We start from the raw sequence: 46336 nt of genomic DNA, 5'->3' as shown, positions 1-46336 counted from the left end.
AAGTCAGACAAATAATAGAAGAAATGAAAAAGCAAATTATATATATAGTAGCACTGGTACTGATGGTATCAGTATTTACGGGTTGCGGAAGCAAGTCTGCTGATAGCTCAGCTGAAGCTTCTCACGAAGAACACAGTGAGGGCGAGGCTGGGCACGAAGGTGAAGAAGGAAATAATGAAGAAGGGATGGCCGAACTCCATCTTTCTGACATGAAATTTGAAAGCCTGGGCATCAAGCTTGACACACTGCCCACTCGCGGACTATCGGGCGTGGTAGAAGCAAATGGCCAGTTAGAAGTGCCGCCTCAGCATGAGGCGACCGTTACGGCTATTCTGGGAGCCAATGTTACTTCCATCAAAGTGATAGAAGGTGATCAGGTGAGCAAAGGTCAAGTATTGGCGTATCTCTCCCACCCCAACCTGACTAAGTTACAGACTGACTATGTACGGGCTTATAGCCAACTACAATTTTTGGAAAAAGAAAACCAACGACAGAAAAGGTTGTACGAAGAAGAAGTAGGTTCCGGAAAAACTTATCAGCAAATACAGGCGGACTACCGGGCCATGAAGGGTGAGGTGAAAGGCTATGAAGCCCAATTAAAGCAGCTAAGCTTGAATGTGAAAAAAGTACAAAGTGGTGATATCTATCAATACGTACCAGTAGTGAGTCCGATAGACGGATATATAGAAAAGGTCGAGGTTCAAATAGGCCAATATGTTGATCCTCAAACCGAGATGTTTATGATTGTCAATACCGACCATATTCATGCGGATTTGATGGTATTTGAAAAGGACGTACATAAAGTCAAGAAAGGACAAAAGATGTCCTTTACAGTGGAGTCAGTACCGGGAAGTACACTTAGTGCGAAAATTTATTCAGTTGGTAAGCAGTTCGAGCAAAACCCGAAAGCAGTACATGTGCATGCAGAAATAGATCAAAAGGAAGATTTTCTGATCCCGGGGATGTACATTAATGGTAAAATACGTACCGGAAATAATCCGGTAAAGGCCTTACCTGAAAGCGCCATTATAGAAGAAGAAGGCAAGCCTTATATTTTTATGGCGGAAGCGCATGAAGAAGATGGCAAGACCGAATGGGCATTTAAAGCCATAGAAGTACGCACAGGTATAACCGAAGATGGATGGGTAGAGATTAAATTATTAGAACCACTTCCTGACGGCACCCAGGTAGCATGGAACAATGCTTATTACCTGATTTCTGAAATGAAGAAAAGTCAGACCTCTCATGGTCACTAAGTAAATAGGTTCATGGCAGCGGTTGATGTCTTAATTTATCACTGCCATGAGCTTTAATAATGTTTAAAGCATGACTTACTAAACCATTTTAAATGTTTATGAAATTGAAATTTATACTTATAGCTTCTTTCAATCTTATTACGCTATCTGGGTGGACACAAAACTCCACTGTTCAAAGTATAGTGGAAAAGGTCGAATTAGATTCTTTGACTTTTTTCGTTAAACAGTTGTCAGGAGAGAAAAAAGTTTTCATAAATGGTGTGCCAGACACTATATATTCTCGACATATAGATCAAGATGGCAATGAAAAAGCATTTCAATTTATCAAACAAAAATTGTTTTCTTATGGTCATGAAATTGACTCACAGCAATTCAGTACAAATGGTAAAAATTTATTTGGAATTAAATCGGGAACAGTTTTTTCTGATAGAAAACTAATAATTGGTGCTCATTATGATAATCGTCCCGCCATAAAAATTGCACCTGGTGCTGATGATAATGCGAGTGGAACTGCGGCTGTAATAGAAGCAGCAAGAATATTTTCTAAATACAATTTTCCTTTCACAATCGTCTTCGCTTTTTGGGATGAAGAAGAACAGGGGTTAATCGGTAGTAAGGCTTACACATCTTTGGCTGCTGCTAATGGTGATTCAATTATTGGCTACATAAATTTAGATATGCTGGGGTGGGATGGTAATAGTGATTTTGTTGCTGACCTCCATACAAGACCGATTGCAGGTTCTGTTCAACTAGCTGAAAAAGTATCAGAAGTAAATTCACGCTATTCTGTCGGCTTGAATCTGCACTTTGTAAATCCTGGAATTGGAGCAACTGATCATGCGGCTTTTTGGAGTAATGGATTTACGGCTATTGGTATAAATGAAGAGTATAGTAATGACTTTAATCCCTTTTATCACTCTCCCGCAGATTCGCTGGGGCAGTTTAATCTTCAATTTTATGAAAAATGCACTAAACTAGCAATAGCTACTTTGGCTGAGTGTGCACTAGATCGTAATCTAGTATTAAGTGCAAAAGAAAAACCGCTTTCCAAAGAAATGTTTAAAGTCTACCCTAATCCGGTTGGCAACTATTTAACAATCGAGAAAGTAACTCAAGGTTTAAATGAGTATGAGGTAAAGGTATATAATGAAATGGGACAATTCATTCAAATGAGTTCGTCAAATGAAAATATTAATATGAATGTTTCAAGTTATCCTACAGGAGCATACACTTTGCGTATTGGTTCCAAAAAAGGATCGCTATTGGAAACTAAGACTTGGATTAAATTATAAATAAAAAATTATGAAAGAAATAAAAGCATATATAAAACCGAAAAAAGTACAAATAGTTGTTGAATCTCTCCGGGATGCAGGGTTTGAGAGTGTAACGCTATATAAAGGTGAAGGAACCGGGGCGCACCGACAAAAAGATGCTTCCCCTTCATTAGACTTTCATTTTACCGATAGCCCGATTGTAAAACTGGAGTTGGTGTGCCAAAATGAAGAAATGGATAAAGCCGTGCAATTAATATGTGGCAAAGCTAAATCGCCAGAACCAGGCGATGGAATCATTTACGTATCCGAAATAGATGATGCCTACAGAATAAAGACCGGAAAATCAATTAAAAGATTTGATATGAAGTAAGAATGCCATGAGCTCTCCAATTGAAGAAATGCAACATTTGGCCAGGACACGGGGCGGGCTTTGCCATTCGGACTTATATGTCAACAGTAAGTCCAAATTGTGGTGGCAATGTGCAAAAGGTCACCGCTGGCAGGCCACCCCTTTCAGTGTAAAAATACGAAAAAGCTGGTGCCCTGTATGCGCCAATAATATTCCCCACGGGATAGATAAGTTGCATTCCCTGGCTCATAAAAAGGGAGGTAAGTGTCTTTCTAAGGAATATATTAACTCCAAAACACCCTTGAGGTGGCAGTGTAAAAACGGTCACCGTTTCCAGGCTACCGCTGATGGTGTAATACAAGGTAAGTGGTGTCCGAAATGTAGGAATAATTTGAAAAATTAAACGAATATATTATGAAGACTATAAAAAACATGGTTTCTATGATTACGGTTCTTGCCTTGATTCAAGGCTGTGCCATTGTCAGACCAGGAGAGGTGGGTGTAGATGTACATTTTGGTAAAGTGAAACCAACGGTAATGAAGCCTGGTCCTCACCATTTTATGGGGTTTATTGGGAGAAAGATAGAGCGTTTTGATACGCGGATCGTCAACTACTCTCGGGAACTTAATTTTCATACGAAAGAAGGAATTGAGGTAAACTCTGAAATAACCATACTGTACCATATTATTCCCGATTCCGTCATCCGCATTTATCAGGATTTTGGTGCCGGTTACCAGGAAACGGTCATAGAGGATAATTTGATTACCATCCTTCGTCAAACAGGGCTTGATTATAAAGCCACTCAACTGATTACCGAACGAAATAACATAGAAAATACCATTAAAGAAAAAATGAATGCGGTGACTGGCGAATATGGTTTTGCCATGGATCTGGTAATGCTTAAGGAAGTCGATTTACCACAGGCAGTAGTGGAAACCATCGAGGCTCAGCTCAACGCAGACGAGATAGCCAAGAAGACAAAAATCGAGAATGAGATAAAAAGGAACCAGTTGGATTTTGAGCTGGAGAAACAAAAGAAAGAAAAGGAGATGGCCATCATTACCGAGCGTATGCAAATCGATTTCAACATTGAGAAGCAGAAGAAAGAAGCAGAAAGGCTATTGATTGAGGCAGAGGCTATCAAAAAGCAGCAGGCCATCATCAACGCCACCCTGAATGACCGGCTCATCAAATACAAGAGCCTGGAAATCACCAGGGAGCTGGTCGGCTCTAAGAACACTAAAGTAATTGTAACCGATGGTAAATCACCGGTAATTGTAAACGACAATTAAATATATGTTTAACCTTAAAATCTACAGCTATGATGCACGATTGGTATTTCGGAGGAATGCATTGGATCTGGTGGATCTTGTGGCTTATCCTCCTATGCTGGATATTCTTAATCCCTTACCCTACGCCCGGACAAAACAGACGGAAGGATAAGGCCATGGAAGCCCTGAGAGAGCGATATGCCCGGGGCGAGATATCCGATGAGGAATTTGAACAAAAGAAGAAAGTCCTTCAGGATAAGAAGAAGTAGTTACACAGCCACAGGTGTATCCCAAGCGAGGTGACACCTGTGGTTTATAAAAGGATATTGTAAAATGAAAAACCAGAGATTTCTTGCTTATATACTTATTGGATTAACCTTTGGACTATTTGTGATACAGCCCCTGGCTATTTCACTTCACATGTATGACATGCAGGGAGATAACGGCAGTTGGTGGGAATATCTTCCTCCCGCATATCAGCAGGTTGCTGGTTCATGGGATTTAGATCAGGCCGTCATCAAATTGCTATTCGGGTTGCTGGGCATTGCCTTGTCGCTTATGTTTATGGTCAGGCAAAAAATATTTCAGCTTACCATAAGAAGGGATAGGTTGGAGGAGATCAGGGAGTTGATTGCGGCAGGAGAAAACCAGCAAGTTGAGTTCAAATCTACCTTAAGGTGGGATTTGAGACAGTTTAAGCCGAATAAGGCTCTGGAAGACGTAGTAGCCAAAACAATTGCCGGATTTATGAATACCCGGGGAGGGCACCTATTTATTGGTATTGACGATGATGGACAGGCACAAGGTTTACATGAAGATTATGCAAGCCTGAAAAAACCGGGACGAGATGGTTTTGAGCAGTATATAATGCAACTGATCTCCACCAAATTAGGGACAAATTATTGCGCTCTGATAGATGTTTCTTTTTTCCAAATAGAAGGGCTTGATGTCTGTCATCTTGAGATTAAACATGCGCACTCTCCGGTCTATCTGCATCAGGACGACCGTTCACACTTTTATATCCGTACAGGAAATGGTACGCGTGAGCTTGACATACCCGAAGCGTTAAATTATATCGAAGAAAACTTAAATGGTCGCTCATTGTGACAAGGAATTTATCACAGCTCTATTATTGGAGTAACTATAAAACCAAAATCAGATCAACAAACTGAATTAAAATGCTCTTAAATAAAAGAATATCCATACTTGACTTTATCAAAACCATTAAGGTTGATATAGTACTTATCTCCTCGTATGCGGTTGTGGTAGGCATTTTCGATCAATACGGATTTCTTGACAAAATTTCGGTTCCTATTAGTGTTACTGCTGTTTTTGGTACTGCGGTAGCCTTGCTGTTGGGTTTTCGAACCAATCAAGCCTATGAACGGTGGTGGGAAGCCCGTATTATTTGGGGTGCTATTGTTAACGATTCCCGAACACTGGTTAGACAATGTGTTTCATTTTTCAAAAGGAGCAACGGGCAGTACGATACCTTGGTCAATGAAATGGCCAATCGTCAGATCATTTGGTGCTATGCGCTCGGAGAATCACTAAGAAAACTACCTTTTTCCCACAGGGTCATTAAATATAAAGAATCCAATAAGACCGAAGCATTTAATATTCCAAATGCTTTATTGTCAGAACATTCTGAAACTTTGCTAAAGGCAAAAGAAAAAGGTATGGTGAATGATTTTCAGCAGGTGCAAATCGATAGCACCATCGCCAGATTATGTGATTCTATGGGCAAGTGCGAACGCATAAAAAACACGGTTTTCCCCAAAGCACACAGCCTGTTGATCCATACCATTATTTATGTCTTTGCTACCATGCTGCCATTCGGTTTAACTGATGAATACCTAATTGTAGAAATAGGCCTGACTATTGGTATACCGATCATTTTTATTGCCATCGAAAAAACCTCCATTCTCATGCAGGATCCTTTTGAGAACCAGCCTTTGGACACGCCCATGACAGACCTGGCGGAAACGATAGAAATAAACATCAGGCAAATGATTGGAGAAACGGATGTTCCTGAAAAGAAAAAACCGACAGACTATTATGTTTTATAACACAAAATATTAACAATGGATTTTCAAACTGAAATAACGCTCATACCAAGGTTACTTGTCGCCCTTGTACTCGGTGTTTTGATAGGACTCGACAGGGAAATTGACGGGCATGCCGCAGGAATCAGAACGTATGCTGCCGTTTGCCTGGGTGCGGCTTTAGTCACAATTATCAACTCCCACATTGAAGTTGCAGATCAGACCCGAATTGTTGCCAATATTGTTTCAGGCATTGGCTTCTTGGGGGCGGGTATTATTTTCAGAGATGGATCCAAAAATTTTATTTCAGGTTTGACAACCGCAGCTACTATTTGGGCCACTGCTGCTGTAGGAATTGCTATTGGATATGGCATGTACCTTATCGGGAGTGTCACATCCGCTTTGCTTATTCTATTATTGATTTCACATCATTTCCCTTTTTTAAAAAAGAAAAATATCAGAAAATGAAAAAACTACAAATAAAAATACCATTACTCCTGCCCGAAGTACCGGATGAAAAAGATCAATGTGTACAAAAACTCATTCAACAACTTGAGAATAAAGAAGGCCTTGAGAAAGTACATGTAGCAGATGAAACAGATAATGGCGTACCCCAGCTATGCTTTCACTACGACCCGGAGTTGATCTCCATAGACCGTATCCAGTCGCTGGCAGAGCAAGCAGGGGCGGAAATCACGCAAAAATTTGGACACAAACTCATAGAAGTAGAAGGCATTCGCCATACCCGCCATGCCCGTCATATAGAGCGTGACATTAGGGATATAGCGGGTATTCTAGAAGCCTCCGTATCGGCATCCGGCATGGTACGGGTAGAGTATGATACGGCAAAGGTGGATGAGGCGGAAATCATGAAAGCACTGAGAAAAGAGGGACTTGGTATGCCGGATACCCAGGTAAGTGCCGTACGTTTTCTTGATAAGGTAAAAGAAGCTGAAAAAGGCGAAGAGCAAAAAGAAGAAGCTGACGAGGAACATGACTATGAGGAAGGTCAAGACCATGAACATTCGCATGGAGGTATTTTCGGGAAAAATACTGAGTTGATTTTTTCCATTATGTGTGGAACGCTGTTGGGCATTGGGTTCGGTCTTTCTTACATAGATGGTGTTCCATCCTGGGTAAGCCTTTCCCTTTACATTGCAGCGTATTTATCTGGCGGATATTTCACGGCCAAAGAAGCCATTCAATCAATGGCCAAAGGAGGATTTGAAATTGACTTCCTTATGCTCGTGGCAGCAATTGGTGCGGCCATTTTAGGTGAATGGGCAGAAGGTGCTTTGTTATTGTTCCTGTTCAGCATGGGGCATGCATTGGAACACTACGCCATGAACAAAGCCCGTAAATCCATTGCTGCTTTAGCGGAACTCGCTCCTAAAACGGCACTGCTTAAGAGAAATGGTAACACCGAGGAAGTCGGTATTGAGGAATTGAGCATCGGTGACATCATTGTGGTGAAGCCCAATAGCAAGATTTCTGCTGATGGGGTAGTTGTCAGCGGGCAAAGTAGTGTAAACCAGGCGCCTATCACCGGGGAAAGTGTGCCGGTAGATAAAGTACCCGTGGATAATCTCGATAAAGACTGGTCGCAGGAAAAAGACATCAAAGACGAGAACCGGGCTTTTTCGGGTACGATCAATGGCAACAATACACTTGAAATCAAGGTGATTAAAGTAGCGAAGGACTCTACACTTTCCCGCCTGGTGAAACTGGTCAATGAAGCCCAGACCCAGAAATCACCTACACAACGGCTCACCGACAAATTTGAGAAATATTTTGTGCCGTCTGTACTGGTTTTGGTAGTCATACTCAATTTCGCATTTCTGGTACTGGACGAAACCTTTAGCGAAAGCTTCTACCGTGCGATGGCCGTATTGGTGGCAGCCAGCCCTTGTGCTTTGGCGATAGCCACCCCAAGTGCAGTATTAAGCGGAGTAGCAAGGGCCGCCAAAAGCGGGGTGCTTATCAAAGGGGGTCGTCCGCTGGAAGATCTGGGTGTACTCACCGCCCTGGCTTTTGACAAAACCGGAACACTTACCGAAGGCAAGCCCAAGCTCACCAAAGTAGTGGCTTTGGGCGATGTAAACGAGGAAGAGCTGTTGAAAATAGCTGTAGCAGTAGAAACCCTCAGTGACCACCCGCTGGCCAAAGCTGTAGTGCGGGATGGTAAAGAGCTATTGGATAGGGTTGATATTCCGGAAGCAAAAGACCTGGAAGCGGTACTTGGCAAGGGGATTAAGGCCTCCCTGGGTAATGATAAAGTGTACATCGGCAATCTGGAGCTCTTTGAATCCCTGGACGATAAAAAGCCGGAGAAGGAAACAGAAGAAAAAGTAAAGTCGCTGGAATCAGAGGGCAATACCACCATGCTGATCCGTCAAAATGACAAATACATAGGCATCATTGCCCTGATGGATACCCCCAGAAAGGAAGCTAAAAATACCCTTGAGCAACTCAAGAAGATGGGTATTAAGCGCATGATCATGCTTACGGGTGATAACCAGAAAGTAGCCGATGCAGTAGCCAAAGAGATTGGCCTTACGGATGCCTGGGGTAGTTTGCTGCCAGAAGAAAAGGTAGAAGCCATTAAAAAGCTCAGGGAAAAAGAATCCAAAGTAGCTATGGTGGGCGATGGCGTGAATGATGCACCAGCCATGGCCAATAGCACCGTAGGTATTGCCATGGGAGCAGCGGGCAGTGATGTAGCCCTGGAAACAGCCGATATAGCCCTGATGGCTGATAAGCTGGAGACTTTGCCTTTTGCTATCGGTTTGAGTAGAAAAGCCAAAGGCATTATCAAGCAAAACCTTTGGGTGAGTCTGGGGATAGTTGCATTATTGATACCAGCCACAATTTTCAGCTTTGCTAACATTGGCATTGCCGTACTGATTCATGAAGGCTCTACGCTGGTAGTAGTCTTTAATGCGTTGAGGTTGTTGGCCTACAAAAAGTGAGAAAATTGAAGAAAAGCACATTCCATATAAACAAAATGGACTGCCCTTCAGAGGAGCAGATGATCCGTATGAAGTTGGAACCTTATAAAGAGGTGAAGCAGCTTTCTTTTGATATTCCAAATCGTAAACTGGAGGTATATCATACAGATGAAGTAGAAGAGTTCCATCAGGCCATCGGTGAACTCAAACTCAATGACAGGTTGGAAAGTACGGAAGATGAAGTTGAGTTGCCACTGGCTTCTGACGATTCTCACCAGCGCAAAATATTGTGGTGGGTGCTGGGAATCAATTTCGGGTTCTTTGTGATAGAGATGACTACCGGCTGGATTTCCAACTCTATGGGCCTGATAGCCGACTCATTGGATATGCTGGCAGATTCTATCGTTTATGCACTAAGCCTGTTTGCAGTTGGTGGTGCTGTTTCCAGAAAGAAGAAAGTCGCCAAATTCAGCGGTTACTTTCAAATGGGATTGGCGCTCTTAGGTTTCTCAGAAGTATTGCGGAGGTTTTTCAGCGAAAGCGAAACACCTCTCTTTCAGTGGATGATCGTCATAGCAATACTGGCCCTCATAGGCAACCTGGTTTCGCTCTGGCTGATCAATAAAGCCAAAAGCGAAGAAGCCCACATGCAGGCCAGCGCCATCTTCACTTCAAATGATATTATTGTGAATGGCGGAGTGATCCTGGCTGGTGTGTTAGTTTATTTTCTTGATAGCAAATGGCCCGATTTGGCCATTGGGGGAGTTGTTTTCACCTTTGTAATGCGCGGGGCTGTAAGGATATTGAAAATAGCTAAATGAAAAATGAATGACTTTTGCAGGAAAACTTCAACTTAAAAAAGCTGCTATTATTGGCAGAATAAATGAGTTTAGGAGCGATAGTGAGATTCGTTGATTTGATAAATACTGGAAAAATAAGAAAGTGAAATAATACCAACTAATTGTATATGGATCAGCAAAGATATAAATACCTAAAAAAGGCTCGTAAAGTTCAGGTTTACAACATCATTTATGATATAATTGAAGTAATAGTATCTCTCATCGCAGGTTTCACTTCTGGCAGTGCTGCTTTAATCGGTTGGGGGTTAGACAGTGTGATTGAAGTGGTATCAGCAAGTACATTATGGTGGCGCTTGCACGGAGAAATAAAAGACATTGAAGAACAACAGGTGAGGAAGCGGGAAAAGATAACCTTTTTTGTTATTGCCGCTTCGTTTTTACTGGTGAGTTCTTTTATTACTTATGATTCTATTTCAAAGCTGATAGCTCAAAAAACTCCTTCATGGAGCACAACAGGAGTAATTATACTTGTCATTTCCCTTGTAGTAAATCCTATTCTCATTTGGTACAAATACCGCTATGGCAAAAAGCTGGACAGCAAGGAGCTAATCGCAGATTCCAAGGATACCTTTGTATGCCTTTATCAAACCATTGCGGTATTGAGTGGTTTGCTTGCTGTTCGCTATTTAGATTGGTGGTGGGCCGATCCCGTTGCTGCCTTTTTAATAGTGCCATACGCTCTTAAAGAAGGATGGGAAGCTTTTCAAAATGGAAGAAAGATTTCATATAGTTCAAGCAAATAAGAAAGTTTGTGGTAAAGCAAGATAGTAGCAAATTTGGCATTTTAAATTTAAAAAAATGACAGAGCATTTATTCAACGTCTATAAGCACCGTCTCAATGCACTGGATGAAAATATCAGGACGCTGGTTTTAAAATATGCCGAAGAATTCTACGTCCATGATAAATGCACAAAGGCAGAAGCTATTGACCGGGCAATTGCGAAGGCTGAAATGAAAAAAAGGAAATTATAATTAAAAAGCTATTTGTGCGACATAAATTAAGGGTCGTAACTTCCACTTAAAATATCAATTTGCAGTTTTTTAACTGGAATTCCAATTTTCATAAAGCCAAAAAAGGCTAATTTTTTACTTCCTACTAAAGAATTTGTAGGAAGTAATATTAAAATTTTTGGGATTAAATATTTTTAAATTACCCTATATAATGCGCTAAAGTCCCAGTTGGGTGTATTATTACTATACTGTTCCAAAAGGCAGTCGCTGTCGCAGACTTTCATCTACATTTGTTAAGAGCCAAACTGTTAATGAACATTTTGCCTTATTTTTCCAATAAAGCCTTTAACCTCGACTTTCAGAGTACCACAATTTACATCAGCTTTAAAGATCCAATAATTAATTTCACTGTATTTTTACACTATTCAGGTATAAACCTTATTTATTTAAGTTTAAATACTATATTTGTAATTGTAAAAATACATTTTATGAGAAATAATGAATTTGATAACTTGAATTTTGACGAGCTAATTAATGATCTAATTAGGCCAAAATTTAGTTTAAAGGATATTTATATGAAGAGATTAGAAGAACTAAAAATGTCTACTACTACTTCTTTAGATATCCTACAAATTCAACATAGGACTTTGCACGGAATTCTTGATGGAACTCAAAAAAAAGTAGATTTTACTGCTTTATTGAATTTAAGCAATTTTCTTAAATTATCTAAGGAAGAGGTTTTCTCGCTTTACATTGATGAGCTCAAGAGGAATTATGCATATGAGCCTTCTATTAATCCTGAGAAAATAACCTTTATCAAACAATACTTTGACTTAATAGCTCTAAAAAAGGATGGAGTCATAGATGATATAAATGATTTTGAAGAAATAGAAACTAAAATATGTTCAGTACTAGGTATAAGCACAATCTTTGAATATTCTCCACCAAAAAAGGAAGCTGCTTTTAGTTCAGGGAAAACTAATCCGAAGAATGAGCTCACTAGGGATTTATGGATTCAAAGAGCTAAAAGAACCTTCGATGAAATTAATAATCCCCATGATTATAAAAGAAATGAGTTAATTCAATTTTTTCCAGATATAAGATGGCATTCTACGAATGTTGAAAAAGGCCTAGACTATGTAATCAAATCATTATATAAAATGGGTATAACAGTTATATATCAGCCATCACTATCATCCTTACATCTTCGTGGCGCAACGTTATCTGTTAATAAAAAACCGTGTATAGTCATTACTGATTATGTTGGCTTCTATGCCACTCTTTGGTTTGCATTAATTCATGAATTATTTCATGTAATTTTTGATTGGGAGGAAATACAATCCAAAAGATACCATATTTCAGACGATGATTCAGAGGATTTAGGCATTTTAGAAAAAGAAAATGAAGCAAATGAATTTGCGCGTGAATATCTATTTGCAAAGAAAAAGTCTAAAGAAATAAAAGCTAGGATATATGAACCAGACTTTATTTCAAGTTATGCAAAGAATCATAACGTTCATCCTAGTTTAATTTACACTTTTAATGCCTATGACAGTTCCAAAAATAAAAACTTTTGGGCTCTTGCACGAAAAAAGAACCCAAATTTAAAATCTCTACTAACTGTATTTAAATATAACTGGAACAAGCCAAAGCCAGTGATTGATCTTGTAAAAACTTTACGCCTTAAATATTACAACTAGCATATGAAGAAAGAAAAGCACAGTGTCCACTTTGGAAAAGATAAACTGACCAAAGATCAAAAAATTCTTGAAAGACAAAGTCTTCAACAGTCCTTACTTGATCTAACTGAAAGTAAGACTAATAATCTATGGTCAGATGAGATATTAGATAAGGAGAATCTAAAAATACAGCTAAAAGGTGGTGATGAAATTGATTTAGCTCAATTATCTGTAGTGACGACACGCCTGAAAGAATATTCTCCGAAATTTCCAGACGAATACTATAAACAAATCTTTAGGTTAAACAACTGGAATGTCCCTGCCAACGGAAAAATTGCAACAAAACCTAATATAGTTGGGAAATGGACAAAGGAGATTATTTATGGCAGGTTTTCAAAGGATGTTCTTCCTGTACTGGAAATTTTAAATCCCTATGAAAGGATTGGTATCCGCTCCCATAAGCATCACCAATATTTAAGCGATGAGGGTAATCAGCTTTTAAAGCAATACATAGCCGAGTCAATTGTTGTAATGAAGAAATCAATGAGTTGGTATGACTTTCGAATCCGTTTAAATCAAGAATTTGGTGTTCCTTTTCAGTTAGAAATCTGGACTAACTATTAATAGATTGTTTAAACTAGTAAGAAGGAATAGTAGCTATACCCAAAAGCTTGTTTAAAATTAGGGCTATTAAATAAAATCAAATTGCAATGAATTGGCGAAATAAAAAAGGAAAACTCGAATATAGTCATCAACAAAATGCATTTCATTTTAATGATGGATCAAAAGAATTACCTGCTAAGGGATGGGATATTATCTCTGATAATGAAGAATATGTTATTACTTTCAAATTCGTACAAGAGGTGCAAAAACCTAGAACATTTTTTGACTATTCTGGAAGTCATAACGAAGCCTTAAGAAAGTTAAAAAAAGCATTTCTACTATTTAAAAAAGCTTATCTTTACGATAAAATAGCGAAATAATTCCCAATAAATACCATATAGGATATATTACGCAGATATCTTTTAGCCGTCACTGTAAATCATTATTTGATCACAAATAATATATAAACAATTAACAATCATTTATACATACTTATTTCGATCTTGAGATCGAATGAGTATGCTTTCTGTTGAGGATTTTGCAATTCTTTTGTTGAGAGCCAATACACTAAAACGGCAGTTTACTGTGATTTTTAATTCACGCTTTAACTAAAGAACATATGGCGTGAAAATGCAGCAACCCTGTCACAAAGCCAATTACATAAAATGGCTAAATTTTATGGAGATTCAACATCGCTATTTAGGAAGTATATTCTACTGTATATCAGACTATTGTACTTTTACCCCTAATCTTGGCTGCTGAACCCTTAAAAGTATTTTTAACTTATTGATATTCATACGATTGCGCAATATGGCCTACTTTTGTTGAGAGCCTGTATAGCTCCCTGCTGTTGTTTTGTACCCTTTGTGGCTAAGATAGAAAGGAAAGAAGGCCACATCAATCCATTTCCCAATCCAAATAAAATGGCTCCGGTATAAATGATATAAACGTTTGTAAAGGTCAAACAATAAAACATGCCTATCAAAAGAATGCCGCCAACAAAGAACAACTGCTTTTCGGAAAAATAATCGTTCAGATAGCTTAAGCCAGGCCCTTGAACCAAAATCATAACTCCGCTTAATACAGCGAAAAACGGTCCTAACTTAGCGGAATCCCACTCTAAGATATTAGCAGCATAAATAGGAAAGGTGGCATAAAAAAAATTGAAGGCCAGATATATAAGGAAGAAAAGAGCAACCATCAGGGGTACTTGCTTAATTTTCCATACAGAAATATCTATTTGGGTGGAAGTGTTTTGTTGAGCGGTTTTCTGCTCTGAGTTGTCATCATTCTTAGGGTTTTTCAAGAGAAACTGAATAATGAAAATAGCTACGAACGAAATAATGGCTGCTAGGATTACTGTTTTTAATTCTCCATTATTTAAAGCAGCTATGTAACCTGAAATTACTGGACCTATGATAAAGCCCAGATTCATGGCACTGGACATCTTACCAAAATTCTTTTTACGATTACTCTTGTCTGAAATGTCTGATAAGTAAGCATTGGCAACAGAAATATTACCACCTGTTAAACCATCAAAAGCCCTGGCAATAAATAATACTAAAAGTGGTAAAGTAAATAAAACGAGGCTTCCTGAGTAATTGAATTTAAATAGATCGGTTTGGGGAACAAAGAAAGCAATAATAAACACTAGCCAAGAAACAAAGGTGCCTATCTGGCTAATCAATAGAACTTTTTTTCTACCTACTCTGTCAGACCATTTTCCAAGAATAGGACCGCCTACTAATTGAAAAGCAGGGTATACGGCTCCCATTAATCCATAAATCACTTCATTACCACCAAAGTCTTTTACCAGATAAACCAAAAAAGGTAGGATAATGCTATAACCCAGAGCACCTATAAAGTTTACAGAAAGAAGAGGTAGAATATTTACTTTTCCGCTACCCGTGAATGCCGTCTTAATTTTCTCAAGTAAACCCAATAGTATATCTGTTAAGGCAATGAATATGCTATAAAGCAAAAAGCCAACTTAAAGTTTAAGTTGGCTTCAATATCACAATTAATTATCTTATTTAGCTATTTATTTTTTAAAAGGTATGCTGTAAAGTTCTGTCCATTAACTTCAGTGTATTTGGTGTCAATATCTCCTTTAACCTGAAAGTTCTTAAGGATTACCTCTCCTTCGAGCTCAGTATATTTAAAGTTCAGGAAATCATTGAAAAGGGCATTGCTGAAGTCAACCCCATCTTCCATTTGAGCATACTTAAAGTTAGCTTCTTCATTGAATGTTGTGTTTGCATAACTCACCATTTCATTATATTCAGCATATTTAAAATTGGCCAGTTCATTAAACCTGATTTGGCTAAAATTGCTTGTTTCATCAAACTCAGCATATTTAAAATTTGCTTCTCCATCAATACTTGATCCTGAAAAATCAACAGTTCCGGCAAACTCTGAATATTTGAAAGCAACACCTCCCTTAAACTGACAATTCTTAAAAGTTACATCTGAAGCGAAGTGTGTAACAAAAGTATATTCGGTGTCATCATCATGTAAGTAGGCTAAAAAGTCATTTTCAAAAACACAATTTTCGAAAGTTATACTGCCGCTAATAGTTTTGTCAATACTATTGGAGCCACCTGACCACCATGATTTAGATGGTAAATCATCTTTTTTTTCCATACAAGGCGTAAGATCTACCACACCTTTAATGGTTGTATTCTTATAAGTTACGCTTTCGCCAGCAAAGGCTTTATTTACAATTTCTTGAGCAGATACAGATTGAGCTTTGGATTTTTGAGCACCAAAGAATAGTGCGACCAATACAAATGTGAATAATGTCTTTTTCATGATTTTAGAAGTTGGTTTAGTTCTTTAATTGTCTTTATGATGTTAGTATGATTTAAATGGTTGCATACGGCACGAATTATTTTATTCAAAAGCGTACATATACATGTTCTTATTTGAACAATATATTATGCAGTTTTCATTGTAAGTTACTGAAAAAGAGTCGTTAATGAAAATGGTATCATGCTTGTAAGTAGAGAAATAAAACTTCTAAGTTCATGATAACATTTCTTTTATTTTGCATCCTTTTTGTACTTTGTTGGCCACTGGCACTGGTGGTTTTGATACTTTATCCTTTCATTTGGCTTCTTTTGTTACCATTTAGATTGCTCGGTTTAGCCATCGATTTTTCATTCTCAATCATTGGAGCTATTTTTATGTTTCCACTAAAAATATTGGGTAGATAATCATTAATGTCAAACGCAGAAAACACAAAACACTTTCAGCTTACAATACATCCTCAACCCAAAGATTTTGATGAACTGGGGCACGTCAATAATGTAGTGTATTTGCAGTGGGTACAAGATGTTGCTGAGGCTCATTGGAAGAGTATTAGGGAAGATGAAACCCTCGACAACCTAATTTGGGTAGCACTTCGACATGAAATAGACTACAAAAGAGAAATAAAACCTTCAGAAGCAGTTGTAGCTGAAACCTTTGTAGCATCTATGGAAGGAGTGAAGTCTGAAAGAATTACTAAGATTTTCAATCCTGAAACAAAACAGATAAAAGCAGAGGCAAGAACTTTTTGGTGCTTATTAAATGCTAAAACTAAAAAACCAATGAGAATAGATCAGCCACTAAAGGAGCTTTTTATTTAACCACATTTATATTTTAAAGATAGATAGTAGTGATACATGATTTCAGATAATCTATCAGCTGAATAAAACATTCTTTGTTCTCAAAAGGTATATTTGTAAAAAATAGAAATACATGATTGCGATACTTTCACCAGCTAAAAGTCTGGATTTTGAAAAACAATTTGATTTACCTTCAAGCAAGACAAGATTTAATAGCGACACAAACACCTTGATTGATACACTCAAAGAAAAATCTGAAAAGGAAATACAAAATTTAATGAGTATCAGTGAAAAGCTCGCTGAACTTAATGTTGAGCGATACCATAATTTCAAAAAACGTACTCCAAAGCATGCGAAGCAAGCAGCTTTAGCCTTTCAAGGCGATGTTTACCAGGGAATGCAAGCGGAAGAATTCACGAAAGAAGAACATAACTTTGCTCAGGAGCATGTGAGGATTTTATCAGGGCTATATGGTCTACTAAAGCCGCTAGATCTTATTCAGCCTTATAGACTTGAAATGGGTACCAAGCTCAAAGTTAATGGCTCTAAATCTCTCTATGAATATTGGGATGATAAAATAGCAAAGACACTTGTGAAGGACTTAAAGGAGCAAGGTGATGATATTTTGATCAACCTAGCATCAAACGAATATTTCAAAGCTGTTGACAGAGATTTGCTAAAGAAGAAAGTTACGCTCATCGATGTGGAGTTTAAGGACTACAGCAATGGTCAGTACAAAATCATTTCATTTTATGCCAAGAAAGCAAGGGGCATGATGGCCAGGTATATTGTGAAAAATAGAATAGATAAGGTTGAGGATTTGAAAAGTTTCGATATTGAGGGCTATTATTTTGATCCTGAAAACTCATCAGAGCAACAGCTTTGTTTTAAGAGAGACCAAAACTGATATTTAAAACTTAATACAAGATATTGACTAACCGGAAAAGTTACCGCATCAACAAAGCGGGATCATTCAAAAGACTCAAATTAGTTGAGGAAAAAATTGACGCTCCCAAGAGTGGAGAAGTTCAAATAAAGGTCCATGCTATTGGGCTTAACTTTGCGGATATCTTCGCAATACTTGGTTTATACAGTGCTACACCCCAAAACAGCTTTATTCCGGGACTTGAATATGCAGGTGAAGTTATTGAAGTAGGCGATAAGGTAAAAGAGTTTAAAGCCGGTGATAGGGTAATGGGCGTCACGCGTTTTGGAGCCTACACCTCTCACATTAATATTGATACAACCTACGTCAGTCCTATACCAGAAAGTTGGAGTTATGACGAAGGTGCCAGTTTTTTGGTACAAGCATTAACTGCTTACTATGGTTTGTTTTATTTAGGAAATATGCAGGAGAATGATACGGTTCTGATACATAGTGCTGCAGGTGGTGTTGGATTGTTGGCTAATAGAATGGCGAAGTTGAAAAATGCCTATACTATTGGTACAGTAGGAAGCGATTCTAAAATTGATCTGCTTAAAAAGGAAGGATATGATGCCTGCATAGTTCGAGATAATCATTTCAAATCAAAACTACAGAATGCCTTAAATGGAAAACCATTGAATTTGGTAATGGATTCAATCGGAGGTAAAATATTCAAAACAGGATACGACTTATTAGCTTCACAAGGTAGGGTAGTAGTTTATGGTTCTGCCCGATACGGAGGTACTGGTGATAGTCCTAACTGGATTAGTTTGGCTTATAAGTATCTTTTCAGACCTAGAATTGATCCGCAAAAAATGATTGAACAGAACAAAGGCATATTAGGCTTTAACCTGATTTGGCTATACGAGCAGAAGGAATTGATGAAGCAGGTCGTATCAGAATTAAGTAAACTTGATCTTCCAGCTCCATTCATTGGACATACTTACCAATTCAACGAAATGGATAAAGCGCTTAAATTATTCCAAAGTGGTAAAACTACTGGAAAAGTAGTAATTAAACTAAGCTAAGTGCAAGTTTAGTACATGCCAGCAGTAAGTTTATTTTGTTTAATTTTTAACGGCTTTTGAAATACGAAAATTAAACATAACTTTGTAAAAGTAGTTAGTCAAACGCTATAATGGTGGTCTGTAATGGAGAGCTCTTCATACTTTTTAAAGGGACTATCATTTGACTTTTTCTACATAAGAGCGCTATTTAATAGCGCTCTGCTCTTTTAAACGGTAAATTTACTTTTTACAAATTCCCAAAATTCCTTTCGCTCTTTTTTCGATTTAGCCAATTCCTTTAATGTGTTAATAAAATTAGCTGACTTACTAGGTTCTTCTTCGCCTCCTATATCAGGCAACGGGGGTAAATCAGGTTTCTCTTCAGGCACTTCCGATTGTGATGACTCCTTGGATTTACTCATACCAAAATTCTTAGGATCGATATCTGCAGCTTTTTCAAAGTGATCTTCAGCCTTTTTTCTGTAACCCATTTTATCAAGTACAAGGCCTAAGTTATTATAAGAGATTGCATCCTCAGGATCTAGTTCTAATGCTTTTTGATAATCTGTCTTGGCACCTTCCAGATCGCCTATTCTATCTTTAATAAAAGCTCTGCTTGCATACCTGAAAGGGTTTTCAGATTCTAATTCAACAGCTTTATCAAAATCTGCCATAGCTTTATTCTCTTTTTTAGCCATAAAATATATAAGTCCTCTTTCACCAGTTAAATGTGCATCATTGGGAACCAATTGCATGGCTTTATTAAGATCAGAAATGGCAGCATTGTAATCCTTTATTTTAAAATAGGCTTTTCCTCTCTGGTAATAAGCTTTCGGGTTTTTCGGGTTTTGCTTAATATATTGAGCATATAGATGAATGCCCTGCTTAAAATCGCCTTTTTGGCAATGGTTAGATGCCGTTTCTAATAGTATATTTATCTCGTCCATTTAATCTAGTGATTGTGGTGTAAAACTACACTCTACTTAACAGTAGACCAATTACTAGGTTCAACTTTTCTTAATTTTCAATATTTATTTAGCCTTTACGAATTCCTCAATCCAATCGTAGGTTTTATTTCCCGACCAAATAAACTGAGTAATCATGGGGACGTGTTTTTTACTCGGTTGTAAATGATAAATAGGTTCATATCCAATTTCTTCGGATTTGTCCAGAAACCGTTCTGTACTCGATTTAATACCAGGATAGGTTTTGCCACCCATCATAATTAAGCATTGTGGATCTTGATTATCAAGGTAATAAATAGGCGAGGTGTCTTTCCAAACAGCTGGGTCATTGGTGAAGGCTTTAAGGTAAGATTCTCCGGAAGCCAGCTTTTTCTCCTTTAAATAGGTGTACATGTCAATGCCAGCAGCATCAATTAATATGGCTCCTTTAATCGGATTTTCAACACAGAGTTGATCAAAGTAATCATCCTTTAGGGTATTTAAAGCAGTAAGATGCCCACCTGCGGAATGCCCTGATACAAATATGCGGTCAGGGTTGCCATGATAATTAGCAATATTGTTGACTGTCCATTTTACAGATTGAGCGACTGATAAGGCCATATCAGGCACTTTATATGCGGGACTCAACGGATAATCAATAATAACAGCTACTATTCCTTTTTTCGCTAAACGTTTGCCTAAAAAACTGTACAACTCCTTTTTACCAGATTCCCAGCTACCGCCATAGGCAAAAACTACAACAGGACATTCCTTTTTATTCTTCGGAAAGAAAATGTTTAATGATTTCTCAGGAAGATTATCCAATTGTCCCTGAGCCATGTAGGGGATATCTTTCGATTTGTTAACCGTAAATACCCCGCAACTTGGTAATAGAAAAATGCTGATAGCAAAAAGGAATATGTAAGCTTTATTCATAATTTTTTTTCTTATTATAAAGGTTCAAGAACCTACTTTTTAAGAATTAGTTTATAAAACTTTGTTATTGCTAAACCTTAATCGTAATATCACGATACATTACTTATGGGAGTATCAAGAACAGATTTATTTTCGGAAGCACAAAATAATATGGCCCTTGCAGCCAAAGCATTTGCTCACCCTGCCAGGGTTGCCATTATTGAGTATTTGTTAAAAGCAAGTGCCTGTATCAATGGAGATTTAGTAAATGAATTAGGTCTTGCTCAGGCCACAATCAGTCAACATTTAAGAGAACTTAAAGAAATAGGGATTATCAAAGGTACTATTGAAGGAACAAGAGTGAGTTATTGCATCAATAGTGAAAAGTGGGAATTAATTAAGACACAGTTCAGTACCCTTTTTAATAGTTATAATAAGCTATCAGAGGATAACTGCTGTTAAAAAAATTTGAATAGTTGTATCGTAATATTGCGATATTGAGTTTATTAAATAATTAAGTTATGAAATTATCAGAAGTAAAAGAAGCATTGAAAGGTCTAACGGAGGTTAAGTTTAATCTTCCAAGTGGAGAGCTTGTTCCACAACATTTTCATGTAACTGAAGTAGGTCACATCACGAAGGAGTTTATTGATTGTGGTGGAACCATGAGAAAAGAATCAGTCATTGGTTTTCAGCTATGGACTGCAGACGACCACGATCATCGTTTAAGTGCACAGAAATTGGCCAGCATTATCGATTTATCAGTAGATAAATTACAACTACCCGACAGTGAGGTAGAGGTGGAGTATCAAGGGGATACTATTGGTAAATATGACCTGGCATTTCAGAATGGAGAGTTTAAGCTTATTGCAAAGCAAACAGATTGCCTTGCTAAAGATAATTGTGGTATTCCTCAGGAAAAACCTAAGGTAAGGCTATCATCACTGCAAAATTCTCAAGAAGCTTGTACACCAGGTTCAGGATGTTGCTAAAACATTAATTGTGATGAAGAAAAATTTTGCATTTGGCCTACTATCATTATTGATAATCAGTTGCTCAACAAAAAGTAATGAGCAGGATCAATCAGTTAAAGAAGCTTCCTTATCATCCAAACTAGAAAAAGCCATGTATAATGAACTAACGTCTTACATTGAGAATGTCTTAACGCATATTTCTGATATACCTGAAAAACGAAAAGAGTCGTTGAATGAACTCGCTAATTATATCACTAAGAAGCAGAAGGAAAATAAAACTGCTAAGCTAACTTTCATCTGCACGCATAATAGTCGCAGAAGTCATTTAGGCCAAATTTGGGCAGCAACCGCAGCGGCTTACTATGAGCTTGATCACATTGAAACATTCTCAGGAGGTACCGAAGCGACAGCTTTTAATCCTCGTGCAGTGGCAGCCATTAAAAGAGCTGGTTTTCAGGTTGATAATCCTGGTGGAGAAAATCCCCATTACATGGTTACCTATGCTGATGGTGGTGAAAAATTAGAATGCTTTTCCAAAAAGTATGACGATTATTTTAATCCGCAAGAAGACTTTGCTGCTATCATGACTTGCTCAGATGCTGATGAGAATTGTCCTTTTATACCAGGTGCAAGTTTTAGAATTCCTATTCCATATGACGATCCCAAAGAGGCAGATGGAACGAGCGAAGAAACTGCTCGATATGACGAGCGTTGCCTTCAAATAGCTACAGAAATGTTTTATTTGATGTCAAAAGTAAAGGCTTAACCTTTTTTTATGAGAAACAAGAAGTTAAATTTCCTTGACCAATACCTAACCCTGTGGATTTTTCTAGCTATGCTTCTTGGCGTAGGTATTGGTTATTTATTTCCTGAAAGTAGTACTTATATAAATGCTCTTAGCAATGGGAGTACCAATATACCAATCGCTATTGGACTTATTCTGATGATGTATCCTCCATTGGCCAAGGTGAATTATAGCCTACTTCCAAAAGTCTTTAAAAACGTCAAGATACTGTCAATTTCATTAGTTCTCAATTGGATCATTGGCCCGGTTTTGATGTTTACTTTAGCCATTATTTTTTTACAGGATTATCCTGAGTACATGGTTGGCTTAATTTTAATTGGTTTGGCACGATGTATTGCAATGGTTCTTGTATGGAATGATTTAGCAGATGGGAGTAGCGAATATGGGGCCGGCTTGGTTGCACTTAACAGTATTTTTCAGGTTTTTGGCTATAGTTTTTACGCATGGATTTTCATTACTGTCTTACCTCCATATTTTGGTTTTGAGGGTGCTATAGTGGATATCTCAATTGCAACTATTGCCGAAAGCGTAGCCATCTACCTAGGAATTCCCTTTTTATTGGGCATATTGAGCCGCACTTTCCTGATTAAGATTAAAAATGAAAGATGGTACAAAGAGCAATTTCTACCTGCCATTTCTCCAATGACTTTAATTGCTCTCTTATTTACCATAGTGATAATGTTTTCTTTAAAAGGTGCTCTCATTGTTGGTATACCGTTAGATGTTGTAAGAATTGCTATTCCTTTATTAATCTATTTTGCGCTTATGTTTTTAATAGGCTTTTTTGTAAGCAAAGCTTCTGGTGCAACATATGATAAAAACGCCTCTATTGCTTTTACAGCTGCGGGTAACAATTTTGAATTAGCAATAGCAGTAGCTATAGCCGTATTTGGATTAAATTCAGGGCAGGCCTTTGCAGGTGTAATTGGTCCGCTGGTGGAAGTTCCGGCTCTTATCCTTTTAGTACGGGTATCTTTCTGGTTAAAGAAAAAGTATTATTCTTAAGTGAGTAAGTATCCACTCAAAACAATTCATGGTTTTACCTATTTAATAGCATTAGTTTAACTGGCATTATTCTGATTTGTATGGTGTAGGTTTATTGTCTGTTAAATCTTAAGTTTGAACCTAAAGAGTTAAAGCTAAAATTTAATTAATGGTACAACCCTGGATGCGAGGTGTGTTGTTGATCGGAGCCTTCTATAATGCGGCCTGGTCAATTTTTCTGTTTTATCAACCTGATAGTTATATCAAATGGATGACAGAAAGCGCTCAACAGGAAAATTCATTAGTATTCTATCAGGCAATTGGTGTAGCTGTTGTAGGTATCATGATGTTCCTTGCTATGCTTAAACCATTGAAATACAAGTGGATGATTGCATTGGTTTTCATTGCCAAACTTTCAGGAGGCTTATTTGCCTATTTTCTACTCATGCAAAGTCAGTTTACTAAGAAATTCTTGTTTCATTTATTAATGAATGATTTAGTTTGGCTCTTTCCTTTAGCAGCAATCTTAATGGCTGTTTATTCAAATAAAAACTCAGATAATCAATAAGTTATATGCAATTCAGTATCAAAAGAATTCTTTTCCCTTTAGTGCTTTTCATTAGCTTTATCAGTACTTCACGAGCGCAGTATAACCAGAGTCACTCAGCTGCAGACATATTACATCATATGCAGAAGTTGCAGCATACAGGTAGAGTACTTTACGTTGCCGCCCATCCTGATGATGAAAATACCAGGTTCATTAGTTATATAGAAAACGGAAGAAAATTTGAAGCCGCCTATCTAGCTTTAACAAGAGGAGATGGAGGACAAAATGTAATTGGTGCTGAATTAAGAGAAGCCCTCGGGTTAATACGCACGCAAGAATTGCTAGCAGCCAGAAGAACGGATGGTGGTGAACAATTCTTCAGTAGAGCAAATGACTTTGGTTACTCCAAAACACCCAATGAGACATTTAATATCTGGGACAGAGAAGCAGTTTTAGCTGATGTCGTTTGGGTTATCAGAAATTTTCAGCCTGATATTATTGTTACCCGTTTTAATGAAACTCCGGGAATAACCCATGGCCATCATACCGCATCAGCTGTTTTAGCGCATGAAGCTTTTAAAGCTGCCGCAGATAAAACACAATTTCCTGAACAACTTGAATTTGTAAAGCCATGGCAAACCAAAAAACTCTATTGGAATACCTCTTCATGGTTTTTCCGTGGTAATGATGATTTTGATGAATCAAAATACATAAAAGTTGATGTTGGCGGTTATGACGCAGTCTTAGGGGAGTCGTATACTGAAATTGCCGCCCGCAGTAGAAGTAATCATAAATCTCAGGCATTTGGTTCAACTGGTACAAGAGGTGAAGAAATTGAATTATTCGAGCAATGGGAAGGAGAGAAGAGTAATAATGGTTTATTTGATGGTATAAAAACTGATTGGTCTTCTGTGAAAGCTGGCAAGGGAATTCAGGAACAAGTTGATAAATTAATTTCCTCTTTTGATGCATTGAATCCTGCTAAAAGTGTGGATCAACTCATATCAGTTAAAAAAGCATTGGCTACACTTCCTGAAAGTGCTGTTAAAAGCAATAAAATTCAACTCGTAGATCAGCTTATTATTGACTGTCTTGGCTTTTATCATTTAGTAGCAACGGACAAGCGAATGGCCTCACCTGGAGATAGCTTAAATGTTTATGTTGAATTTGTAAACCGAGCGGGCTTAGATGTCCAAGTGAAGAATTTCACAGTAAATGGAGCGCAGTCAGCAATTAGTTTTGATGATGAATTAACTGATAATCAGAAAGTAAGTAAAACGGGCGCTATTATGATTGATAAAGGTCACAGCTATTCAACCCCGTACTGGTTAGAGAATGAAGGCACAGTAGGAATGTACCAGGTATCAGAACAGCTTCAGAGAGGAAAGCCTGAAAACGAGCCTGCTATCTTTGCCAACTTTACACTTACTGTAAATGGAACAGAGGTTGACGTTCAGAGCCCATTGGTTTTTCGTGAAAACGACCGTATTAAAGGTGAGGTAATTGAACCATTTTATGTAACTCCTCCAGTTTCTATAGATTTTGAGAAGGAAGTAGTAATCTTCACAAAGCCGAATCAGCAAAGAACTATAGAAGTTTCAGTAAAAGCTTTAAAGGATGATATTTCAGGTGAACTTCAGATACAACTACCAGCTGGCTGGAAACTAAAAAATTCAGGTAGTTTATCATTTGAAGATCTCAACACCAATGAAAAGACTACTTTCAGTCTGGATATCATGTCAGGCAGTAATTTTGGAAAGTTCAGTCTCGGAGCTACTGCACTGCTTACCGATGGACAAAAGATATCTAATAAAGTCAGTGAAATCACTTATGACCACATTCCTAATCAGGTAATTATTTCTGATGCCAAGGCTCAACTTGTTTTTGCTGATGTCAAAATCAATGGTAATCAAATCGGTTATATACCTGGCGCAGGAGATGTAATTCCTGAAGCATTAGAAGCAATGGGCTTCCAGGTGAATGAAATTGATATTGCATCAGCTTCCATAAATGATCTTACTAAATATGATGCTATTGTAGCGGGTATTAGGGCTTATAATACCAATGAGGCACTTCAGAATAACTACAATAAATTGTTCGATTATATGAACGCAGGCGGAAACTACGTGGTTCAGTATAACACAACCTATTCCTTGCCTGATAAAGATTTCTTTCCTTACCAATTAAGTCTTTCAAGGGATAGAATTACGGATGAAACGGCAGCTTTAACTTTTCTTGATGCTGAAAGTGAACTGCTCAATTATCCGAATAAAATTACCAAGGATGACTTTGCCGGATGGGTGCAGGAGCGAGGCCTATACTTTCCTAATTCATGGAGTAAAGAATATCAACCGATTTTCAGTGGGCATGATCAGGGAGAATCTTCTAAAGAGGGAAGTTTGCTTGTGGCGCAATATGGTAAAGGAAGATTTGTCTATACAGGCTTAAGTTTTTTCAGAGAGCTTCCTGCAGGTGTTCCTGGTGCTTATAGGTTATTCGCAAACCTCGTTTCCAGTAATTAGAAATAATAAGCTCATTTATCTGGTGAACAAAGGCATTAATCGATTAGTTGTTCGCGGTGTACTAAAAATTAGATACATTGGTGATTAATGTAAAAACAAAGAGAGAAGAGATGAAGCTTGAAGAAGAGATTAAACAATCTAAATTTATAAGCGAGAAACAAAAGGCACTTATTAATATCATATATACTGCTAACTGGATTTCGTCAGTTCAGCACAAAATTTTTAAGAAAAATGGTCTTACTGCTCCTCAGTATAATGTACTCAGAATATTAAGAGGATACTCACCAAAAGCACTTACAGTATCATCGATTCAGGAAAGAATGCTCGACAAAATGTCCAATGCTAGTCGTTTAGTTGATAAATTGGTTGAAAAGGGTTTTGCGGCCAGAACAATTAATGGGGAAGACAGAAGACAGGTAGATGTAACCATTACCAATTCCGGTCTAAACGTTCTGGACAAGATTGCTCCAGATCTTCAGCAGTTTCATGATGAAACAATTTGTGTTGATGAATCAGAGGCTGAAATTGTCAATAAAGTTTTGGATAAAATCAGAGGATAACGTATTTTATTGGTTCATTTAAGCCTAAGTAGCCATTATGAACCAGCTCAAAGAACTTGGCAGATTACTTTATGGAATCCCCATGATTGTATTTGGTGTATTCCATTTCGTTAATATGCGTTCTCTTTCCACTATAGTTCCTGCTATCATTCCTGGCGATACTTTCTGGGTTATCCTTACCGGAGCAGCCTTAATTGCTGCCGGCATAAGCATTGTCATAAAAAAACAGATACGTATGACCTGTTATTTTTTGGCTGCAATGCTTTTGGTTTTTGTTTTTCTAGTACATTTGCCTGGGGCTCTTAATGGAGATATGACAGCCATCAATTCATTATTGAAAGATGCGGCATTATCAGGCGGAGCTATTATGCTAGGTCAGGCCTATAAAGACTAAAGCACTAACGCGCTAAACATCAACTTTACATGATTACATTATTGAAAAGAGTATTAATATTTATTTTAGTACTTATTGTTACAGTTACGCTTGTCTACCTGGTGGGGCCAAGAGCCGAAAAACCTAATTTCCCAGCCCAATTGCCAACTATTGATGCTTCAATTGATCAGCTTGATAGTGTTGTATCAAAAATTGAGCAAGAAATTGGTGAAATAAAAACCGATAATGAGGCAAGAATAATCTGGGCGGATAGCGTTGGTCAAAAAACAGAATATGCTATCGTGTATCTTCCGGGATTTGGAGCCAGCCAGGGAGAAGGTATGCCGGTTCATACCAATATTGCTGATTCATTAAAAGCAAACCTTTATCTAGCGAGACTAAAAGGACATGGTTTAAGTAGGGAAGATGCACTGGTTGATTTAACATCAGAGAACTACATGGAATCAGCTATGAAAGCTTTCTCTTTAGGAAGAAAACTAGGTGACAAAATCATCTTGATGGGTACATCAACGGGAGCTTCACAAGCGCTATATATAGCTTCACAATTTCCTGATCAAATTGAAGCCCTTGTGCTTTATTCTCCATTTATTGAATTAGCAGATGCTAATTTGAATATGCTTTCCAAAGGCCCATGGAGTGATAAGATAGCAGAAACAATGCTAGGCAGCGACATTTCCTATACCGAAAGGCCTGATTCTGTAGCGGCCTATTGGTCAAGTTATTACCATGTTAATGCTTATAAGGCACTGTTTAATATGATTCATAGCTCGATGATATCAGATAACTTTAAGCTTATAAAACAACCTGTTTTTATGGCCTATTATTATAAGGATGAAGAACATCAGGATGATGTAGTTTCAGTTGCCGCTATGAAACAAATGTTTGAAGAACTTTCAAGTAGCAACAAAAAATCAATCGCTTTTCCTAAAGCGGGTGATCATGTAATAGCCTCCAAATTAAGATCTAAAGATTGGCGGGCCGTTCAGGATAGTACACTTGAATTTCTGAATGCAACTTTATATTAAAACCTCAATGTAAGCTGCTGCTCTTGTTTAGTCTTTTCAGTTTCCTCTTCCAGTTCAAAGTTAGATAAGGAGCAGCCAATCAATCTTACTTTTTGCTCAAGTTCAACCTGGTCGATTAAAGCATCGATAGCCTGTTCAAAAGCTATTTTATCTTTGATGATGTTATCGGTAGTTTTGCTTCTGGTAATCTGGGTAAAATCATCGTATTTCACCTTTAAGGTTTGTGTATGCGCTTTGGCTTTTGCTTTTTGATAACGCTCCCATACTTTTTCGATGATAGGGTACATCTTCTCTTTTAATTCATCATGAGTGGCGAGGCTTTCGCTAAATGTGTTTTCTGCTCCGATTGACTTTCTGATTCTGTTAGGATTAACTGATCGGTTGTCAATTCCTCTACTTACTTCATAATAGTATTTACCAGCCTTACCGAAATAGTTGGTGAGCGTTTGCAATGATTTCTCTTTTAAATCTCTGCCATGGAAGATGCCCATTTTGTGCATTTTCTCAGCAGTAACTTTGCCCACCCCAAAGAATTTTTTGATTGGTAACTGTTCAATAAATCTTTCTACCTGATGGGGTTTGATGATGTATAAGCCATCTGGTTTTCGATAGTCAGAGGCTATTTTAGCTAGAAACTTATTGACAGACACACCTGCTGAAGCCGTTAATCCCAGTTCTTCTTTGATCTGCTTTTTGATGGATATAGCGATGTCAGTAGCGGTCTCAATGCCTTGTTTGTTTTGGGTAACATCAAGATAGGCTTCATCTAAAGAAAGTGGTTCTACTAAATCGGTATGGCTTAGGAATATTTCTCTAATGCTGCGGCTTATTTCGGTATACCTGTCAAACCGTGCCTTTACAAAGATGAGGTCTTTGCATTTACTGGCTGCTATTTTAGAAGGCATGGCTGAATGAACGCCATATTTACGCGCTTCATAGCTGGCTGCTGCAACTACACCTCTTTCTTTATTGCCACCAACAGCAATGGGTTTCCCTCTCAATTCAGGGAAGTCAAGCTGCTCCACGGAGGCGTAAAAGGCATCCATATCAATATGTATGATTTTTCTTGTCACTATAGAAATATACTATCCTGCAATTTTATAATTTTTATTACGCATTTGGTCGAATAGGGCACCTTATTCTTATAAAAGTTTAAGTAACTTTTTAGTTTTGTTTGTTGTTGTGCAACAGGGTAGCAGTCAAAAAAATATGTATAAAGGATTTTTAACATTATTTGTGATTATCGGTGTTTTGCTGGCGCCAATAGAGCTTCTTTCTTTCAGTTCGGTTGAAAGTGATTCAACAAAAAACTGGCCCAAGGAAGTCAGCTATGATGAAACAGTCAGTTTGCTTTCCAATTATATTCAGAAAAGTTCAGTGAGTGGCTCTGAAAAAGAAGCAGGACTTTTTATTTCAAATTATATCACGGATTCAACCTCACTTAATCTGAGAGTATTTTCGGATGATGAAGATAGATATAACCTGGCCGCTTCTTTATATCCTTTATCATCCGGTAAACCTAATATTATTTTACAGAATCACATCGATGTAGTGCCTGCCGAAGCTTTGGAGGCATGGAAGTATGGACCTTTCAGCGGTTATTTCGATGGTGAATATATTTATGGCCGTGGTGCTTTAGATTGCAAAGGATTAGGCATTATGCAATTAAAGGCTGTAGAACTTTTCAAGGAACAATATCCTAATGAAGAATTCCCCTTTAATGTAACTGTACTCTTTCTATCAGGTGAGGAAATGGGTGGTAAAACAGGCGCGCATTATATGATGCAGAATCATAAAGAGGAACTTAACGCAGTAGCCGTTTTAGGAGAAGGTGGAGCAGGTTATAGAAATGTGCTTAAGAGTAATCCTGACAAAGTAATTTTTGGAGTTTCAGTGGCTGAAAAGCAAAGCCTGTGGGTGAAATTAAAGGTGATGAATAATAACGCTGGTCATGGTGCTGCGCCTGGTAAAAATTACGCTAACCTTCAGTTGATCAGTAGCTTGAATAATTTAACTAATAGAAAGGTGCTCTTATTTTTTAATAGAAGCACACGCCAGATGTTTAAGAAACTTGGTAAAGCCGAAGGTGGCATCAGAGGCTTTTTCATAAGAAATATAAATTGGTCAATATTAGCGCCCTTTGTCCGTAAGCAGATTGAAAGAGAACCCTTTCTTTCTTCCTTATTAACCAATACCATTACAGTTACCAATATTCAGAATCCTCCGGGGCCACCCAATCAAATTAGTAATTATGCTACCGCAACGCTTGATTGCAGATTAGTGCCTGGTACTTCAGTAAAAAGCTTTTTACGTTATATTGAACGTAAGCTTGATAATAATAATATTGAGATATCCGTTATCTCACAAAGCCCTGAAGCCAAGCCTTCAAAAACCAATAAAATATACGATGCTATTGAGGAATCTATCAGCAGGGAGTTTCCAGAATCTGAAACGATACCTTTCTTATTTCCCGCCACCAGCGATAATAGTGTTTTCCGTTCTTATGATATTCCTGCATATGGGCTGATACCTGCTGTGGTAGATGAATCGGACATTAACTCCATCCATAGTGATAATGAACGCATCAGTACCAAAGTGTTGGGTAATGGCATCAAAGTTTATTATGGTTTTATGCAATCGCTTTTGGTTGAGAAAGAAGAAGGATTTTTCAAAAATATCCTAAATTGGGACTCCAAAAAAGAATAAGAAACCAAATCCTTTTTTAGCTGTTAAGCTTATCAATAAGTAAAAATGAAGAAATCTAAGGTTTTCCTGATTATTGGGTTGGTGTTTATCGCCATCGTGTTTTATGTGGTATATGATATGTCCACCAGAACTAAATTCCCCAAGGGGAAACCGCCAAAAAGTGCCTTACAAGATAGTAGTTTGATGATTATAGACAGTGCTGCTGTTAAGTCTGAAAAGCAAAAGTTGAATAAGCAAGATGAGTGAGCAAGGTAAAAAGATAGATGTAAATAAAATTGATCTGGAGAAGATGAAGGAAGGTACAACCGATAAGCCCGGCACTATTTCTTTTCCGCATCATTCAGGTAGTGCCATCATAAAACCTACCGATAAAGGTAAAATTAAGGGCAGGGCAGTAGCGGCTATGCATCAGCAGACAGAAAGCCAAATGGGCCAGATTTATGAGCAGATGCAGCTGTTGGCCGAGCAAGCCAAAGCCATTCAAAACAGGGTAGAAATTTCTGAGCGTATTTACCTGGCTAAGATCAGTTTCGAACCATTAATTAACCATACCTACTATTTATACCAGAACAGCAAAAATGAAGATGTACTTTCATTAATTGCACCGCAAGAGTGGGGCAGAAGCAGCTCTATGCAATATTTAGCCACTGTAAAACTCTTGGCAGACCACACCTGGGAGGTGCTAGATGAGGCTGAGGAAGGGGAGTGATTTTTACTTTATCTTAAGAAGATTATTAGGAATGCAATAAATTTTGTGGTTTGTATCCACCTTTCATTTATAGCTTTACATTTCAAAATAGCACTTAATCTACTAATGCTTATACACAATATTAATGCAGTGTGCTCTATTCCTCTTTATTTCGTTCAGTTAATTTCACCATATTTTGATTAAATGAGGTTAAATCATCTCCTAATGCAGAAAAGAATGCTATGTCGGCATCTTCCACAGCGGTTAATGCTTTTTGTAGCGCTTCCGCTCCTTCGTTGGTTAATTTAATCACTTTGGCTCTTGTATCAGTGGGATGCTCTTGCCTACTAATGAATTTCTTTTCTTTCAAAGTTCTCAGTACCTTAGATACCATCATTCTATCCGCATTACTTTGGTTGGCAATGTCAACTTGTGTTACAGCATTGTTCTTTTTTGAAAGCCAACCTAAAGCAGCCAACAAGACAAACTGTGTATGTGTCAGGTTTAAAGGGTCTAATACCTTTTTTAGTTTACGTTGCCAAAGCATAGTTGCTTGTCCAAGCAAATAACCCGGACTATCATTAGGGCTCTTAAACTTAAATTCGATTTCCTTCGGCATGGTAGTGTTCTAGCATTTGTGATGAGATTAAATCAAAATCGTGTTTGTTGATTTCAAGAATTCCAAAACGTAATGGATATCCCCAACGCTTTTTGTTTGGGATAAAATGTAAATCGTTGATTAAAGGTAAAATAGAAGTGTCTTTACATGGCATAAATTCAATGTTACGTCTTGAAGGACAAAAGTCTTCCGAAACTTGATGTTGATATACCTCATCATCAGCGACTTTTCCCAATGCTGTAAATTCCTGACATTTTTCAGGCTTACCCAAAGTTTGCTTTGCTGAATAGTAAAGTACAAAATCTCCCTTTTTCATTCTTTTTAAAGGTGAGGCTTTTCCATGACAAGCTTGTGCAATGCCTTGTACAACTCCATTTTTAACATGATCTTTTGAAGCTGTGATTACCCAATATTTAATTCCTCTTTCGTTCATTTCGGAGCTAAAAAAGTAAGTTTATAACCGTCAATGTCCTTTAGGTGGAATGCCCTACCAAATGGCGTTTCAAAAATCGGTTCTACCGTAGATATGCCGTTGGCAATGTATTTGTCATTCAGTTGGTCCAAATCTTCGGTGACAGCAAACCACAGTGACACGCCCACTCCCAATTCTTTGCCCTCAATTGGTTCAAGAGGTGTTCGGATAGCAAAACTTGCTTGTCCTTGATTGTACTTGAAAATGTAAGCTTGTGGATTGGAGTTATCTATTTCAAAGCCTAATTTTTTGGTGTAGAAGTCTCTTGATGCTTCCAGATTTTTCACTTGTAGTGATGCAAATGTTAATTGTCTCATTTTATCTTGAATTAATGTAGTCATAAATATAGTATATACGACAACAAAATTCAAATAGTAATGCTGCTTATGTTTTATTGATTGTAATAAGTAATGTTTGAAATTTGTATTTAGAATTAGTTGTAACGGTTTGTATAAGAGCAGTAGCGGATTATATACACTTTCCTTCTCAAATAGCAATATACTTAATTAAAAATAAGAACTTTTCGAGTGTCCACTAGAACCGATATTACTTTTATAAAATGCTATCGGAAGTGTTATTTTTGCTCTATTGCTAAGTGCTTTTTACATTTTACTAAATAAAATGGGTAGTTTTCAATTACTTCTGTAGTTTCAAGTAAACCATAATCTCCAAACTCTTCTTTTATAGATTCTTTATCGTAGAAGAAAATTTTAACACCGCCAAACATTTCAAAACGATCCTGACTTACAAGTTTTCCTTGTCCATAAGTTTGAGCGTCTTTCGTAATTGCCGTAAACACCATAAATCCCGTTTCGGTCAACTGATTAAAACAGTCTTGAATTAGTTTTTTTCTTTCGTCTATATTTAGCAAGTAAATTAGTCCGTAACAAAATATTCCTTCATACAATTTATCATCAAACGGCATTTCGGTTACTGAACCGTGGTGGATTAATAAATCATTACCAAAATGTTCGTGTGCTATGTCAATAGCGGTTTGTGAGATTTCAATTCCCGTTACAGACATTCCATTTTTTCGGAAAATTTGGGCATTCCGACCATAGCCAATCCCTGGAATGAGGACATTTTTTATATTATGTTTAGCAAAAAAGTCTTTCGTTATAACGGTTGACTTGGCAGGTTCTGCCCCCCACATTTCTTGATTGTCCTTGAATGCTTGCTCCCAAAATTCAGTCATTGATACTTTTATTATATGCAAATTTTGTCTTCCAAAATTTCACAATTATGGTCATAACTATTAACTGCTATCAAAATTTTATCAGCATTAATTTTATTACCCTCTAACCTTAATACCGTATGTCCGCAAGGATATTGTTTTTCGGTTTCGTTCAGGTCGTAACTAACTTTTAGTTCAGGACTATCTGTTTTGATTGAGTTCACGATTTTGTTCAGTTGAATTTCGTTTTGAATATCAGTAATAAATATCTCTATCATAATCTAAATAATATATTTTGCATTGAGTTGTTTCGTTTTTAAATCGTCTTTAGTACTCCCGAATCTGCTCTTAAAGTTGCTCCATTTGTAGCAATAGAAAGGGGACTTGCCAGGTAAGTGACTAAATTTGCAATTTCATTTGGGTTAATAAATCGCTGTAATAAAATGTGTGGATTAGACTGTTGTATAATCGCATTTTTCATTTGTTCAATCTCTAAATTTTGAGCTTCTGCAATTTGCTCAACCACCTTTGAAACCCCATCGGAATAGGTAGGTCCACCTAAAACTGTATTTACTGTAACTTGGGTACCCTTTGTCAATTTAGAAAGTCCATTAGCAACAGCTGACATTGCTGCTTTGGACATACCATAGTGAATCATATTTTCAGGTACATTCACTCCTGATTCGCTGCTAATAAAAATAATTCGACCCCAATTTTTATTTTGCATTTGAGGCAATAGCTTTCGAGATAAGCGAACACCACTCATTACATTTATCTCAAAGTAGTCGTACCAATCTTTATCAGTTACATTTTGAAACTCTTCCACTTCAAAAATCCCAACATTGTTTACCAAAATATCTATGTCAGTTAGGTACTGAAGTAGACTTTCTACTTCTTCTTTTTTTGAAAAATCTGCTGAGATTGCTGAAATCTGGCTATCAGGAAATTGTTTTTGTAATTGTTGTTTCGATTGTTCTGTTTTTGACTTTTGTCTGCCATTTATCGTTACAGAAGCTCCTTCTTGCAATAGTTGCTGTGCGATAGCAAAACCAATGCCTTGCGTTGAACCACTTATAAATGCTTTTTTTCCCTTTAATTTTAAATCCATTTCTTTTTTGTAATGATTGTTAAATAAATACTTAATTTTTTTTTATTTGATAATCTGTAGCTGTAATTCAATTTGTTGTCTCAGAATTTCTTTGTCTGGATAAACTCTTCGTAATGTGTTAATTCCGCACCAAAGCGTAATGAGGTGCCTGGCTAAAACAGGGGCTGGTATTTTTGATTTGATATTGCCTCTTTTTTGTTCTGAAAGAATAGTTCTGGTGTAGAGTTTTTCTGTCTCTTTCAAAATGTCTATCGCATCATTTCCTAGCTCTTCATTTATAAAAGTCATTTCAACAATTGTATTTGCTACAATACAGCCTTTAAAGTGAGACTTTTTTGATTCAGTTGCTACACTCAAGAAAAATGCTTTGATTAATTCAATAGGATTATCGCTTTTTTCTAGTACAGTTTTGAAGTCCTCTAAATCTTCTTTGCGTTGATATAGAGATTTTTTGAACAGTTCTTTTTTTCCACCTTTAAAAGTGTTGTATAGGCTACCTGCTCCTGCTCCTGTTGCAGCACTTAGTTCAGACAAGGATGTGGCAGTATAGCCTTTTTCCCAAAAAAGTTCCTGGGCCTTGAGTACCATTTCCTCGTTTTTAAAGACGATTGGTCTTCCTTTCATTTGTCTTTTTTGTAATGATTGATACAAAATTAAAAAAATAAATCTGAATTCAATGATTTCGATTGTTATTTCTCATGTTACCTCTAACAGTTGGGATATTAATAGTTGCGTGGGTTAGCACTTAACTTTGCAAGCACACACCAAACTGGAAATCCGCGAGGATTTTCAGAGGTAGGCGAGAACAAGCAATTACTTATAGCCATTGTTGGGCGTAGTTATTTTAATTCTTTCTTAAACTTTTCACTATTTTGGCAAGCCTCTAAAAAACCATTATACCAAACACTTAATGGATACTTTTCATTTCTTGAAGACTCGAATGTGCTATTTTTTTATAGTACAAAATAGTTTCATCTATAGGTAAGTATTTACTTATTCCGAAATCATAAAAGTTATATGGTATTGTTTCGAAAAGTCTATGTGACCAATCACTATTGTTATGCATTTGTATTGAGTTAGTATCTTCTGTTGCATAATCAATAACAACTGCATTTCTTTTTTTATTAGGTGAAAAACGATGTGAGGGAAATATTTTATTAAGGTGCATATCGTTGAACCCATAACCAATAAATAAAATTGCATCTGATTCATTGACAAGACTATCAATTTTCATATAGTATTGTCTAAAAGGCGCTCTTAATAATTGGTTCGCTTTATCTAGTCCAGAGATGATTGTTGAATTCAAATGGTAATTACCTTCGCTTGTGTAATTTACATTTCTGTTTGTAGACCTAGTTTGAAAGTTTTTATTTAAATCTTTTTCCCAAGTTATGTTATGTGTTAAAGGTCCATCATTTGTCATATTGAAGTGAATTGAACCGTGTAAATGATAGCAAAAATTCCATTTACGACTATAAAACTCTGTCTTATCAAATTTTCCATCTTCGAGATTAAAACCCGTAGATAAATCTGGTAAAACATTTAGTATTACATTATCATAATTTAGATTAATAAATCCTAAATCATAATCTTCTTTTAAAGTATTAAAGAATTGTTTTGCATTATTTAACTCCTCTCTTTTATCATCATTTAGGGTTAAACATTTTCTTCTAATGTAAATTAACAATTGGTCAGTTAAGGATGCTTGCATATCCTTAAAATCATTTCCATCTGCTCTTTTTTCTTTTCTGTAACGAGTAATGATCTCTGGAAATTCATTTAATCTTATAAATGCTTTTAAACTTTTATTATAGTCTATATTTTCTTCGTTACTAATAGAAGAAATGTTTTGCATTGTAAATAATAAAGTTTCAAAATTCAACTCATACTTAATTCCAGTTTTTGCATTTTCCTTTCTGTGTATTTGTATTTTTTCTTTGAGCCAAGTATATAAATTTTTACTTTCTTCTTTGTTTTTTAAACTGTAATTATCACTTGCCCATCTTTCAAATAATTTATCAATTTCGCTTACACTTGGCATACCAAATTCGATAGAAGCTCCAGCTCCAAGAAATATCAATAATTTTTTCATTCAAATTCAGGGTTTTGTCTAATTACGCCCAACATCCGAATATAATAACTAAAGCTATTATATCCGTACTATATCATTTATTGCTCAAGTTAGTAAAACATGACTAAAAGCATTGTAAAGCCATAAATAAATGTTTAGCTGATTATTCCGTTATTAACGGCTTTACATTAGATGACAGATAGAATTGTATTTGTTGTTGGTTATAGTAACAACTAATTGGTAAAGGAATCATGTAAAAATAGAAAGCCTGATTGCATACAATCAGACTTTTTTTACTTGGTTAAGAACAAATGGAATTAAGCCTTCTCATTCTGCCTCCATTTCTTAATAAAGAGCCACAATAATATAAAGCCTATGTTTAAAGTAATCAAGTAAAGTAAAATACCTAATGGGTTAAAGCCAGCTGCTTCTTCCTGAACAGCTTTTTCTAAAAATAGAATAGACGTAGATAATTGGTTTTCAGTAAATAGCTGGTTGTTAGCCATATTACTTCCCCAATGTATGCCTATAGCAAAATAAATTGTTCCAGATCTTAGAAGGGCATTAGCAAAAACGCAGTGCCCAATAATTAATGAAATTGAGTAGAATAAGGCTCCAAATATCCCTATGTTAAAGATATTATGCATGGAAATAAATATGATAACCACTACAAGATTTGCTATTTTTAAATTATAGGTTGAAATCAACTTTTTATAGCCATAGCTTCTACAAATAAATTCTTGGACTGCAGCTGTTGGAAGAATCCAATAAAGCTGTTTAGCTAAATCTCCAAAATCAATTTCTTGTTGAACAATTATTTTATCATTCGTTAAAAAAGATTTTAGGTAGTATCCTACCAGCACAGCCAAAATGCCCAAAATAAGTCCAGTAGGGAGATATTTGAGATTTTGTATTTTAAAATTGAAGCCTAAATCGTCTAAGTTTTTATTTTCTGTTTTATATAAAGCCCAATTAGCCAGAACAACCAATATTAAGCCTACAAAAGGAAAGACCTTTGCAGTATTCTCAGGTAAGGGTAAAAAGTCAGGCAGAATAAGTGCAATAGCTGTAAGAACCACAAAAAGAAGTAATCGACTTAGGTTCGGATAGGTTCTTAATGGATTCACGGTATTATTATATAATAATTTAATATAATTACTTGAGAAGATTGAATCTTCTTTATGAAGTTAGTGAAAATTAATTTATGTAAGAATTCAATACAAAAAGGCCTGGTTGCGTGCAATCAGGCCTTTTTTGACTAGAATATTCCTGAGACCAATATTTTTCCTTATCGAGTATTTTTAGGCTGTGTCAATTGAATAATTGTTTAATAAATTTATTTATGAAACAATTTGTTCTTTACCTCGCTGTAGTCGTTTTCTCAATTTTTATCGGCAGCCAAATTACAGAAGGCGTTTTGCTTGTTCCGTACTGGAAATCTTTATCAGCCAGTGATTTTTATACATACTATGCTCAACACGGTCCTGTAATAGGCCGTTTCTATACTGTACTAACCATTATTGCTGCACTAATCCCTATTTCAGTTGCTGTTTATTGCAAAAGAATTAATTCAAGCGGTTTGAAATTTGCACTGGTTTCCTCCTTTTTTGCGATTCTTTTTATAGTGAGTTTTTATGTTTATTTCAAAGGAACAAATGAATTGTTTTATGAGGCTCATTTTACAGAAGCGGCACTAAAAAAGGAATTAATAGTTTGGAATTATTGGCATTGGGGACGAATTGTACTTGAATTTACTTCTCTGGTCTTTTTAATGCTAGCCTTGATTAAAATTCAAACAAATAGCGTCAGTAAAAACTGAATGAACGTACTGCGAACTAGCTTCGTGAAGTCTGCCACAAAAAGAAAGCCTGATTGTATGCAATCAGGCTTTCTTTTTGACTATAGATAAAGATGCCGACTAACGACTAACCATTTGTTAAGCTGTTACTTTGCCATACAACTCAGCACGTTGTGCCTGAATATTATCATCTTCAATATATTGGTCGTAAGTCTTCAAGCTATCAATATTGCCATTAGGCGTCAGTTCCAATATTCTGTTAGCCACGGTATTAGTAAACTCGTGGTCATGTGAAGTGAAGATTACAGTACCCGGGAAGTCTTTCAAACCATTGTTAAAGGCCTGAATAGATTCCAAATCCAAATGGTTGGTTGGCTCATCTAACATCAATAAGTTACCACCGGTAAGCATCATGCGTGAAATCATACATCTCACTTTTTCACCTCCGGAAAGTACATTTACTGATTTAAAGGTATCCTCACCAGAGAAAAGCATCTTACCCAAAAATCCACGGATATACACTTCATCTTTCTCTTCTGAGTACTGCCTTAACCAGTCGATTAAATTATCATCAGTTTGGAAAAACTCATCATTATGGTTGGGTAAATAAGAAGTGGTAATGGTCTGGCCAAATTTGAAACTTCCTGAATCAGGCTGCATATTGCCATTGAGTAGCTCAAATAGGGCAGTAGTTGATAAACTATCTTTCGATAGCACAGCTATTTTATCACCTTTGTTGACAAATAAGTCTAAATCCTTGATAAGCGTTTTGCCTTCAACCGCTTTGTTTAACTTCTCAATTTGTAATATCTGGTCACCGGCTTCTCTATTCTGGTTGAAAATAATGGCCGGATACCTTCTGGTAGAAGGTTTAATATCTTCTACGTTGATCTTATCCAATAACTTTCTTCTACTGGTTGCCTGCTTAGATTTTGAAGCATTAGCGCTGAAGCGAGCAATAAACTCCTGCAATTCTTTCTTCTTCTCTTCTGCTTTCTTGTTGGCTGAAGAACGTTGCTGTAAAGCTAACTGACTAGACTGATACCAGAAGCTATAATTACCAGAGAACATATTGATCTGGCTGAAATCGATATCTACAATATGCGTACATACCGTATCCAAAAAGTGTCTATCGTGAGATACAACAATCACTGTGTTCTTAAACTCAAGAAGAAAATCTTCTAACCAGGCAATGGTATTGATATCCAAATCGTTGGTAGGCTCATCCAGGATAAGCAAATCAGGATTACCAAATAATGCCTGCGCTAAAAGCACACGTACTTTATAATTACCACTGATATCCTTCATAAGGCTGTAATGATGCTCTTCCTCAATGCCTAAGCCACTCAAAAGGGCTGCAGCATCGCTTTCTGCATTCCAACCATCCATTTCAGCAAATTGCTCTTCTAATTCGGCCACCTTGTTGCCATCTTCTTCAGAAAAATCCGGTTTGCTGTAAAGCTCCTCTTTGGCTTTGATGTTGTTCCATAACTTGGTATGGCCCATCATCACTGTATTTAAAACAGAATGTTCATTGAACTCATTGTGGTTCTGTTTCAAAACAGCCATTCGCTTGCCTGAATCCAACGCAACACTTCCTTTGGTAGGATTCACATCGCCAGACAAAATTTTAAGAAAGGTGGATTTCCCTGCTCCATTGGCACCAATTACGCCATAGCAGTTGCCTTGGGTAAACTTGATGTTTACTTCATCAAAAAGGACTCTCTTGCCAAACTGGAGGGTTAAATTATTAGTAGTAATCATAATGCTTTATTTCAAAGCGCAAAGGTAAGGAAATTTATACTGCTATGACACCTTGATCTGTAATTATGAGCGCTCATTTTAGTGGAGAAGTTTTGATTAAGCATATTACATTAAAGAATGATTAATAATAGCAGCATGCAATAACAATAGGCTAGCAAATATTATTATGTAACTTAGGCCTTAAGTGAGTGTTAACTACATCCTTTTTTATAGGTTTACGTATTGCACTTGCTGGTTAATGCATTAACCAATTAATTAGAATTAAATACATGAAGGATAATTATACCGAACATTGTATTACGTGGTATAAATTTTTGTTGCGGCACATCTCAAAACGAATTGGTGAGCGAGAAGATTATTTAAAAGAGCTTGCAGAGCGTGTGGCTAGTATCAATCAGGAATATAAGGATGAAGCTGGTCCTTCTGAAGATGAAAGCTGTCAACGTATTCGCAAAGTATTAAGCAACAACTTTAGTAGTAAACCTAAAGCTGCTGATCTACAAATTCTTAGTGCAGACTTTTTTGGAGAAAAGGATTTCTTTTTAAGAAAACTGCCTGAAATTGAAGTGAAAGAGCAGCTTGCTCTTCGTTTTAGAATTGATGAAGCGGATAGTGGCTGGCTAAAATTCAGAAAGAGCTTTAAGATTGTCGCTTTCCATTTAAGCAAAATTCCTTTCTACATCGCTAACCTGTTTCGAAAAGATAAAAAGCCATTAAAATATTGGAGTCACGCAATTCCCGTCAAGCAATTAACAGAAGCGCATTTAATCAGGCCTTTTTACAAAGTTTGGCAGCAGATAGAGGATAAAACGAACAGACTGTTTATTGAAAAATTAGCAGAGCTTAAAGTACATCAGCAACTTGAGCCAAAAAAGCTTGAAGAAGATTTTGCTACGCTAAAGGCAGAGGCTACTGATATTATCCAGGATTGGTACGAGAATGCCAGTAATGAATTTCATAAGGCTTATGAACTGGTGGACACCATTGAGCATGATGACAAAAAGCTGAGGATGGCTTACCTTGAAAAGAAGGAAGAAGAGGCAATAGAAGACTGGGAAGAGCAGTTTGGAAAATGGGAAAATACCATCCATGCTAACTTTGAGGATTGGCGCTCAAAATTAGAGCTATCTGCTTTAAAAGCCCATCTTAACTACCACAAAGAGGAGCTAGAAAAGAATATCGAAGATTGGCAGAATAAAGTTGAAAAGAATTATCAACAGGAAATATCCTCATTTCTTCAACGATCACTCAAAAATTTTACAGAAGATGGGCACGACAGTGAAGCGCTTAAAAAGCTAATAGCACAATTGACCTATCAGTCTAAAAAAGACCTTAACATGGGACTTTTGTCAGGCTTTGAAACTAGCTTAAGCGAGAATAGTCTCCTCAACCAACTCGATAAATTTGAGCATAAAATAGAGGAAAGAATAAATAGTCTTGAGGCTGAATATGTAGTGGTTAAGTCAGGTGTTTATGATGAGCCTCTGCCGGATAGTGAATTGTCTAATATTTCAAATCACGAATTGCTATCCTTTGAGTTAGTACCGCTCATCAATGAAAAAATAGAAGACTTAAAAGGTACCATTTTCAGTAAAATGGATAAGCTACTGGTTGCAGCTGGTGATATTGACGAAATAGTTAACTATGTACTCAATACGGCTTCCAATGCTTTAAATGAAGAGCTTGATGCTGCTGATATACAGCATATATTAAAAGAAGGTTTTGAAAGAGCCATAAATGCCAATCAGGAAATTAAGGATCAGCTTGATCATTTAATAGATAATACCTTAAAGGAGCTTGATAGTATAGAAAACAGCCTTACCGTTGAAATTAATGAGCTTAACAATAAGGAAAATATTGCCGCCTTAAAACTTAGGATTAGCAAGGCCAAGGCCCTGCAAAAATCAGAAGCATTTAATAAGCAAATTAGGTCTACCGTATCAGATTATTGGGATAAAGTAAAAGCCTATGGCACTGTTCAATACAATTGGGCGATTAATCAGGTAGAGCAGATCAACAGGAAATTTTTCTCTATCAATGTTACCGATCAACCCAATAGAGAAGTTTCTGACTTTCTTAATATCGCTAAGAAAACTATAGATGGTTTACCACTTATCTATAAAAGACTATATGCCATTGAGCCTTTGGATGATACTGTGCTATTTGAAGGTAGAGAAAAGGAGTTGGAACGGTTTAATAGTGCCTATACAGCCTGGCAGGAAGGTCATTATGGTGATGTAATACTCACTGGAGAAAAGTGGAGTGGAATGACTTCATTAATCAACTATGTTTTAAAAACTGTTAAACTAAAGCACGCTTTTGTACGCTTATCATTTACAGGAAATCAGATAGACCGCAATGTGCTGATAGATAAGTTTGCTCAAACCTTAAAGCAGCCGGATATAGATTCAGCGGATAAATTAATTGCTTATTTAAATGGAGGCACTAAAAGAATCATCATAGTAGAAGATTTACAAAATCTGTACTTGAGAGTGATTGGTGGGCAAAAAGCACTTATTGAATTAATAGACATCATTGCGGCTACTCAAAAGAATATTTTTTGGATGGTTTCAGTTTCTTTGTATGCATATCGTTACTTAGAACGTACCCTCAAGATCAATGCATTCTTCAGTTACCCCATAGTGCTCGAGCAAATGGATGCTGATACCATCAGTAAACTGGTAATCAAAAGAAATAGAGTAAGTGGTTTCAAAATCAATTTTGAGGCACCAGCTGAATTGGCTGATGATAAAAAGTTTAAGAAACTCAATGATGAAGAAAAACAGGAATTTCTTAGAAGCAAATTCTTTAAAGAGCTCCATAGTTTCTCTAAAAGTAATGTAAGTATGGCGCTTATGTATTGGCTCTTGAGCACCAAGTCGGTTGATGGGCACAGCATCACCATTAAAAGTTTTGAGAAGCCTGATTTCAGTTTCCTTAATTCATTGCAGGCTGATAGGGTGTTTCTGCTTCACGCCCTTATTTTACACGATGGTTTAAACGTAATGCAAGCGGCCAGAGTGCTTAATATGAATGAGCAAAAAGTGCGCTTCATGATTATAGAAATGTTGGAAGATGGGGTTTTAATTGAGGAAGAAGATTTCTTTTTGGTAAACCCGATTATATTTCGAAATACAGTACAATTATTAAAAGTTAAAAATTTGATAAGCTAGTGAGCGCTTTAAAAAATATATTTAATTCATTATTCATCATCCTAATTCTGCTTTGTTCAGTAAGTGTTAGTCCACTCTATTCGCAGAATGATATTGTAAAGGAGATGGATAGTTTGGGAAAGGCTCTGGAGAATGATTCTCTAGCCCGTGCTGACAGTTCAATAGAAGTAAAGCCTATCGGTCAACCAAGAGTTTTGCCAGATTCAATAGCAAAGAGTTTAAACAAATCAACAAAGCTTCCGGCACCTCTAAAGAAGGATTCGACAAAATCAGCAGCTCAGAAAGATACTGTCCAAAATAAATCTGAAGAGCTACTCGGTAATAAAAATACCAAGAATAAAAGTGAAACTAAGTCTGATGAGGGAGACGATAAATTGGAAACTATAGCCAAGTTGATTTCTGGCGATAATATTTTCTATTCTATCGTTTTTCTAGTTTTTGGCTATTTTATTATCAGGTTATTAAGCTACCTGTTAAATGCGTTAGCTGAAAGAAGTCCTAATTATAGAATAACCTTTAAGGGAGCTATTCCAATCATTAAAATTGTTACGTGGAGTACCATTATTACGCTGATAATAGTGGTAGTTTTTAGACCATCTATCACAACAATGCTGGCTTTTTCAGCCTCAATAGGTGTAGCTGTTGGTTTCGCTTCTCAGGATATCCTCAAGAATATATTTGGTGGAATCGTTATTTTATTGGACAGACCATTTGTTAGCGGAGATAAAATAGAAGTAGATAAGTATTATGGCGAAGTAGTAGAAATTGGTCTCCGTTCCACCAGGATTGTCACTCCTGATGACTCCTTAGTATCTGTGCCAAACTCAGTCATGATGAGTGGTTCTGTTTCAAACAGTAATAGTGGAGAACTCAATTGTCAGGTAGTGGCAGAAATATTTCTTCCTAATGATACTGATACTACCAAAGTAAGGGCGATTGCCACAGAAGCAGCAGCTACCTCAAAGTATGTTTATCTCAATAAACCGATAGTGGTATTATTCTTTCATGAAATTAATCAATCAGGTTCTTATTTGAAAATGAAGCTAAAGGCTTATGTGATGGATACACGCGATGAGTTTAAATTTAAAAGTGAAATGACGGAATTAGTTATTAATGAGCTGGTTAAAGAAGGCCTGCTTAAATAAGCAAAACCTACGAATTCTGGATTTCAATTATTATCAAACTGCTGTTTGAATAATTTTCAATATTAGTCTAAGTTTATGCTATGTATTTATTTGGAGCAAGCGGACATGCCAAGGTCATCGTAGATATACTTTCCTCTCAGGGAATTAAGGTAAAAGCTTTTTTCGATGAAGATGAGAGCAAAAAATCTCTTTGGGATATACCTGTTATAGGAAAAACCAAGGATTTCTCTAATGATGGTACCGATTGCATTATATCAATAGGTGTTAATAAAACCAGAAAGAAAGTAGTAGAGGCTATTGAGGCTAATTTTGGTCGTGCCATTCATGCAACATCAGTTTTGGGTTCTAATGTTCAAATTGGAGAGGGTACAGTTCTCATGCCTAGAACAGTGATTAATGCCGATACAATAATAGGAGAGCATGTAATTATTAATACTTCCGCCAGTGTAGATCATGATTGTGAGATAGGTGATTTTGCTCATATTGCACCAAATGTTGGAGTATGTGGTGGCGTATCTGTAGGAGAGGGTACTTTAATTGGAGCTGGAGCAACGGTAATTCCTTTAGTAAATATTGGTAAGTGGTGCGTTATTGGTGCCGGAGCTGTGATTACGCAGGATGTTCCTGATTATTCTGTAGTGGTGGGAAACCCAGGGAAAATTGTTAAAAGTGTTGAAGCATGACTGACGTGGCGATTATAGGAGCAGGAGGGTTTGGTAGAGAGGTTAATCTTATTTTGCAACAGCTTATTAAAAAACAATATCATTATCGCTTCTTAGGATATTTTGATGATGAAGATAAATCTAAGGAACTAGATAAGCTTTACTTGGGTACAATTAGTCACTTAAATAGCTATAATGAGAATATTAGTGTGGTAGTGGCGATTGGTAATGGTCAAGTAAGAAAAGTCATAGTTGATCAAATAGTTAACCCAAAAGTTAGCTTTTTAAGCTTGGTTTCTCCTTATGCAATTTTTAATGATTTGCTAGATGTTGGTGAAGGAAGCATTATTTGTGCCGGAGCAAACTTTACAACCAATATCAAGGTAGGCAAATTTACTGTTGTCAATCTTAATGCTACCATTGGTCATGACTGTCAGCTTGACGATTATAGTTCTGTAATGCCAGGAGCCAATTTATCAGGAAATGTGCATTTGAAGGAAGGTGCTTTT

Annotated in this window: 51 protein-coding genes (1 of these 51 cut by a window edge); 36 read left to right on the top strand and 15 right to left on the bottom strand. The window is 36.8% G+C overall.

Features of this window, described 5'->3' with window-relative positions:
- The 16 genes from JKP34_RS11785 to JKP34_RS11710 form a co-directional block, all read left to right on the top strand.
- A partial coding sequence (locus tag JKP34_RS11785) for an efflux RND transporter periplasmic adaptor subunit (RefSeq protein ID WP_394368670.1) occupies positions 1–1256 on the top strand: 1256 nt, incomplete at its 5' end.
- Between the two features lie 98 nt (positions 1257–1354).
- A complete protein-coding gene (locus JKP34_RS11780; protein ID WP_201921471.1) occupies positions 1355–2548 on the top strand; it encodes a M20/M25/M40 family metallo-hydrolase in 1194 nt (397 codons plus the stop codon).
- Positions 2549–2558: 10 nt separating this feature from the next.
- On the top strand, positions 2559–2900 hold the full coding sequence (locus JKP34_RS11775; protein WP_201921468.1) for a P-II family nitrogen regulator: 342 nt from the start codon (positions 2559–2561) through the stop codon (positions 2898–2900).
- Positions 2901–2907: 7 nt separating this feature from the next.
- Positions 2908–3282 carry a zinc-ribbon domain-containing protein gene (locus JKP34_RS18440; protein WP_394368669.1) on the top strand — a complete coding sequence of 125 codons (375 nt, stop codon included), beginning with the start codon at positions 2908–2910 and terminating at the stop codon, positions 3280–3282.
- A gap of 11 nt (positions 3283–3293) precedes the next feature.
- The gene (locus tag JKP34_RS11765) at positions 3294–4172 is read left to right on the top strand and encodes a prohibitin family protein (RefSeq protein WP_201921463.1); all 879 of its coding nucleotides are present in this window, start codon (positions 3294–3296) and stop codon (positions 4170–4172) included.
- 29 nt (positions 4173–4201) lie between these two features.
- Complete coding sequence (locus JKP34_RS11760; RefSeq protein ID WP_201921460.1) at positions 4202–4420, top strand: SHOCT domain-containing protein; 219 nt, start codon at positions 4202–4204, stop codon at positions 4418–4420.
- 121 nt (positions 4421–4541) lie between these two features.
- Positions 4542–5258 (top strand): AlbA family DNA-binding domain-containing protein, encoded by a 717-nt coding sequence (locus JKP34_RS11755; protein WP_317193688.1) that lies wholly within the window; start codon positions 4542–4544, stop codon positions 5256–5258.
- A gap of 71 nt (positions 5259–5329) precedes the next feature.
- The gene (locus JKP34_RS11750) at positions 5330–6220 is read left to right on the top strand and encodes a bestrophin family protein (RefSeq protein ID WP_201921456.1); all 891 of its coding nucleotides are present in this window, start codon (positions 5330–5332) and stop codon (positions 6218–6220) included.
- A 15-nt stretch (positions 6221–6235) separates the two neighbouring features.
- Positions 6236–6664: an MgtC/SapB family protein gene (locus JKP34_RS11745; protein ID WP_176223691.1), complete on the top strand. Its 429-nt coding sequence runs from the start codon at positions 6236–6238 to the stop codon at positions 6662–6664.
- Positions 6661–9165 carry a heavy metal translocating P-type ATPase gene (locus JKP34_RS11740; protein ID WP_201921454.1) on the top strand — a complete coding sequence of 835 codons (2505 nt, stop codon included), beginning with the start codon at positions 6661–6663 and terminating at the stop codon, positions 9163–9165. The genes JKP34_RS11745 and JKP34_RS11740 overlap by 4 nt, the downstream gene beginning before the upstream one ends.
- 5 nt (positions 9166–9170) lie before the next feature.
- The gene (locus tag JKP34_RS11735) at positions 9171–9965 is read left to right on the top strand and encodes a cation transporter (RefSeq protein ID WP_201921453.1); all 795 of its coding nucleotides are present in this window, start codon (positions 9171–9173) and stop codon (positions 9963–9965) included.
- Positions 9966–10111: 146 nt separating this feature from the next.
- Positions 10112–10747, top strand: a complete 636-nt coding sequence (locus JKP34_RS11730) for a cation diffusion facilitator family transporter (RefSeq protein WP_201921451.1) — start codon at positions 10112–10114, stop codon at positions 10745–10747.
- Positions 10748–10802: 55 nt separating this feature from the next.
- Positions 10803–10976 (top strand): hypothetical protein, encoded by a 174-nt coding sequence (locus JKP34_RS11725; RefSeq protein WP_201921448.1) that lies wholly within the window; start codon positions 10803–10805, stop codon positions 10974–10976.
- 467 nt (positions 10977–11443) lie between these two features.
- A complete protein-coding gene (locus tag JKP34_RS11720; RefSeq protein WP_201921444.1) occupies positions 11444–12655 on the top strand; it encodes an ImmA/IrrE family metallo-endopeptidase in 1212 nt (403 codons plus the stop codon).
- Between the two features lie 3 nt (positions 12656–12658).
- On the top strand, positions 12659–13258 hold the full coding sequence (locus tag JKP34_RS11715) for a P63C domain-containing protein (protein ID WP_201921441.1): 600 nt from the start codon (positions 12659–12661) through the stop codon (positions 13256–13258).
- Between the two features lie 86 nt (positions 13259–13344).
- Positions 13345–13617 carry a hypothetical protein gene (locus JKP34_RS11710; RefSeq protein WP_201921438.1) on the top strand — a complete coding sequence of 91 codons (273 nt, stop codon included), beginning with the start codon at positions 13345–13347 and terminating at the stop codon, positions 13615–13617.
- A gap of 413 nt (positions 13618–14030) precedes the next feature.
- On the opposite strand, the gene JKP34_RS11705 is transcribed toward JKP34_RS11710, so the two are convergent.
- Together JKP34_RS11705 and JKP34_RS11700 are read right to left on the bottom strand one after the other, a co-directional pair.
- Entirely contained in the window at positions 14031–15218 is a 1188-nt protein-coding gene (locus JKP34_RS11705) for an MFS transporter (RefSeq protein WP_201921434.1), read from the bottom strand.
- A gap of 56 nt (positions 15219–15274) precedes the next feature.
- On the bottom strand, positions 15275–16048 hold the full coding sequence (locus tag JKP34_RS11700) for a pentapeptide repeat-containing protein (RefSeq protein ID WP_201921430.1): 774 nt from the start codon (positions 16046–16048) through the stop codon (positions 15275–15277).
- Between the two features lie 410 nt (positions 16049–16458).
- Here JKP34_RS11700 and JKP34_RS11695 point away from each other — a divergent pair, with 410 nt between their 5' ends.
- The 3 genes from JKP34_RS11695 to JKP34_RS11685 all read left to right on the top strand — a co-directional run bounded on the left by JKP34_RS11695 (position 16459) and on the right by JKP34_RS11685 (position 18798).
- A complete protein-coding gene (locus tag JKP34_RS11695; protein ID WP_201921427.1) occupies positions 16459–16866 on the top strand; it encodes an acyl-CoA thioesterase in 408 nt (135 codons plus the stop codon).
- Between the two features lie 112 nt (positions 16867–16978).
- The gene (gene yaaA / locus JKP34_RS11690; protein ID WP_201921425.1) at positions 16979–17752 is read left to right on the top strand and encodes a peroxide stress protein YaaA; all 774 of its coding nucleotides are present in this window, start codon (positions 16979–16981) and stop codon (positions 17750–17752) included.
- A 23-nt stretch (positions 17753–17775) separates the two neighbouring features.
- Complete coding sequence (locus tag JKP34_RS11685; protein ID WP_201921424.1) at positions 17776–18798, top strand: synaptic vesicle VAT-1 family membrane protein; 1023 nt, start codon at positions 17776–17778, stop codon at positions 18796–18798.
- A gap of 206 nt (positions 18799–19004) precedes the next feature.
- Here JKP34_RS11685 and JKP34_RS11680 read toward each other — a convergent pair whose 3' ends face one another.
- Complete coding sequence (locus JKP34_RS11680; protein ID WP_201921422.1) at positions 19005–19724, bottom strand: tetratricopeptide repeat protein; 720 nt, start codon at positions 19722–19724, stop codon at positions 19005–19007.
- An 84-nt stretch (positions 19725–19808) separates the two neighbouring features.
- Positions 19809–20657 carry an alpha/beta hydrolase gene (locus JKP34_RS11675; protein WP_201921420.1) on the bottom strand — a complete coding sequence of 283 codons (849 nt, stop codon included), beginning with the start codon at positions 20655–20657 and terminating at the stop codon, positions 19809–19811.
- A gap of 105 nt (positions 20658–20762) precedes the next feature.
- On the opposite strand from JKP34_RS11675, the gene JKP34_RS11670 reads away from it, so the two are divergent.
- From JKP34_RS11670 to JKP34_RS11630, 9 genes are all read left to right on the top strand, one after another.
- Positions 20763–21098 (top strand): ArsR/SmtB family transcription factor, encoded by a 336-nt coding sequence (locus JKP34_RS11670; protein ID WP_201921418.1) that lies wholly within the window; start codon positions 20763–20765, stop codon positions 21096–21098.
- Positions 21099–21157: 59 nt separating this feature from the next.
- Positions 21158–21628 carry a DUF6428 family protein gene (locus tag JKP34_RS11665; protein WP_201921416.1) on the top strand — a complete coding sequence of 157 codons (471 nt, stop codon included), beginning with the start codon at positions 21158–21160 and terminating at the stop codon, positions 21626–21628.
- A gap of 13 nt (positions 21629–21641) precedes the next feature.
- Complete coding sequence (locus tag JKP34_RS11660) at positions 21642–22376, top strand: protein-tyrosine-phosphatase (RefSeq protein ID WP_236664973.1); 735 nt, start codon at positions 21642–21644, stop codon at positions 22374–22376.
- A gap of 9 nt (positions 22377–22385) precedes the next feature.
- A complete protein-coding gene (gene arsB, locus JKP34_RS11655) occupies positions 22386–23420 on the top strand; it encodes an ACR3 family arsenite efflux transporter (RefSeq protein ID WP_201921414.1) in 1035 nt (344 codons plus the stop codon).
- A 148-nt stretch (positions 23421–23568) separates the two neighbouring features.
- Positions 23569–23967 (top strand): hypothetical protein, encoded by a 399-nt coding sequence (locus JKP34_RS11650; protein WP_201921411.1) that lies wholly within the window; start codon positions 23569–23571, stop codon positions 23965–23967.
- A 5-nt stretch (positions 23968–23972) separates the two neighbouring features.
- Positions 23973–26468: a PIG-L family deacetylase gene (locus JKP34_RS11645; RefSeq protein ID WP_201921409.1), complete on the top strand. Its 2496-nt coding sequence runs from the start codon at positions 23973–23975 to the stop codon at positions 26466–26468.
- Positions 26469–26578: 110 nt separating this feature from the next.
- A complete protein-coding gene (locus JKP34_RS11640; RefSeq protein WP_201921406.1) occupies positions 26579–27028 on the top strand; it encodes a MarR family winged helix-turn-helix transcriptional regulator in 450 nt (149 codons plus the stop codon).
- Positions 27029–27065: 37 nt separating this feature from the next.
- Entirely contained in the window at positions 27066–27422 is a 357-nt protein-coding gene (locus tag JKP34_RS11635) for a DoxX family protein (RefSeq protein WP_201921403.1), read from the top strand.
- 29 nt (positions 27423–27451) lie between these two features.
- On the top strand, positions 27452–28447 hold the full coding sequence (locus JKP34_RS11630) for an alpha/beta hydrolase (RefSeq protein ID WP_201921400.1): 996 nt from the start codon (positions 27452–27454) through the stop codon (positions 28445–28447).
- Here the strand turns inward: JKP34_RS11630 and dinB are convergent.
- On the bottom strand, positions 28444–29520 hold the full coding sequence (dinB, locus tag JKP34_RS11625; protein ID WP_201921396.1) for a DNA polymerase IV: 1077 nt from the start codon (positions 29518–29520) through the stop codon (positions 28444–28446). The genes JKP34_RS11630 and dinB overlap by 4 nt on opposite strands.
- 136 nt (positions 29521–29656) lie before the next feature.
- Here dinB and JKP34_RS11620 point away from each other — a divergent pair, with 136 nt between their 5' ends.
- From JKP34_RS11620 to JKP34_RS11610, 3 genes are read left to right on the top strand one after another with little or no spacing between them, the layout of a single operon-like run.
- Entirely contained in the window at positions 29657–31153 is a 1497-nt protein-coding gene (locus JKP34_RS11620) for a M20/M25/M40 family metallo-hydrolase (protein ID WP_201921393.1), read from the top strand.
- A 45-nt stretch (positions 31154–31198) separates the two neighbouring features.
- Positions 31199–31399, top strand: coding sequence for a hypothetical protein (locus tag JKP34_RS11615; RefSeq protein WP_201921390.1), 201 nt, complete (start codon positions 31199–31201; stop codon positions 31397–31399).
- Positions 31392–31862 carry a DUF2452 domain-containing protein gene (locus JKP34_RS11610; protein WP_201921386.1) on the top strand — a complete coding sequence of 157 codons (471 nt, stop codon included), beginning with the start codon at positions 31392–31394 and terminating at the stop codon, positions 31860–31862. The genes JKP34_RS11615 and JKP34_RS11610 overlap by 8 nt, the downstream gene beginning before the upstream one ends.
- 136 nt (positions 31863–31998) lie before the next feature.
- Here JKP34_RS11610 and JKP34_RS11605 read toward each other — a convergent pair whose 3' ends face one another.
- From JKP34_RS11605 to JKP34_RS11565, 9 genes are all read right to left on the bottom strand, one after another.
- Positions 31999–32460 carry a MarR family winged helix-turn-helix transcriptional regulator gene (locus tag JKP34_RS11605; protein ID WP_201921383.1) on the bottom strand — a complete coding sequence of 154 codons (462 nt, stop codon included), beginning with the start codon at positions 32458–32460 and terminating at the stop codon, positions 31999–32001.
- A complete protein-coding gene (locus JKP34_RS11600; RefSeq protein WP_201921380.1) occupies positions 32438–32893 on the bottom strand; it encodes an EVE domain-containing protein in 456 nt (151 codons plus the stop codon). Before JKP34_RS11600 ends, JKP34_RS11605 begins: the two co-directional genes overlap by 23 nt.
- The gene (locus tag JKP34_RS11595; RefSeq protein ID WP_201921377.1) at positions 32890–33249 is read right to left on the bottom strand and encodes a VOC family protein; all 360 of its coding nucleotides are present in this window, start codon (positions 33247–33249) and stop codon (positions 32890–32892) included. Before JKP34_RS11595 ends, JKP34_RS11600 begins: the two co-directional genes overlap by 4 nt.
- Positions 33250–33506: 257 nt before the next feature.
- On the bottom strand, positions 33507–34127 hold the full coding sequence (locus JKP34_RS11590; protein WP_201921374.1) for a class I SAM-dependent methyltransferase: 621 nt from the start codon (positions 34125–34127) through the stop codon (positions 33507–33509).
- Positions 34128–34138: 11 nt separating this feature from the next.
- The gene (locus tag JKP34_RS11585) at positions 34139–34384 is read right to left on the bottom strand and encodes a hypothetical protein (protein WP_201921370.1); all 246 of its coding nucleotides are present in this window, start codon (positions 34382–34384) and stop codon (positions 34139–34141) included.
- Between the two features lie 38 nt (positions 34385–34422).
- Positions 34423–35214: an SDR family NAD(P)-dependent oxidoreductase gene (locus JKP34_RS11580; RefSeq protein WP_201921367.1), complete on the bottom strand. Its 792-nt coding sequence runs from the start codon at positions 35212–35214 to the stop codon at positions 34423–34425.
- A gap of 42 nt (positions 35215–35256) precedes the next feature.
- Positions 35257–35802 carry a TetR/AcrR family transcriptional regulator gene (locus tag JKP34_RS11575; RefSeq protein ID WP_236664972.1) on the bottom strand — a complete coding sequence of 182 codons (546 nt, stop codon included), beginning with the start codon at positions 35800–35802 and terminating at the stop codon, positions 35257–35259.
- 319 nt (positions 35803–36121) lie between these two features.
- On the bottom strand, positions 36122–37306 hold the full coding sequence (locus JKP34_RS11570; protein WP_201921360.1) for an SIR2 family protein: 1185 nt from the start codon (positions 37304–37306) through the stop codon (positions 36122–36124).
- Between the two features lie 296 nt (positions 37307–37602).
- Positions 37603–38412, bottom strand: a complete 810-nt coding sequence (locus JKP34_RS11565) for a CPBP family intramembrane glutamic endopeptidase (RefSeq protein WP_201921358.1) — start codon at positions 38410–38412, stop codon at positions 37603–37605.
- Between the two features lie 215 nt (positions 38413–38627).
- Here JKP34_RS11565 and JKP34_RS11560 point away from each other — a divergent pair, with 215 nt between their 5' ends.
- Positions 38628–39104: a hypothetical protein gene (locus JKP34_RS11560; RefSeq protein ID WP_236664971.1), complete on the top strand. Its 477-nt coding sequence runs from the start codon at positions 38628–38630 to the stop codon at positions 39102–39104.
- Positions 39105–39221: 117 nt separating this feature from the next.
- Here JKP34_RS11560 and JKP34_RS11555 read toward each other — a convergent pair whose 3' ends face one another.
- Entirely contained in the window at positions 39222–40847 is a 1626-nt protein-coding gene (locus JKP34_RS11555; protein WP_201921351.1) for an ABC-F family ATP-binding cassette domain-containing protein, read from the bottom strand.
- A gap of 269 nt (positions 40848–41116) precedes the next feature.
- Here JKP34_RS11555 and JKP34_RS11550 point away from each other — a divergent pair, with 269 nt between their 5' ends.
- From JKP34_RS11550 to JKP34_RS11535, 4 genes are all read left to right on the top strand, one after another.
- Positions 41117–44020: an ATP-binding protein gene (locus tag JKP34_RS11550; protein ID WP_201921347.1), complete on the top strand. Its 2904-nt coding sequence runs from the start codon at positions 41117–41119 to the stop codon at positions 44018–44020.
- Positions 44020–45165 (top strand): mechanosensitive ion channel family protein, encoded by a 1146-nt coding sequence (locus JKP34_RS11545; RefSeq protein WP_317193687.1) that lies wholly within the window; start codon positions 44020–44022, stop codon positions 45163–45165. The genes JKP34_RS11550 and JKP34_RS11545 overlap by 1 nt, the downstream gene beginning before the upstream one ends.
- A gap of 80 nt (positions 45166–45245) precedes the next feature.
- Positions 45246–45848: an acetyltransferase gene (locus JKP34_RS11540; RefSeq protein ID WP_201921344.1), complete on the top strand. Its 603-nt coding sequence runs from the start codon at positions 45246–45248 to the stop codon at positions 45846–45848.
- Positions 45845–46336 carry the 5' portion of an acetyltransferase gene (locus JKP34_RS11535; protein ID WP_201921342.1) on the top strand. It continues 138 nt past the right edge of the window, so only the first 492 of its 630 coding nucleotides appear in the window; it begins with the start codon at positions 45845–45847; the stop codon falls past the right edge of the window. The genes JKP34_RS11540 and JKP34_RS11535 overlap by 4 nt, the downstream gene beginning before the upstream one ends.

The organism is Marivirga atlantica, assembly GCF_016734805.1.
Classification (GTDB): Bacteria; Bacteroidota; Bacteroidia; order Cytophagales; family Cyclobacteriaceae; genus Marivirga; species Marivirga atlantica.
This window is presented reverse-complemented; position numbering and strand designations above follow the sequence as displayed.

What these genes read in the sequence shown, in the direction of transcription:
- JKP34_RS11780 (WP_201921471.1), top strand. Translation starts at nt 1,355, where the DNA reads ATGAAATTGAAATTTATACTTATAGCTTCTTTCAATCTTATTACGCTA.
- JKP34_RS11775 (WP_201921468.1), top strand. Translation starts at nt 2,559, where the DNA reads ATGAAAGAAATAAAAGCATATATAAAACCGAAAAAAGTACAAATAGTT.
- JKP34_RS18440 (WP_394368669.1), top strand. Translation starts at nt 2,908, where the DNA reads ATGAGCTCTCCAATTGAAGAAATGCAACATTTGGCCAGGACACGGGGC.
- JKP34_RS11765 (WP_201921463.1), top strand. Translation starts at nt 3,294, where the DNA reads ATGAAGACTATAAAAAACATGGTTTCTATGATTACGGTTCTTGCCTTG.
- JKP34_RS11760 (WP_201921460.1), top strand. Translation starts at nt 4,202, where the DNA reads ATGATGCACGATTGGTATTTCGGAGGAATGCATTGGATCTGGTGGATC.
- JKP34_RS11750 (WP_201921456.1), top strand. Translation starts at nt 5,330, where the DNA reads ATGCTCTTAAATAAAAGAATATCCATACTTGACTTTATCAAAACCATT.
- JKP34_RS11745 (WP_176223691.1), top strand. Translation starts at nt 6,236, where the DNA reads ATGGATTTTCAAACTGAAATAACGCTCATACCAAGGTTACTTGTCGCC.
- JKP34_RS11740 (WP_201921454.1), top strand. Translation starts at nt 6,661, where the DNA reads ATGAAAAAACTACAAATAAAAATACCATTACTCCTGCCCGAAGTACCG.
- JKP34_RS11730 (WP_201921451.1), top strand. Translation starts at nt 10,112, where the DNA reads ATGGATCAGCAAAGATATAAATACCTAAAAAAGGCTCGTAAAGTTCAG.
- JKP34_RS11725 (WP_201921448.1), top strand. Translation starts at nt 10,803, where the DNA reads ATGACAGAGCATTTATTCAACGTCTATAAGCACCGTCTCAATGCACTG.
- JKP34_RS11720 (WP_201921444.1), top strand. Translation starts at nt 11,444, where the DNA reads ATGAGAAATAATGAATTTGATAACTTGAATTTTGACGAGCTAATTAAT.
- JKP34_RS11715 (WP_201921441.1), top strand. Translation starts at nt 12,659, where the DNA reads ATGAAGAAAGAAAAGCACAGTGTCCACTTTGGAAAAGATAAACTGACC.
- JKP34_RS11710 (WP_201921438.1), top strand. Translation starts at nt 13,345, where the DNA reads ATGAATTGGCGAAATAAAAAAGGAAAACTCGAATATAGTCATCAACAA.
- JKP34_RS11700 (WP_201921430.1), bottom strand. Translation starts at nt 16,048, where the DNA reads ATGAAAAAGACATTATTCACATTTGTATTGGTCGCACTATTCTTTGGT.
- JKP34_RS11695 (WP_201921427.1), top strand. Translation starts at nt 16,459, where the DNA reads ATGTCAAACGCAGAAAACACAAAACACTTTCAGCTTACAATACATCCT.
- yaaA (WP_201921425.1), top strand. Translation starts at nt 16,979, where the DNA reads ATGATTGCGATACTTTCACCAGCTAAAAGTCTGGATTTTGAAAAACAA.
- JKP34_RS11680 (WP_201921422.1), bottom strand. Translation starts at nt 19,724, where the DNA reads ATGGACGAGATAAATATACTATTAGAAACGGCATCTAACCATTGCCAA.
- JKP34_RS11675 (WP_201921420.1), bottom strand. Translation starts at nt 20,657, where the DNA reads ATGAATAAAGCTTACATATTCCTTTTTGCTATCAGCATTTTTCTATTA.
- JKP34_RS11670 (WP_201921418.1), top strand. Translation starts at nt 20,763, where the DNA reads ATGGGAGTATCAAGAACAGATTTATTTTCGGAAGCACAAAATAATATG.
- JKP34_RS11665 (WP_201921416.1), top strand. Translation starts at nt 21,158, where the DNA reads ATGAAATTATCAGAAGTAAAAGAAGCATTGAAAGGTCTAACGGAGGTT.
- JKP34_RS11660 (WP_236664973.1), top strand. Translation starts at nt 21,642, where the DNA reads ATGAAGAAAAATTTTGCATTTGGCCTACTATCATTATTGATAATCAGT.
- arsB (WP_201921414.1), top strand. Translation starts at nt 22,386, where the DNA reads ATGAGAAACAAGAAGTTAAATTTCCTTGACCAATACCTAACCCTGTGG.
- JKP34_RS11650 (WP_201921411.1), top strand. Translation starts at nt 23,569, where the DNA reads ATGGTACAACCCTGGATGCGAGGTGTGTTGTTGATCGGAGCCTTCTAT.
- JKP34_RS11645 (WP_201921409.1), top strand. Translation starts at nt 23,973, where the DNA reads ATGCAATTCAGTATCAAAAGAATTCTTTTCCCTTTAGTGCTTTTCATT.
- JKP34_RS11640 (WP_201921406.1), top strand. Translation starts at nt 26,579, where the DNA reads ATGAAGCTTGAAGAAGAGATTAAACAATCTAAATTTATAAGCGAGAAA.
- JKP34_RS11635 (WP_201921403.1), top strand. Translation starts at nt 27,066, where the DNA reads ATGAACCAGCTCAAAGAACTTGGCAGATTACTTTATGGAATCCCCATG.
- JKP34_RS11630 (WP_201921400.1), top strand. Translation starts at nt 27,452, where the DNA reads ATGATTACATTATTGAAAAGAGTATTAATATTTATTTTAGTACTTATT.
- JKP34_RS11620 (WP_201921393.1), top strand. Translation starts at nt 29,657, where the DNA reads ATGTATAAAGGATTTTTAACATTATTTGTGATTATCGGTGTTTTGCTG.
- JKP34_RS11615 (WP_201921390.1), top strand. Translation starts at nt 31,199, where the DNA reads ATGAAGAAATCTAAGGTTTTCCTGATTATTGGGTTGGTGTTTATCGCC.
- JKP34_RS11610 (WP_201921386.1), top strand. Translation starts at nt 31,392, where the DNA reads ATGAGTGAGCAAGGTAAAAAGATAGATGTAAATAAAATTGATCTGGAG.
- JKP34_RS11605 (WP_201921383.1), bottom strand. Translation starts at nt 32,460, where the DNA reads ATGCCGAAGGAAATCGAATTTAAGTTTAAGAGCCCTAATGATAGTCCG.
- JKP34_RS11600 (WP_201921380.1), bottom strand. Translation starts at nt 32,893, where the DNA reads ATGAACGAAAGAGGAATTAAATATTGGGTAATCACAGCTTCAAAAGAT.
- JKP34_RS11595 (WP_201921377.1), bottom strand. Translation starts at nt 33,249, where the DNA reads ATGAGACAATTAACATTTGCATCACTACAAGTGAAAAATCTGGAAGCA.
- JKP34_RS11590 (WP_201921374.1), bottom strand. Translation starts at nt 34,127, where the DNA reads ATGACTGAATTTTGGGAGCAAGCATTCAAGGACAATCAAGAAATGTGG.
- JKP34_RS11585 (WP_201921370.1), bottom strand. Translation starts at nt 34,384, where the DNA reads ATGATAGAGATATTTATTACTGATATTCAAAACGAAATTCAACTGAAC.
- JKP34_RS11580 (WP_201921367.1), bottom strand. Translation starts at nt 35,214, where the DNA reads ATGGATTTAAAATTAAAGGGAAAAAAAGCATTTATAAGTGGTTCAACG.
- JKP34_RS11575 (WP_236664972.1), bottom strand. Translation starts at nt 35,802, where the DNA reads ATGGTACTCAAGGCCCAGGAACTTTTTTGGGAAAAAGGCTATACTGCC.
- JKP34_RS11570 (WP_201921360.1), bottom strand. Translation starts at nt 37,306, where the DNA reads ATGAAAAAATTATTGATATTTCTTGGAGCTGGAGCTTCTATCGAATTT.
- JKP34_RS11560 (WP_236664971.1), top strand. Translation starts at nt 38,628, where the DNA reads ATGAAACAATTTGTTCTTTACCTCGCTGTAGTCGTTTTCTCAATTTTT.
- JKP34_RS11555 (WP_201921351.1), bottom strand. Translation starts at nt 40,847, where the DNA reads ATGATTACTACTAATAATTTAACCCTCCAGTTTGGCAAGAGAGTCCTT.
- JKP34_RS11550 (WP_201921347.1), top strand. Translation starts at nt 41,117, where the DNA reads ATGAAGGATAATTATACCGAACATTGTATTACGTGGTATAAATTTTTG.
- JKP34_RS11540 (WP_201921344.1), top strand. Translation starts at nt 45,246, where the DNA reads ATGTATTTATTTGGAGCAAGCGGACATGCCAAGGTCATCGTAGATATA.